Below are 46,807 nucleotides of genomic sequence, written 5' to 3' on the forward strand. Positions count from 1 at the left end.
ACATAGGCCTGCACCACCGCAATCAGCAGTTCCAGTGCGGTGAGCGCGACATTGACGGTCAGCGGCACCAGCCCGAACACATAGGGCAGCGCCTCGAACGAGCCGAGCGCCACGACGAAGCCGCCGAACACCTTCAGCAGGACGTGGCCGGCGGTCATGTTGGCGAAAAGCCGGATGGCCAGCGTGAACGGACGCGACAGGAACGACAGGAACTCGATCACCGCCACCAGCGGCAGCACGAACAGCGGCGTACCCTCGGGCAGGAACAGCGTGAAGAAATGCAGGCCATGCTTGGCAAAGCCGACGATCAGCACCAGCGCGAAGACGATGATCGCCAGCCCGAAGGTGACGGCGATATGGCTGGTCGGCGTGAAGCTGTGGACGAACGGCACCAGGCCGAGCAAATTGCAGGACAGCACGAACACGAACAGCGCAAAGATCAGCGGCGCATACTTCAGGCCCTCGCGGCCGACATTCTCGCGCAACATGTCTCGGATAAAGTCATAAAGATATTCGACCGCCGCCTGGGCCCGGCCGGGGATCAGCTGCGGCTTCGCCGTGCCGATGAACAGGAAGGCCGAGATCGCCAGCAGCGAGATCAGCATCCACAGCGCCGAATTGTTGAACGACAGATCCTGGCCCGCAACAAGGATTTCCGGACCGATCCGCTCGATCTCGAACTGCTGCATGGGATTGGCCATGTTACTCCTCGTCCTCCTGCGACTGCTTGCGCAGGACGCTTCGCAGCCCCGTGGCGAACCCCAGCAGCAGCATCACGATCAGTCCCCAGGGGCCGGACCCGAACTGGCGGTCGATAAACCAGCCGATGAAACCACCGGCGAGCATCGCCCCGACAAATTCCGTCGCCACCGACCATCCCGCGCTTTCGGCACGTTTCGATCCGTCACGACGCCCGCGTTCAGCCGCTCTCGCTGCCGCAATACGCCTTGAAAGCGCATCATCTGGCTTGCTGTCATCGGCCAAGCGGGGGAACCCCTGTCAGACACTCTCGGATACCGCGCCGCCGGAACACCACCGACACTGCATCAACGCCGTCGGGTTCCTGCAAGGCAGGCCCTTCCGGCTATCGGCGCGCGTCTATCCGCCGCCTTGATGCGTGTCAACCTTGCAGCGTGCAACGCAACATGGCGCGCGGTCTCCCGCGCGCCATGCTGATGTGTGAAAAGCGAGGTGGATGCGCCTCAGTTGCGCCGGTCACGCCCGCCGCGCTGGCCGCCATCCGGACGACCGCCGCGCTGGCCCTGCCAGCCCGACTGGGGACGCTGGGACTGGGGACGCTGAAAATCAGGACGCTGGGCCTGGCGCTCGACCCGGCGCTCCTGGCGCTGGACCTGGTTCTGTTGGCGCACCACACGCTGCTGCTGGCGGATGACCTGACCCTGCTGGCGGACCACCCGCTGCTGCTGGCGGACCTGGCCCGGCGGCAGCCCCTGGCGGGCGATCGAACCGCCGATGGCGCGGCCGACAATCGGCGGCCGCTGGACGATCCGCGGCTGCCAGTAGCCACGCTGGCGCTGGTTCCAGGCGCTGCGGTTGCCGCGGCGATCATAGACATAAGCACCGCTGCCGGGATAATAGTAATTATCATACCAACCAAAGCCCGATCCCGAATAACCAACCGGGACATTACGCCATCCATAAGGGTCGCCCCAGTATTGATCGTAACCGGCATAGCCGCGATCATAACCGGGTGCGCGACCATAAGCATATTGATCAGCACAGGCGCCAAGGCCCATTGAAGCAATCACCAAGGCACCCACTGCAAGTATTTTCTTGTTGAACATGGCAATCTCCGTTCTTGTTACAGAGATTCGCATTAATCGATTGAACAGGGTGTGAACCCCTTCGCAGTAATTCAGGCGACGGCCAGCAATCGTTCGGCGGCCTGCAGGTCGACGCTGACCAGCTGCGAGACGCCCGGCTCGCCCATCGTCACGCCGTAAAGCCGGTGCATCCGGCTCATCGACACCGCATTATGGGTGACGATCAGAAAGCGCGTCGCCGTTGCCGCTGCCATCCGGTCGAGCAGGTCGCAGAATCGCTCGACATTGGCGTCGTCGAGCGGCGCGTCGACCTCGTCGAGCACGCAGATCGGCGACGGATTGGCGAGGAACAGCGCGAAGATCAGCGCCGTGGCGGTCAGCGCCTGCTCGCCGCCGGACAATAGCGTCAAAGACTGCAGCTTCTTGCCGGGCGGTTGGGCCATGATTTCCAGCCCCGCCTCGAGCGGATCCTCAGCGTCGATCAACGCCAGCCGCGCCTCGCCGCCGCCGAAAAGATCGGTGAACAAGGTCTGGAAATGGCCGTTGACCGCCTCGAATGCGGCCGCCAGCCGGGCCCGGCCCTCGCGGTTGAGGCTGCCGATCGAGCCGCGCAGCCGGGCGATGGCGGTTTCCAGCTCGGCCTTCTCGCTGACAACGGTCTCGGCCTGGACGGTCAGTTCCTGCAGCTCGATGTCGGCGCGCAGGTTGACCGGTCCCAGCCGCTCGCGCTCGGCCAGCAGCGCCTCGTGGCTTTCGGCCAGCGCCGGCACGTCAGCGGCCGCCACGCTGTCCGGCGCAAAGCCGAACCGGCCGGGCAGCATCGGCGGCGAGCAGCCGAAGCGCTCGCCGCAGCCGCGCTCGACTTCGGCCTGCGCCGCCGCCTGGTGCTCGGCTTCGGCGCGGGTGGTGGCGCGGCGTTCGCGGGCTTCGGCCACCGCCGCATCGGCGGCGCGCGCTGCTGCCGCCAGCCGCGCGGCTTCGGCATCGGCGGCGGCCAGGGCATCGGCAGCGGCGGTGCGTACCGTCTCAAGGTCCGACACCCGGCTGGCGAGGCCGGCAATTTCGGTGACGATCGCTGCGCCGCGCGCCGCCAATGCCGTGCGTTCGGCCTCGACGGCGCCGCGCCGTGCCGCCAGCTCCTCAGCCTGGCCGCTGCTCGCCGCCAGCCGGGCCAGCCAGCGCTGGCGTTCCTGGCCGATTGCCGCCAGCCGCGTGCTCGCCGCCTCGCTGTCCCGCTGGCGCGCCGCTGAGGTAGCCTGGGCATCGGCGGCGGCGGTGCGCGCCGCCGTTGCTGCCGCGCGCGCCCGCGCGAGCAATTCGGAGAGATCGGCCAGCGCCGCCTCGCCGGGCAGCGCCGCCTCGGCCTCGGCGACCTCGGCGGAGAGACGTTCTCGCTCGGCCGCCAGCCGCTCGGCGGCGGTGCCGAGGCTCGCCGCCTCGCCGGCCAGCCGGGCCGCTGCCTGTTCGGCCGCTGCCAGCCGGGCACGGGCATCGGCCAGCGCCCGCGCCACCTGCTCCCGACCGGCGCGGGCCGCGCGCTCGGCAGCCTGGGCCTTGCCGGCGGCTTCGACCGCGCCGGCCAGCGCCGCACTTGCCTCGTTGAGCGTCGCCTCGGCCCGGGCGGCTTCAGCAGCGACTTCGCCGGCACGGCGCCGGGCGCGCAACCGTGCCGCCGCGGCCTCGGCGCGGCCGCCGGCCTCGCGGTAGCCATCCCACCGCCAAAGCCGGCCTTCGAGGCTGACTAGTCGCTGGCCGGGCGCGAGATGCACGGCCAGCGCCTCGCCATCGGCCGCCGCAACGACACCGATCTGCACCAGCCGGCGCGCCAGTTCGGCAGGGGCGCGGACATGGGCGGCCAAGGGCGCGGCACCCTCGGGCAGCGCCGGGTCCCCTGCCCCCGCTGACCCCGCCCAGCGCCGGGGGGCGTTGCTCGCCGCCGGCCCGGCTTCGAGCTCGTCGCCAAGGGCGGCGGCCAATGCTTGTTCATAGCCGGCGTCGGTCTCGATCATCTCGGCGATGCGCGGACCCTTGGCCTGGTCGGCCGCCAGCCGCCGGCCCAGCGCCTCGGCCTCTGCCTTGAGCCCGGCCAGCGTCGCCCGCGCTGCCGCCTGCGCCGCCGATGCCTGTTCGCGCGCCGCATCGGCCTCCGGGCGCGCCGCCTCGGCCTCGGCCAGCGCCGTTTCGGCCTCGGCCAGCCCGGCCTGCGTCGCTGTCACCGCTTCGGCCAGCGCCGCCGTTTCCGGCGGCACTGCCAGCCGGGTGCGGCGGGCTTCCAGATCGCGCTGCTCGGCCTCCAGCCGCGCCAGCCGCGCCGCTGCCGCGCGTGCCGCTTCGGCACGCGACCGCGCCTCGGCGGCGGCGGCGGCATGGGCATCGAGCGCGGCGGCCAAGGCAGCCTCGGCGATTGCGGCTTCCGCTGAAGCTTCGGCCGCCGCCTGCTTGAGTGCCGGCAGCGCCGCCTCGGCCGCCGCGCGGGCGGCGGTGAGCGCGTCGGCCTCCTGCACCAGCCGCGCCTCGGCGGCGGCGGCATCTTCGGCCAGACCCGCCTCGCGCGCGGCATCGCGGGCGATGGTGGCGAGCTGGCCGGCCAGCGCCTGGTCGCGGGTCCGCGCCGACGCCGCCTCGGCATCGAGCAGGGCGCGTGCCTGCCGCACCGCCTGCACCGCCGCTGCCGCCTCGGCCTCGGCCTGGCGCAGCGCCGGCAGCGCGGCGGTGGCGTCAGCGGCGTCGGCGGCCAGCGCGGCGGCGGCACGGGTGCGCTCGTCGGCGACCGCCTCGGCCGTCTTCACCGCCGCCTGCGCCGCCTGCGCCGCCTCGCGCGCCGCCAGCCATCGCGCCCAGGTCAGTGCCGCCTCGCCGGCCTTGATCTGGTCGGACAGCGCCCGGTAGCGCTCGGCGACGCGGGCCTGCCGCTTCAGCCCGCCGATCTGGCTCTCCAGCCCCTTCACCACGTCATCGAGCCGGGAGAGATTGGCCTCGGCGGCGCGCAGCCGGATTTCGGCCTCGCGGCGGCGGACATGCAGCCCGGCGATGCCGGCGGCTTCCTCCAGCAGCGCCCGGCGCTCGGCCGGCTTGGCGGCGATGATGCTGCTGATCCGGCCCTGGCCGACGATCGCTGGCGAATGGGCGCCGGTGGCACTGTCGGCGAACAGCAGCCGCACATCCTGGGCCCGGCTGTCCCGCCCGTTGATCCGATAGTCGGAGCCGGCGCCGCGCTCGATCCGGCGCGATACCTCGATCTCCTCGCCCGCAGCACCCGCCAGCCCCAGCGTAACCTGGGCGAAGCTGCGCGGCGGCCGCTGGCCGGTGCCGGCGAAGATCACATCGTCCATGCCGCCCGAGCGCATCGACTTGGGGCTGCCCTCCCCCATCACCCAGCGCAGGGCCTCGAGCAGGTTGGACTTGCCGCAGCCATTGGGGCCGACGACGCCGGTCAGCCCGGGTTCGATCCGCAGTTCAGCCGGCTCGACAAAGGATTTGAACCCCGCCAGTCTGAGCCGCCTGAACTCCAATGTGCCCTGCCCCCCCGGGTCTTGCGCCGGCGCTAGTTCAGCGCCGCCTGAAGCTTGGGCTCCAGCGTCTTCCAGTCATAGGTGTCGGCCTGGGTCTTGCCGTTGATGATGAAGCCCGGCGTGCCGGTCAGCTTGTACGTTTCGGTGGCCTGGGTGCGCATGTCGGCCAGCGTCTTCAGCGCCGCCTGATCGGACAGGCAGGCATCGAAGCGCGCCTTGGGGATGCCGCGCGTCCGCACATAGGCATCGAGCTTGCCGGCCTGGGCCAGGCCGATGATCTGCTGGTCCTGCGGCAGTGCCTGGAGCTTTTTCTGCTCCTCGGGGGAGAGCTTGGTGAACGGCTCGACCCAGCTCGCCTGGTCAGTGAAGAAGGAATTGAGCAGGCCGAAGAACGGCCCGGCCCCCTGGCAGCGGGCGAGCAGCGAGGCGGCATAGTCCGGGCCGTTGAGCACGAAGTTGCGGAATTCATAGCTGACATCGCCCGAAGCGACATATTTGCTCTTGATCGTGGCGCTCGCCGCCTCGTGGAAGTCCTTGCAGTGCGGGCAGGTCAGCGACGCGAACTCGACGAGCTTTACCCGGGCATTGGGATTGCCCATGCGGATGCCGCCCTCGGGTGTCATCGAAACGACCTCGGTCCAGGGCTTGCTGGCCGGCTTGCCGGCGGGCTTGGCACCGGGGCTCGCCGACTTGGCCGCCGCCGGCGTCACCGCCGCCGCATCGTCGTTCGCCGCCGCATCGCAGCCGGCGGCCAGCGACGCCACACCCGCCACCAGCATCAGCCGCCCGAAACTGTTCCCGAAAACGCGCATCATGACCTCGTCATTTCACCGGCACCGCGCCGGACACAGTATCAGGCATACGGCATAGGAGGGCGCTCGAACAAGAGCGCCATCACCTGACGATCGGCAGCCCGCGCGTCGTCGCCAGCGCCTGCGCCAGCGATTCGAGGCTGGCGCGCAGATCGGGGTCGGCGATGTCGCGCAGCGTCGAGCGGGTTTCATCGGACAGCACGGCAGTGGCGCCGGGCGCCGGCGGCCGGTCGTGGCCGCGCTCGTCGTCGATATCGGCATGGCGCAGCCGCACCTGCGCCACCGCGCCATGCCCGAGCACGCGGTTGACGCGCTCGATCAGCTGCGGCTCGACATGCTTGAGCATCGGCGCCAGCGCGCCGGTCACCGCCACCTCGAGCGTGCCGCCGGACTTCTCGCCGCGCCGGAAGCGCAGCCCCTCGGGCCGGCTGTGCCGCGCATAAGCGACGCCGACGATCTCCGACCAGCGTTCGACCAGCGCGCCCTGGGCAAAACCGAAGCGCTTGAACGCCATGCCGCCGACCTGCGGCATCACGTCCGCCACCCGCCGCGCCCCCAGCGCGCGGGGGCGCGGGCGCGGCGTGTCGGTTTTGTCCCCTGTCATCGAGTCTCTGGCCATCGCCGGCATCATGCCATAGCGATCGGCCGATGCCCATGCTCACCGACGCGCTTCTGGACTGGTATGGCGCCAATGCCCGGCCGCTGGCATGGCGGCGGCTGCCCGGCGCGCCGCTGCCGACCGATCCGGATTGGCCCTATCGGGTCTGGCTCGCCGAGATCATGCTCCAGCAGACGACGACCGAAACGGTCGGTCCCTATTATAAGGCCTTCCTCGCCCGCTGGCCGGGCTTCGCCGCGCTCGCCGCCGCGCCAGACAATGACGTGATGGAGGCCTGGGCGGGGCTCGGCTATTATGCCCGGGCGCGCAACCTGCTCGCCTGCGCCCGCGCCGTCGTCGCCGATCATGACGGCAGGCTGCCGGCGGACGAGGCGGCGCTCCGGCAGCTGCCGGGGATCGGCGCCTATACTGCCGCCGCCGTCGCCGCCTTCGCCCATGGCGCGCGAGCGATCATCATCGACGGCAATGTCGAACGGGTCATCACCCGGCTGGCGGCGATCGACACGCCGCTGCCCGCCGCCCGCCGCGAGATCGCCGCGGTGCTTGAAGAGCTGACCCCGGACGGGCTGGCGGCGGCAGACTTTGCGCAAGCGCTGATGGACCTGGCGCGGCGGATCTGCACGCCGCGGGCGCCGCGCTGCGGCCAGTGCCCGCTCGAAAGCGGCTGCAAAGCGGCCGGAAATCTGCCCGAAACCTACCCCAGAAAGGCCGAAAAGCGCCCCCGGCCGACCCGATCCGGCGCGGTCTGGTGGTTGGAGAGCGGCGGCGAGGTGCTGACCGTCATCCGCCCGCCGCGCGGCCTGCTCGGCGGCATGCGCGGGCTGCCGGACGGCGAGCGGCCGCCGGTGGAGGGCGACTGGCAGCTGCTCGGGCAGATCACCCATGGCTTCACCCATTTTACCCTGGTGCTCGGCGTCCACGCGCTCCGCCTGGCGCAAAAGCCTGATATCGCGGGCGAATGGATCGCGATCCAACAGGCCGATGGCGGCTTCCCGACATTGTTCCAAAAGGCCATAACGCTGGCGCGCGCCCAATTGGCGCCGGAGACTCCATGACCGACATCTTTAACAGCTTCTTCAGGGGCTTCGAACCGCCGGTAACCGGCATCACCGGCTCGCCGCTCGACCGCGCCGACCATCTCCGCCGCGATCCCGAGCAGGTGCAGCAGATGCAGGCCAGCGCCACCGCGCGCTGGCTGGTGCTCGACAGTTTGAAGCCCGTAGTGACGGACGATGACCGGTTGTTCTGGGCAACCGCCGATGACCTGCCCGAGGCGGCGCCGATGGTGTTTCTCGGGCTGGACAGTGACGGCGCGCCGCGCTTTGCCGCCAGTGCCAGCGCGATTCCGCTACTGGCGCGTCACGGCGGGCGGGTGATCGATGCCCGCAGCGCCGCGATGCTGATGCCGCCGGGCCAGGCGGCGATCCTGGCGCAGGCGCGGTCGCTGCTCGACTGGCATGCCCGGCATGGCCATTGCGCGGTCTGCGGCGCGGCGACGGCGCCGACCAAGGCGGGCTATTGCCGCCAGTGCCCGGCCTGCGGCGCCGAGCATTTCCCGCGCACCGATCCGGTGGTGATCATGCTGGCGATCAAGGGCGATCATGCGCTGGTCGGGCGGCAGCCGGGGTTTCCGCCGCGAATGTTCTCGGCGCTGGCCGGGTTCGTGGAACCGGGGGAAAGTCTGGAGGAGGCGGTAGCGCGCGAGATCTTCGAGGAGGCGGGCATCCGCACCGGCCGGGTGCGTTATCTCGCCAGCCAGCCCTGGCCGTTCCCGTCGTCGCTGATGATCGCCTGCCTCGCCGAGGCGCTCGGCCATGAGATTGCGCTCGATACCGAGGAGCTGGAGGAGGCGCGCTGGGTGAGCAAGGACGAGGTGCGTGCGGCGCTGGCCGGCGAGGGCGCCTGGCTGGCGCCGCCGCCGATGGCCATCGCCCATACGCTGCTGGCGAGCTGGGCGAAGGGCTGAGGCTTTATTTGGCGACGAGGCGGGTTGCGTCCTCGGGCGGCATCGGCCGGCCGAACAGATAGCCCTGGATCTGGGTGCAGCCGAGCGCCCGGCAGGTCTCGAACTCGGCGCGGGTTTCGGTGCCTTCGGCGGTGGTGGTCATGTCGAGTGAGGCGGCCAGCCGGACGATCGATTCGATGATGGCGCTGGCCTCCGAGCCGGGGCCGGCGCGCGAGACGAAGCTGCGGTCAATCTTGATGCGGCTGAAGGCGACCTTCTGCAAATAGCCCAGCGCCGAATAGCCGGTGCCGAAATCATCGAGCGCAAAGGCGATGCCCAGCGCGTGCAGCTCGGCGAGCCGCAGGATGGTATCGGGCTTTTCATCAAGGAACAGCCGCTCGGTGATCTCGAGTTCCAGTCGATCGGGCGTCAGCCTGTTGTCGGCGAGCGCCCTGCGGACGACATCGACCAGTTGCGAATCATGGATCTGCGCCGGCGAAAGATTGACCGCGATGGTGATCGCAGTCGGCCAGCGCGCCGCCCAGCGGCACGCCTCGGCGATCACCCAATGGCCGATAGGAACGATATGGCCGGTTTCCTCGGCCACCGGGATGAACTGATCCGGCGCGATCGGACCGAGGGTTGGATGCGTCCAGCGGAGCAGCGCCTCGAAGCCGACGATCCGCTCATCGGCCGCCTGGACGACCGGCTGGAAAGCGAGGCTGAACTCGCCGCGCGCCATGGCCGTGCCCAGCGCGGCCTCGAGACGGGTGCGATGCTCGGCCCGCTCGCGGATCGAGACATCGAACCGCCGCGCCGCGCCGCGGCCGTTCGCCTTGACCTCGTGCAGCGCCAGGTCGGCGCTTTTCAGCAGCCGGTCGGGCGTGGCGCCGTCTTCCGGCCCCAGCGCCCAGCCGACGCTGGCGCCGCAGACAAGCGCCTGCCCTTCCGCCCGGATCGGTGCGGCCAGCGCCGCCACGATGGCCGACGCGAGGGCATTTGCCCGGCGCGGGGTAGTCACCGGGATCAGCACGGCAAATTCGTCGCCGCCGAGACGGGCGATGGTGCCGCCGCCGCCGATGGTTTCCCGGAGCCGGTCGGCGACGTCGCGCAATAGCCCGTCGCCGGCGGCATGGCCCAGGCTGTCGTTGACGAACTTGAACCGATCGAGATCGATCGACAGCACGCCGCACGGGCGCCGGGTGCAGGCGGCGCGGGCCAGCGCCTCTTCCAGGGCCTCGCGAAACAGCGCGCGATTGGCCAGCCCGGTCAGCGGATCAAAACGGGCAAGCTGGGCGATCCGCACCTGGCTGCGCCGCACCTCTGTGACGTCGCGGCCGACGCCGCGAAACCCGGCAAAGCGACCGTCCGGCTCGAAACGCGGGGTGCCGGAAATGGCCCACCAGCGGGTTTCCGCGCCGATATGTGCCGGCACCGTCAGATCGCGAAAAGGCCGGCGGCTGTGGAAGACATTGGCGAGTGCCCGCAGAGCGGCGCGCTCCTCGCTGCTGTCGGCCGGGCCGAGAATGTCCGACAGGCGCTGACCGATGAGCGTGCCATAGGGCTGACCGGCGATCTCGGCGAAGCGCGGCGAGGCGTGCAGCAGCCGACCACAGGCATCGACTTCGATCAGCCAATCCGAGCCATTGGCCTCGAACTCGTCGAGCAGCAGCCGGACAATGGCGTTGCGCTCGATCAGATCATCCTGTGTGCGCAGCCGCGACATCAGGGCGAAGCTCGTCACCATGACGCCCCGGCAGATGACAAAGGCATAGCTGACGATTGCTACCACCACCGGCGGGCTGCCGATCGTCGCCCCCGGCGGCAGCGTGAGCAGCAGTCCACCCGCAATCATCAGGCACAGTCCGATGCCGCAGACCGGCATGATGGCGGTTGCGAAGCCCACGCCGCCCATGGCGGCCAGCGACAGCACCATCAACAGCAACTGATCATCGTCGTTGGCCTGAGGCATCATCACGGCCAACATCACCGCCCAGAGCAGGCCGAAGCAGAGGATCTCGGCATTGATCATCCAGAACTGGCGCCGGCTGACTGGCGCCGGCTCGCGCTGCAACGGAACGCGCCGCCGCCGACGCACCATCCAGACCGCGCCAAGTCCGGCGAGTACCGTGACCCATGTCACGAGGAAATCGGCGCGCGGATGATCGCCGAACAAGGTGACCAGCAGCAGGACGTTGATCAGCAGCAGCCCGATGTTCATCGGGACATAGCGATTGAGCGAGGCGATCTGCGCAGCCCGGACGCGCGAATAGAAATCGAGATCGGCGCCGTCCTGGTCGAAGCCGAGCACCTGCTTCCAGCCCAGTCGCTGACCAGCCGGAATCGGCGGCCGAAACATTGCCGTCATGCGCCACTCCCAACCGCTTTGCGGTATCTCAAGCTCTTAGCGGCCGACGAGCGCCAAATTTAAGCCGAGCCGGCGGCGATCGGCATCGGCGGCCTTGGCTTTGCGGCAAATGTTCTCTAATCGTTCGCCCATGTCTGCGTCCCCCGTCTCTTCCCAGGCCGAGCCGCCATGGCTGGCCGGCCTGAACGCCCCGCAGCGCGAGGCGGTGACATCGCTCGAAGGTCCGGTGCTGATCCTCGCCGGCGCGGGCACTGGCAAGACCCGGGCGCTGACGGCGCGGCTGGCGCAGATCCTGTGGACGCGACGGGCCTGGCCGTCCGAGGTGCTGGCCGTCACCTTCACCAACAAGGCGGCGCGTGAAATGCGGCACCGGATGGGGATATTGCTCGGCGCCGACCATCCGCTTGGCCAGGAGGGACTGCCCTGGCTGGGCACCTTCCATGCGATGGCCGCGCGGATGCTGCGCCGCCACGCCGGTCTGGTCGGGCTGGAGTCGGGGTTCACCATTCTCGATACCGACGACCAGCTGCGGCTGCTGAAGCAGACCATCGCCGAGGCCGGCATCGACGAGAAGCGCTGGCCGGCCAAGCAGCTGGCCCATCTGATCGACCGCTGGAAGAACCGCGGCCAGATACCGGCGGCGGTGCCGCCCGGCGAAAGCCATGCCTATGCCGATGGCAAGGGCGCGGCGCTCTATGCGCGCTATCAGCAGCGGCTGGCGGCGCTCAACGCCGCCGATTTCGGCGATCTGCTGCTGCACATGCTGACCATTTTCGAGCAGCACCCCGATGTGCTGGCTGACTATCAGCGGCGGTTCAAATATATCCTCGTCGACGAGTATCAGGATACCAACATCGCCCAGTATCAATGGCTGAAGGCGCTGGCCGGCACCCGTCACAATATCGCCTGCGTCGGCGACGACGACCAGTCGATCTACAGTTGGCGCGGCGCCGAGGTTGCCAACATCCTGCGCTTCGAAGTGGATTTCCCGGGAGCCCGGATGATCCGGCTCGAGCAGAACTATCGCTCGCAGCCGAATATCCTGTCGGCGGCCAACGGGCTGATCGCCCACAACACCGGCCGTCTCGGCAAGACGCTGCATACCGACCAGAGGCGCGGCGAGCCGGTGCACCTGCTCGGCGTCTGGGACGGGCCGGAGGAGGCGCGGCAGATCGGCGACAAGGTCGAGCAGCTGGCGCGCGACGGATCGAGCCTCAACGACATGGCCATCCTCGTCCGCGCCCAGCACCAGACGCGCGAGTTCGAGGACCGGTTCATCGCCATCGGCATGCCGTACAAGATCATCGGCGGCTTCCGCTTCTACGAGCGCGCCGAAATCCGCGACGCGCTGGCCTATCTTCGGCTCGTCGCCTCGCCGAATGACGGGCTGGCGTTCGAGCGGATCATCAACACGCCGCGGCGCGGGCTCGGCGACAAGGCGATGGCGAGCCTCCACCATCTCGCTCGTCAGATGGACCGGCCGTTGACCGAGGCCGCGGCTGAACTGGTGGAGACCGACGCGCTGACGCCGGCGGCGCGGCGCGGGCTAAAGGGGCTGCTCAAGGATCTGGCGCGCTGGCGCGAGGCGGCGGCCGATACCCCGCACCCCGAGCTGGCGCGGATCGTGCTGGAAGAATCGGGCTATGTGGCGATGCTGCAGGCCGACAAGTCGCCGGATGCGGCCGGCCGGCTCGACAATCTGATCGAGCTGCCGCGCGCCATGGAGGATTATCCGTCACTGGTGGCGTTCCTCGAGCATGTCAGCCTGGTGATGGACAATGACGCGTCGGACGCGACCGAGAAACTGACGATCATGACGCTCCATGCCGCCAAGGGGCTGGAGTTCGACCATGTCTTCCTGCCCGGCTGGGAGGAAGGGCTGTTCCCCAACCAGCGGGCGCTCGACGAGGGCGGCAATGCCGCGCTGGAGGAAGAGCGGCGGCTGGCCTATGTCGGCATCACCCGGGCGCGGCGCACGGCAAGCATCTTCCACGCCGCCAACCGGCGGATCTACGGCCAATGGACGGCGTCGATCCCGTCGCGGTTCATTGACGAACTGCCGGAGGCGCATGTCGAGACGCGCTCCACCCTGTCCGGCGGGGCGAGCCTGTGGCGCGCGGCGCTGGGCGCGCATGATCCGTTTGCCGATGTGCTGGGGGCGGCACGCGATGCCGGCCGCGACAAGGGACGCGGGCCGGGCTGGGGCCGTGCCGTCCGCTCGACGGCGACGAGTCCGGCGCGCGGGCGGGGACCGATGCTGGAGGCGCGCGCCGTGGTGGTGCCTCAGATTGCGGCAGGCGCGCGCGTGCGGCACGCGAAGTTCGGGGACGGCACGGTGATTTCGGCCGAGGAGGCCAAGCTGGAGATCAGTTTCGACAGCGGCGAGACCCGGCGGGTGATGGCCAGCTTTGTCGAGGTGATTGACGATCAGGTCGTCGAATAGGGCCGGCTGATCGCGCCGAACAGTGGCAGGGTGATCGACGGCGCGACATACATCAGCCCCGGCAATACCAGCATCGCCGCTTCCATTGGTGGCAGGCCCCAGACCCGGTGGGCGAACAGGTACATGCCAGCGAGCAGGAAGAAGTTGACGCGGACGACGAGGCTGAAGGCCAGCACACCGGCCGCCCATTCCCAGCCCAGTACATGGTCAAGACCCAGCCATGCCAGGCCCATCATCACCATTGCAGCAGCGGCGAAAATCGCGCCCATGATATAGCCGAGGACTTCGCGGGCAGCCGCCATGATACGCTCCGTAAACCCTAACGGAGTCTTACCTCCGATAGCCACTAAAATCAATCATTCGTTCATAAAGCTTAACCATTCTGGCGCCGTTAATCGTCCATTTCAACATCGGTTGTGGGCGTCGCGAACTCGGCTTAAGGCAGGCGCGTGTTGACCATCCCGGCGCCGCTGCGCATCCCCGATTACCGCGCCTTCTGGGTCGCGCGCGTGTTCGCCACCATGGCTGGCATGATGATGGTGATCGTCATTGGCTGGCAGGTCTATGACATCGCCCGCGATACGATGCCGCCGCGCGAGGCCGCGTTCCTGCTCGGCATGATCGGGCTGGTGCAGTTTCTGCCGCTTCTCGTGCTCAGCCTGTTCATTGGCGTCATTGCCGACCGACTGGACCGGCGACACATGGCGCGCTTCGCCGTCGGGCTCGAGCTCGGCTGCGCTGCTGTGCTGGCCGGACTGGCGGCCTTTGATGCGATCACCCTGCCGGCGCTGTTCATCGTTGCCGGGTTGCTCGGCGTCGGCCGGGCCATTGCCGGGCCGGCGCTGGCGGCGCTGGCGCCCAACCTTGTGCCGCGCGACCTGCTGCCTTCGGCAATCGCGCTCAATTCGATCGCCTGGCAGGTCGGCGCCGTCGCCGGGCCGCCGCTCGGCGCCTATCTCTATGCGGTCAGCGACGAGACTTCCTATGGCGTCGCGGCGGCGATGTTCGGGCTGGCGCTGGTGGCATTGATGGCGATCGGCCCGGTGCCGCGGCCGGCACCGTCGACGCTGTCCCCTTGGCGCAGCATGGTCGAGGGGCTCGGCTATATGCGTCGCAACCAGATGGTGCTCGGGGCGATCACGCTCGATCTGTTCGCCGTGCTGCTCGGCGGCGCCACGGCGATGCTGCCGGTTTATGCGCGCGACATCCTGTTCGTCGGCGTCGAGGGGCTGGGGCCGCTGCGCGCCGCGCCGGCGGCGGGGGCGGCAGTGACGGCGCTGTTGCTGGCGATCCGGCCGTTGCGACGCAATGTCGGGCCGATCATGTTCGCCGGCGTCGCGGTTTTCGCGGTGGCCACCATCGTCTTCGGCTATAGCCGGTCGATGCCCTTGTCGCTGGCCTCGTTGGCGGTGCTGGGCGCGGCGGACATGCTGTCGGTCTATGTCCGCTCGTCGCTGATCCAGCTGCACACGCCCGATGACATGCGCGGGCGGGTATCATCCGTAGCAGGGCTGTTCATTTCGGCGACCAACGAGCTTGGCGAATTCAAGAGCGGGGTGACGGCCGCCTGGTTCGGCCCCGTTGAATCGGTGGTGATCGGCGGCATCGGCGCGCTGTTCGTCACCGGCATCTGGGCCTGGCGCTTTCCGGTGCTCCGCCGTGCCGATCGCTTCGATGCCCCTGACAGGCCGGAATAAGCACGATATAGTCTACCGATTCAGGAGGAAATGCCATGAAAGCCGACACCATCCTCGCCACCATCGGTAACACGCCGCACATCCGCATGGGCAAGCTGTTTCCCGATGCCGAAGTGTGGATCAAGTCCGAGCGCAGTAATCCTGGCGGTTCGATCAAAGACCGGATCGCGCTGGCAATGGTCGAGGCGGCCGAAGCTTCAGGCGCCTTGAAGCCGGGTGGCATCATCGTCGAGCCGACGTCGGGCAACACCGGAATCGGGCTGGCGATGGTAGCGGCGGTGAAGGGCTACAGGCTGATTCTGGTGATGCCCGAGTCGATGTCGATCGAGCGGCGGCGGCTGATGCTGGCTTATGGCGCCTCCTTCGCCCTGACCCCGCGCGAGAAGGGCATGAAGGGCGCCATCGAGCATGCCAGCGAGATCGTCGCGGCGACGCCGGGTGCCTGGATGGCCCAGCAGTTCGAGAACCCGGCCAATGTCGATGTCCATGTCCGCACCACGGCGCAGGAGATACTCGCCGACTTCGCCGAGACGCCGATCGACGCGCTGGTTACCGGGGTCGGCACCGGCGGCCATATCACCGGCGTCGCCGAGGTGCTGAAAGCGGCCTGGCCCGAGCTGAAGGTATTTGCCGTGGAGCCAAGCGCTTCACCGGTGATCTCCGGCGGCCAGCCGGCCCCGCATCCGATCCAGGGCATCGGTGCCGGCTTCATCCCCCGCAACCTTCACACCCAATTACTCGACGGCGCTATCACCGTGGAGGCCGCCGACGCCAAGGCGATGGCGCTGCGCGCCGCCGCCGAAGAGGGCATGCTGGTCGGCATTTCGTCCGGCGCCACGCTGGCCGCCATTGCTCAGAAGCTGCCCGAGCTGCCGGCCGGCAGCCGCGTGCTGGGCTTCAACTATGATACCGGCGAGCGCTACCTGTCGGTGCCGGATTTCCTGCCGACCGAGTGAGCCGGCACCAGCTCGACGACGACGATCTCGGGCGGCACGCCGATACGGATCGGCAGTACCGACGTGCCCAGCCCCGAGGAGACCAACAGCCAGCGGCCATTGATGCGGAACAGGCCGCGCCGATGGGCATCGTGAAACTCATTGACGGGCTTGCCGCCGATCAGCGGTAGCATCACTTGGCCGCCATGGCTGTGGCCGGCAAAATGCAGCTGTGTGGGCCCTCGGACAAGCTGGAAGGTTTCCGGCTCATGGCTCATTGAAATGATCGGCTTGCCGGGCGGCACGGCTTCGATCGCATGAATCAGTCCGTTGATCGGCGGCGGCAGGTGGGCGGCTGAATCAGCCCCCGCGATGACAAGCGGCCCGACATCGAGCCAGCTGCCGACCAGCAGCGGGATGCCAGCACGGGCGAAGACGCGCGGTGACCATAATTCATTGTCGTGATTGCCCATCACCGCCACGACCGCCAGCCGGGGCTTCAGCGCCGCCAGCGGCTCGATCGCCGTTTCAAAGGCCATGTGCGGCTTGTCCAGCAGCTTGCCACCCATCATGTCGCCGGTGATCAACACCAGGTCGGGAGACTGGACGTTGACCATATCGACGATCCGGCTGATCCGGCGCGGCGGCATGTCCTGCCAGCTGGCATGGATGTCGGTCAGGTGGACGACGCGGACCGGCTCCTGCAGCCCGGCAATCGGCACCCGGTAGCGGACGATGACCGGATCGACGACCGCGCCGGCCATCGCAAACAGCATGAATGCGACGGCGAGCGCCGCCAGCCGCCACAACATCGTCGATCCTTCAGGCTGCCTGCTTCAATTCGGCCTGGCCATAGAAGGTTTCGTGACGCTCCGCCATGTCGCGCAGCAGCTGCGGCGGGGTGAAGCGGTCTCCATGCGTGTCGGCCAGCCGGTCGAGAATGGCGACGACATTGGCGATGCCGACCGTATCCATATGGCTGAACGGCCCGCCGCTGTGCGGGATGAACCCCCAGCCGAAGATGGCGCCGAGATCACCATCCTGCGGTGTCTCCACCACGCCCTCGGCGAAGCAGCGCGCCGCCTCCACCAGCTGGCGATAGACGAGCCGCTCCTCGACCTCCTCGGCCAGCGGCTGATCCTCGGCAAGCTGGCCGGCGACGGTCGCTACCAGCTCGGGCCAGAGCTGCTTCTTGCCGCCATCGTCCGGATAGACATAGAAGCCCTTGCCGTTCTTGCGACCGTGGCGGCCAAGCTCGTTCATCTTCTCGATGACGGCGTCGGCCGGGCTGGCGACATAGGCGTCGCCGAGATCGGCCTTGGTCTGCTTGCCGACCTTTAGCGAGAGGTCGAGGCCGACCTCGTCAGTGACCGCCAGCGGGCCGACCGGCATCCCCATCTGCTTGCCGACATTTTCGATCAGCGCCGGGTTGGTACCCTCGGCGAGCAGGGTCAGCCCCTCCGAGACATAGGTGCCGAAACAGCGCGAAGTGTAGAAACCGCGGCTGTCATTGACGACGATCGGCGTCTTGCGGATGGCGGCGACGAAATCCAGCGCCTTGGCGATGGCTTCCGGCCCGGTCTGCTTGCCGACGATGATCTCCACCAGCGGCATCTTCTCGACCGGCGAGAAGAAATGGATCCCGATGAAGTTCGCCGGCTTCGACCAGGCCTCGGCGAGTCCGGTGATCGGCAGCGTCGAGGTGTTCGAGCCGAAGACGGTGTCGGCGCCGACGACGGCCTCGACCTTCCGGGTCACCTCGGCCTTGATCTCGCGGCTCTCGAACACCGCCTCGATGATCAGGTCGCAGCCCTTGAGATCCTCATAGGCGGTAGTGGCATGGATCAGGCCGAGGATCGCCTCCGCCTTGTCGGCATCGGTGCGTCGCTTGGCGAGCCGGTCGGCGGTATATTGCTTGCCCTTGTCGGCCGCCTCCTGCGTCGTGTCGAGCAGCACCACCTCGATTCCGGCCTGCGCCGCGACCATGGCGATGCCCGACCCCATCAGCCCGGCGCCGAGCATGCCGATCTTCTTCGGCAGCATCTTGGCGACGCCGTGCGGCCGCCGCGCACCCTTCTCGGCCGCCTGCTTGGAGACGAACAAGGTGCGGATCATGTTGCCAGCCTGCGGGTCGGCGATGACCTTGGTGAAATATTTGCTCTCGATCCGGAGCGCCGTGTCCATCGGCAGCTGCGCGCCTTCATAGACGGCCGACAGGATCGCCCGGGGGCCGTTGAGATTATTCTGGGTGGCCTTGGTGGTCATCGCCGTGCCGGCAATGAAGGTCTGCACGAAGCCGGGATTGAACTGGCCGACGCCGCCGGGGAATTTGAACCCCTTCTGGTCCCAGGGCTGGATGCCGCCCTTGGGATTGGCCAACACCCAGGCCCGTGCCGTCTCCACCACATCGTCGAGCGGCGCCAGCGCCTGCATCACGCCGAGGCCGACCGCCTCCTGCGGGCTCATCGTCTTGCCCTGCAGCAGGTACATCAGCGCCGGCTGCACGCCCATCAGCCGCGGCAGCCGCTGGGTGCCGCCGGCCCCCGGGAACAGCCCGACCAGCACTTCCGGCAGCCCCAGCTTGATCTTCGGGTCATCGGCGACGACGCGGTGATGACAGGCGAGAACGAACTCGAGCCCGCCGCCCAGCGCCAGGCCGTTGACGGCCGCCGCCACCGGCTTGCCGCAGGTCTCCATCGCCCGCAGCAGGCTGTTCAGCGACCAGACGCTGTCGAACAGCCGGGCCATCCGCGAACGGCCATCGTCCTCGCCGGCCTCGAACAGCTTGCCGATGCCCTTCAGGTCGGCGCCCGCCATGAAGCCGGATTTCTTGCCGCTGGTCAGCACGGCGCCCTTGATCGCCTCGTCGGTCTCGAGCTGCTCGACTGCAGCCGCCAGCTGCTGCGTCAGCTCGGGGGTGATGACGTTCATCGACTGGCCAGGGACGTCGATGGTCATGATCAGGATGCCGTCGGCATCAATCTGTGTGTGAAGTGCGGTGTCGCTCATCTGATGTTCCTTCGTCTGGTCGCGGTCAGATGCGCTCGATAACGGTGGCGGTGCCCATGCCGGCGCCGATGCACAGCGTGACAAGCGCCGTGCCCTTGCCGCTGCGCTCCAGCTCGTCGAGCACGGTGCCGAGGATCATCGCCCCGGTGGCGCCAAGCGGATGGCCCATGGCGATCGAGCCGCCGTTGACGTTGATCTTGTCGTGATCGATGTTCAGCGCCTGCATGTAGCGCAGCACGACGCTGGCAAAGGCCTCGTTCAGCTCGAACAGGTCGATGTCGTCGGTGGTCATGCCCAGCCGCTTCAGCAGCTTCTCGGTGACCGGCGTCGGCCCGGTCAGCATGATCGTCGGCTCCGAGCCGATCGAGGCCATGCCGAGGATGCGGGCGCGCGGCTTCATCCCGTATTTCTCGCCGATTTCGCGGTTGCCGAGCAGCACGCCGGCGGCGCCGTCAACGATCCCGCTCGAATTACCGCCGGTATGGACATGGTTGATCTTCTCGACCTCGGGATAGCGCAGCAGCGCCACCGCATCGAAGCCCGGCATGTCCTCGCCGATGCCCGTGAAGGCCGGGTTGAGGCTGCCGAGCGACTGCATGTCGGTCGAGGGGCGCATGTGCTCGTCACGGTCCAGCACCACCTCGCCAATGACATCGCGCACCGGCACGATCGAGCGGGCAAACCGCCCTTCCGCCCATGACCGGGCGGCGCGCTTCTGGCTCTCGACCGCATAGGCGTCGACATCGTTGCGGCTGAAGCCATATTTGGTGGCGATCAGGTCGGCGCCGATGCCCTGGGGCGCGAAATAGCTGTGGAAGGCCACCGCCGGGTCCATCGCCCAGGCGCCGCCGTCCGCGCCCATCGGCACGCGCGACATCGATTCGACGCCGCCGCCGATGGCGAAGCAGGCCTCGCCGGTGATCACCTTGGCGGCGGCCATGTTCACCGCTTCCAGCCCGGAGGCGCAGAAGCGGTTGACCTGCACGCCCGCCGTGGTCTCGGCATAATTGGCGTTGATCGCGGCAACGCGCGGGATCACCGCGCCCTGCTCGCCGACCGGCGACACGCAGCCGAAGATGACATCGTCGACATCGGCGGTATCGATGCCGTTGCGGTCCCGGATCGCCTCGAGCACCTGGGTGCTGAGCTGGATCGGCGTGATCTCGTGCAGCTTGCCGTCCTTGCGGCCTTTGCCGCGCGGCGTGCGGACGGCATCATAGATGAGGGCTTCGGCCATGGTGTCTCTCCCGGGACTGTCGTTATCGTTCAGAAGGCGTCGGCCGGCATGGCCATCATCGTGGCGCTGCCGGCTTCGAGTTTTTTGCGCAGCGCCGTGGTGTCGGGCAGGTAGCGTTCGGCATAGTAGCGCGCGGTGATCAGCTTCGTCTCATAAAATGCGGCATCATCGGCACCGGCGGCCAGCGCCTCGACACTGGCGCGCGCCATCACCAGCCACATATGGCCGAGCGCGGTGATGCCCATCAGATGCATATAGGCGGTGCTCGCCGCACCGGCATTGTCCGGGTTGGACAGGCCGTTCTGCATCAGCCACATCGTCGCCGCCTGGACATCGCCAAGCGCCCGCGTCAGGCCGGCCTTCAGCGTGTCGAGCTGCGGGTCGGTGGTGCCGTCCAGCGCCTCCTGGATCAGCGCCAGCCAGGCCCGAAGCCCGCGGCCGCCGTTCAGCGCCAGCTTGCGGCCGACCAGATCGAGCGCCTGAATGCCGTTGGTGCCCTCGTAAATCTGGGCGATGCGGGCGTCGCGGACGAACTGCTCCATGCCCCATTCGCGGATATAGCCATGGCCGCCGAAGACCTGTTGGCTGGTGGTGGCGATGTCATAGCCCTTGTCGGTCAGATAGCCCTTGATCACCGGTGTCAGCAGGCCGATCAGATCATCGGCCAGTTCGCGCGCCTCGGGCGTCGCCGCCTTGCGCGACAGGTCGACCTGCAACGCGCCCCAGAGGATCAGCGCCCGGGCGCCCTCGTTGAAAGCGCGACCGTCCATCAGCATCCGCCGCACATCGGGATGAACGATGATCGGGTCGGCCTTGTCGTCCGGCGACTTGGCGCCGGTCAGCGACCGGCCCTGGCGGCGATCCCGCGCATAGGCGACGGCATTCTGATAGGCTACCTCGCCCTGCGACAACCCCTGGACGCCGACACCGAGCCGGGCGGCGTTCATCATGATGAACATCGCCCGCAGGCCCTTCATCTCCTCGCCGATCATGTAGCCGGTGGCGCCGTCATAGTTCATCACGCAGGTCGAATTGGCGTGGATGCCCATCTTGTGTTCGATCGACCCGCAGCTGACGCCGTTGCGGGCACCGAGGCTGCCATCATCGTTGACGAGGAACTTGGGCACGATGAACAGGCTGATGCCCTTCACCGTGTCGGGGGCGCCCTCGGTCTTGGCCAGCACCAGATGGACGATGTTCTCGGCCAGGTCATGCTCCCCGGCGGAGATGAAGATCTTGGTGCCGGTGATGGCATAGCTGCCGTCCTCGTTGCGGACGGCGCGGGTGCGGATCAACCCGAGGTCGGTGCCGCAATGCGGCTCGGTGAGGTTCATGGTGCCGGTCCAGCGGCCCTGTACCATCGGCGGCAGCCATCGGGCCTGCTGCTCGGCGCTGCCGACCGCGGCGATCGCCGACTGGGCACCCTCGGACAGGCCGGGGTACATGGCGAACGCCATGTTGGCGCTCGACAGATATTCCTGCACGGCGGTGCCGACGACATAGGGCAGCCCCTGCCCGCCCCATTCCGGCTCGGCCATCAGCGTGCCCCAGCCGCCCTCGACGAACTGGTCATAGGCGGCCTTGAAGCCAGCCGGTGTGGACACCGAGCCATCGTCGTGGCGGGTGCAGCCCTCGATGTCCCCGGGCAGGTTGAGCGGGGCCAGCACCTCCTCGCAGAATTTGCCGCCGGCCTCGAGGATGGCGGCCACCATGTCCGGCGTCGCCTCGGCGAAGCCCGGCAGATTGGCGTATTTGTCGAGGCCGACGACGGCCTGCAGCACGAACTGGCTGTCCTTCACGGGGGCATGGTACAGCGGCATGATCTTTACTCCTGCGCAGCAGCGGGGGCGAGCTGGCTCTCGACGATCGCACAAAAGCTTTGCAGTTCCTCGATCGTCGCATCGATATCGGCGCGCTGGGCCAGCAGCGCGTCGATCCGCGCCCGGCATTTGTCGAGCGTCACCTCGCGCTGGCGGGTGCGGCCATCGTCGAGATCGTAGAGATCGATCATCTCGCGAATCTCGGCGAGGCTGAAGCCGACATTCTTGCCGCGCAGGATCCATGCCAGCCGGGTGCGGTCGCGGCGGCTGTAGATGCGGCTCTGGCCGTTGCGCTCGGGGGTCAGCAGGCCTTCATCTTCATAAAGACGAAGCGCGCGAGGGGTGACGTTGAATTGCTGGGACAGCTCGGAGATGGTGAACCGTTCGGCACCAACGTCGATATCCGGGGTTAGAACCAGTGTCATACCTTCAAGCTAGTTTCCGTTTACGTTAACGTCAAGTATCAGCCCGCCCTCCTCGACCCGCCGATAGAAGCAGCTGCGCTGGCCGGTGTGGCAGGCCGGGCCGGCCGGCTCGACCTTCAGCCACAGCGCATCCTGGTCACAGTCGATCCGCATTTCGATCACGCGCTGGATGTGGCCGGAGGTGGCGCCCTTGTGCCACAGTTCGGAGCGGGACCGGCTCCAATAGTGCGCCTCGCCGGTGGCGAGCGTGGCGGCCAGCGCATCGGCGTTCATGTGCGCCACCATCAGCAACTCGCCGCTGGTCGCATTGGTGGCGATCGCGGTGATCAGGCCATTGGCGTCCCAGCGGGGATCGAGACGGGTGCCGGTTTCACGCGGGTGGGACATATGACATTTCCGTGGCGGTTAAGGGGGCGACAATCGCCGAAGCAATCCCTATATGCCGGCTCAGCGCGGCGCTGGCGAGGCACCATGAATCCTGAAAATTCCATGATCATCACCAACCCCTGGGATGCCCAGTGGGGTGACGACGACCATCTCCACGAGGAATGCGGGGTTTTCGGCGTCTGGGGCGCCGATGGCGCCGCGGCCGTCACCGCACTCGGACTGCACGCCCTCCAGCATCGCGGCCAGGAGGCCGCGGGCATCACCACTTTCGACGGCAAGGACTTCCACACCCACCGGGCCATGGGCCATGTCGCCGGCAACTTCGATTCGGACGAGGTGATTCGCAAGCTCAAAGGCGATGTCGCCATCGGCCACAACCGCTATTCCACGACCGGCGAGACCGCCGTCCGCAACGTCCAGCCGCTCTATGCCGATCTCGCCACCGGCGGCTTTGCCGTCGCCCATAACGGCAATATTTCCAACGCGATGACGCTGAAGCGCGAGCTCGTCCGGCGTGGCGCCATCTTCCAGTCAACCTCCGACACCGAGGTCATCATCCACCTCGTTGCCACCTCCGCCTACCGCACGCTGCTCGACCGGTTCATCGATGCGCTGAAGCGGGTGGAAGGCGCCTATTCGCTGATCTGCCTGACGTCCGAGGGCATGCTCGTCTGCCGCGACCCGCTCGGCATCCGCCCGCTGGTGCTCGGCCGGCTCGGGGACAGCTATATCCTCGCCTCCGAGACCGTAGCGCTCGATGTTGTCGGCGCCACCTTCCTGCGCGCTGTCGAGCCCGGCGAGCTGATCATCCTGTCGCCCAAGGGCCTGCGCTCGCTGCGGCCGTTTGCCGACATGCGGCCGCGCCCCTGCGTCTTCGAGCAGGTCTATTTCTCCCGCCCCGATTCGATGGTCGACGGATTGAGTGTCTATCAGGTGCGCAAGGCCATCGGCGCCGAGCTGGCGCGTGAAAGCCCGGTTGAGGCCGACATGGTGGTGCCGGTGCCGGATTCGGGCACGCCGGCGGCCATCGGCTATGCCCAGGCCTCGGGCCTGCCGTTCGAGCTCGGCATCATCCGCTCGCACTATGTCGGCCGCACCTTCATCCAGCCCGGCGACCAGATCCGCAACCTCGGCGTCAAGCTCAAGCACAATGCCAACCGGGCGATGATCAAGGGCAAGCGGATCGTGCTGATCGACGATTCGATCGTTCGCGGCACCACCTCGGTCAAGATCGTCCAGATGCTGCGCGAGGCCGGCGCCGAGGAGGTGCACATGCGCATCGCCAGCCCGCCGACCGCCCACAGCTGCTATTACGGCGTCGACACGCCCGAGCGTTCGAAGCTGCTGGCCGCCCAGATGAGCGTCGACCGGATGCGCGAATATATCCAGGTCGACAGCCTGGCCTTTCTGTCCATCGACGGTCTCTACCGCGCCGTCGGCGAACCGAGCCGCGACAACAACGCCCCGCAATATTGCGACGCCTGCTTCACCGGCGACTATCCCACCCGCCTTACCGACCAGGAAGATAATGACGTGCCCGACCAGCTCAGCCTGCTTGCCGAACGCGTGATCTGATGACCGATACGCTATCCGCCAAGCCGCTTGCCCTTGTTACTGGTGCCAGCCGCGGTATCGGCGCCGCCACTGCCGTGGCGCTCGCCGCCGCCGGCCATCACGTCATCATCACCGGCCGCAAGGACAAGGATCTCGAGGTCACCGACGACGCCATTTCGGCCGCCGGCGGCACCGCCACCATCGCGCCGTTCGACCTGACCGACAGCGAGGCGATCGACCGTCTGGCCAGCGCGCTGGCCAATCGCTGGGGCCGGCTCGACGTGCTGGTCCTCAACGCCGCCCAGCTCGGCACGCTGGCGCCGCTGCCGCATATCGAGCCCAAGGAATGGGACCGGGTGATCGCCACCAACCTGACCGCCAACTGGCGGCTGCTGCGCGCCCTCGATCCGCTGCTGCGCCAGGCCGGTGCCGCTCGGGTCATCGCCCTCACCTCTTCGGTCGGCAGCACGCCGCGCGCCTATTGGGGCGCCTATGCCGCCAGCAAGGCGGCGCTGGAGAACCTCGTCGCCACCTATGGCCTCGAAGTCGGCGGCATTAGTGCTGTCCGCACCCATGTCATCAATCCCGGCGCTACCCGCACCGCGATGCGCGCCCGCGCCTATCCGGGCGAGGACCCGACCACCGTCCAGCCGCCCGAGGACGTGGCGGCGATGGTGCTGGCAGCCGTGAACGCCTGATACGAGAAGGGCCGGCGGTTTCCCGCCGGCCCTTCATTGTCGGATGACGCCGATCAGTTGGCCTGTTCGTCGCCCACCGGGGTGCTGCCCATGGCACCCGGGGTCACGCCGCTGTTGCTTGCGGCCTCTCCAGCGCGTTTCCTGGCCTTTTTGTCGGCCTTCTTCTCGGTGCGGCTGTCCGCGCGATCAGCCGCGGTCTCGGTGTCCGCGCTGCGGGCGCCCTGATTGGTCGGATTCGGCGTCCCCGTGCCGGGTTGCCCAACACTGGACTGCTGGGCCAGGACTGGGGCTGCGAAAAGCGCCGCAACAGCGGCAACGGTCATCATACGCATGGCAACACTCCTCAATATGCTGGCAGCATGTGCATGCTGCGAACCGGCTTTGCGTCCGGCCTTGACCGCATGTTAGGGCGCGTTGTCGCCTCTGCCTGAACCTCGACTAAATGCCGGGATGGACCGTGCCATCGGCCGGACGGGATGCCCCGCCGGCCATCCGCCGCTGCCAACGCATCATCCCGCCGACCAGACCGAATCCGGCAATCAGCATCGCCCAGCTTGCCGGCTCGGGGACCGACGCCAGCGCCGCCGGATAGCCATAGCCGCCTTCCGGCAGCGCTTGCAGCGCCCCACTCAGGCTGGTCAGCGAGCCGCCGTCAGACACCGAAACGCCGGTCACCTTTGCGGTGCTGAAGAAGTCGACCGTGCCTTCGTCATACAGGTCATAGGCATGGAGCGAGGACAGCAAAGTGAACGACGAGCCTGCCGCCAACGTGAACGACACCGTCAGGTCGGTGCCCGGATAGTCGCCGGTAATACAGCTGTTGAACAGGCTCGGGCACAGCCGGTCGACATCGAGGACGGCGTGATTGGTGCGGAGGTTGTTGCGCGTCGTCAGTGCGTTCGGCGGCAGGTTGGCGTAAGTCCGGAACACCCCGGTGACGCCGTTGGTCGTCGTCTGCGAGCCGGTCGGCGTGTAGATCGTCGAGATCTCGTTGACCCCCTGGCGAACATCGACGGTGTAGGTGTCGGTCGCCTCGTCGTAGATAACCCGCGAGCCGCCGGCACCGGGTACACCGGCGTTGTTCTGGTAGCGGTAATAGCCCTGATAATAGGCTGGCTGGAAGGCGTTGAAGAGATTGACCTGGTCCGGCGTCGTCTTGCGCATCCACAATTCGGAATAGAGGTCACCATTGGCCGTTGGCTGCACGAAGGGATTGGTGCCGCTGTAGGTCTGGGGCTGGCCGCCCAGCGCCCAGCCGTCGCCCCGCAGCGCATAGACGCTGAAATTCGCTCTCGCCGTGGCATTTGGCCCTTCAAATGCATCGAAAACATTGATGTTGCCGTCTATCGCGAAGGTGAAACTGACCGTGACATTGCTTCCCGGCGTACCGGCCACGGTGAACGTATCGACCCAATTCGAGGTCGCATATTGCCGGTTCGTCGCGGTGCCGCTCGAATAGATCTTGTTGACCCCAAAATCGGTATAGGCCCGGCTGTCCGCCCCACCGAAACTCGTTGAAACCAGCTGCCCCGCCACGGCGCTGGACAGCGATTCTCTTGGTTCCACACCGGGACCGGTCTGGCGCGACTCGACGGCGCTCAATATCTGCTGAGCCTCTGCCGCTGAACCTAGAGTCAATCCGACAGCAACAATCAGCCACGCGCGCAGCGCGCGATTATGTGAACGCAGCATTCTGTAAGCCCCCAGCAACACTGCCGAACCCGTCCAGCAGCCATGCTATACTACTGAATAACGACTGATATCGGAGTCAACTGAAATTTAATATTAATGTCAGCGCTCTGCTTCGTCCTCCGTGTGCATCCACAGCGTGTGGCTATCGATCCGCAGCCGGATGATCGCGGCGAGCGCCGCCGTCCGCGCCTTGACCTCGTCCAGCGCAGCATCGCGCGCCAGCCGCTCGGCAACAAGCCGGTCGGCGAGGTCGATGCCGCCGAGCGCATGGCCTTTCCGCTGCCGCGCCGCCGCCGCTGCCGAGGCGTCTGCCGCCACCGCCGCCTGCTCCCACGCCTGAAGATAGCCAAGCGCCAGCGCGGCATCCTCGGCGGCCACCGCATCGACGACGATCCGCGTCGCCGCCAGCTCGGAGAGTGCCGAACTCGCCATCGCCGCCGCCTGGTCGGCCGCCGCCGCCCGCGCCCGCCCGCCAAGCGGCATCGACAATATCAGCCCGACCCCGCGCTCATTGCCGCCCTGCTCCGAAAACGCCCGCACGCCGATGCTCGGATCGGCGATCCGGTCCCGCGCCGCCCGCGCCTTCAAGGCATCCGCATGCACCACATCGGCCGCGGAGGCGCCGATCTCATGGCTGCGCTCGACGATCAGCGCCTTGAGCCGGGCGATGCCATCGGGCGGGATCGACGGCACCGGCAACGGCGGCGGCGAGGCCGGCAGCGGCAGGGTCGGGAAGGTCGCCGCCAGCGACGCCCGCGCCGCCCGTGCTCTCGCCGCCGCCCCAGTGGCGACCGCGCGGACGGCCGCTTCGGCCGCCAGCGCCTGGTCCAGCTCGAGCGCGCTGGCGTCACGCAGTTCCAGCCGCCGCCGCGTCGCGGTCACCGCGCTGCCGAGGATGGCGGCGGCCTCGTCCAGCGTCCGCGCCTCGGCGGCGGCGCCGGTCCAGGCCCACCATTGGTCGGCGAGCAGCAGCGCTGTCTGGTGACGGACGTCGTCGGCGCGGTTGTCGGCCGCCGACACCGCCGCCTCACCGGCCCGCCGGTCGAGCGTGCCCTTGCCCGCCAGGCGGATGGGCCGGGTGAACTGCAGGTCATATTCGGAGACCACGCCGACGCCGCGCACGTCACGCCGTTGCAGCACTCCCTGCGCGGTGATCTCCTGCGAGCCGACCGCCAACCCGCGCGCCGAGGCCCGCGCTGCCGCGATCCGCGCCCGCGCCGCGACCACGCGCGGATGGCTGTCCAGCGCCTCGGCCACCGCCGGCTCCGGTGGCATCCCGGGCTCGGCCCGCACCGGCGCCGCCGCCAGCAGCAGCAGGACAATCAGCCGCCTCATGCCGACTTCCCTTCGCCGAAGCGCGCATAGAGCAACGGCAGCAGCACCAATGTCAGCAGCGTCGCGCTGACCAGCCCGCCGATGACGACGATGGCCAGCGGCTTCTGGATCTCGGACCCCGGCCCGGTGGCGAACAGCAGCGGCACCAGCCCGAAGGCAGCGATGCTGGCGGTCATCAGCACCGGCCGCAGCCGCCGCCGCGCGCCGAGGTCGACCGCTTGCGCCAGCCCCAGGCCGGTGGCGCGCAGCTGGCGGATGTAACTGACCATCACCAGCCCATTGAGCACCGCGATGCCGAGCAGCGCGATGAACCCGACCGACGCCGGCACCGACAGATATTCGCCGCTCGCCCACAGCGCAAGAATGCCGCCGACCAGCGCAAACGGGATCATCAGCAGGATCAGTATGGCCGGCCGTAGTGCCCGAAAGGTCAGCACCAGCAGTGCCAGGATCAGCCCCAGCGCCACCGGCAGCACCACCGACAGGCGCTCGGCGGCGCGCTGCTGGTTCTCGAACTGCCCGCCCCAGACGATCCGGTAGCCGGCCGGGAGCGGCACCTCGGCGGCGATCCGCGCCTGCGCCTCGCCGACATAGCCAACGATATCGCGGCCCGAGACGAACGCCTGCACCAGTGCGAAGCGCGAGCCATTCTCATGCTCGAGCTTCACCGGCCCGGCCACCCGCGCCACCTCGGCGACGTCGCCGGCCCGCACCAGCTGACCGCCGGCGCCGACCAGCGGCGTGTCGGCCAGCGCGCCGGCGCCGTCTGCGGACGCACTGCCGCCCGAATTGATCATCACCGGCACCCGCCGCAGCCCCAGGGTGACGCTGCCGGCCGGCAGGCCCTCGAGCTGGGCGCGCAGCGTGTCCTGCACGCCGGTCACGGTCACCCCGGCGCGGCCCGCCGCCTCGCGGTCGATCGTCAGCTGCAAATAATCGACCGTATCGTCGGCGACGGTGATTACCTCGGTAGCCCCCGGCGTCGCCCGCAGCCGCGCCGCCACCTCGGACGCCAGCCGCGACAGCTCGGCAAGATCGGGACCGAAGATCTTCACGGCGAGGTCGCCGCGCGCGCCGGTCAGCATCTCGGAAACGCGCATCTCGATCGGCTGGGTGAAACTCGGTTCGATGCCAGGGTGGCGGGAGAGCGCCAGCCGCAGCTTCTCGGTCAGCGCCGCCTTGTCGGCGACCTGCCACTGGTCACGCGGCTTCAGCGTCAGGAACATATCGGTCTCATTGAGACTCATCGGATCGAGCCCCAGCTCGTCGGTGCCGAGCCGCGCGATCGCGCCGGTCACCTCGGGCACCGCGGCCAGCACGGTCTTCTGCACGGCGAGGTCGCCGTCGATGCTGTGGTCGAGCCCGACCGAAGCGTGCTTGGCGAGCTGCACCAGCACCGTGCCCTCATCGAGCGTCGGCAGGAAGATCTTGCCGACGCTCGTATAGGCAAAGCCGGCGACGACCAGCGCCGCCAGCGCGATGCCGACGACCACCCCCTGCCGGTTCCGCGCCGCCTTCAGCACCCGCGCATAACCGGGGTTGAGCCGCTGCATCAGCCACGGCTCGTGATGCGCGCCGCCCTTCAACATCACCTCGGCCAGCATCGGCACCAGCGTCAGCGCCAGCAGCAGCGAGCCGGCCAGCGCAAGCACGATGGTCACGGCCACCGGCGCGAACAGCTTGCCTTCCAGACCCTGCAGCGCCAGCAGCGGCAGGAACACGAGGATGATGATCAAGATGCCGGAGGCCACCGGCTGGATGACCTCGCCGGTGGCGCCCGCCACCCGCTCGCGCCGCGACGCCCCGTCGGTGGCCGACAGCCGCTCGACGATATTCTCCACCACCACCACGGCGCCGTCGACGAGCAGGCCGATGGCGATCGCTAGACCGCCCAGGCTCATCAAATTGGCGCTCAGCCCGAAGCCGCGCATCAGGATGAAGGTGATCAACGCCGCCATCGGCAGCGCCGCCGTCACCACCAGCGCCGCGCGCCAGTCGCCGAGGAACAGCAGCAGCAGGATGACGACGAGCACCGCCGCCTCGAGCAGCGCCTTTTCTACCGTCCACACCGAATGGTCGATCAGCTCCGAACGGTCGTAGAAGACGCCCATCTTCATCCCCGCCGGCAGTGTCGGCGCCAGCTCGGCGAGCCGCGCCTTGACGCCGGCGACGACTTCCTCGGCATTGCTGCCGCGCAGGCCGATGACCACCGCCTGCACCGTCTCGCCGCGCCCCTGTGCCGTCACCGCGCCGTAGCGGGCGAGGCTGCCGATGCGCAGCGCCGCCACGTCGCGGACACGGACCGGGCCGGTGGCGCCGACGCGGATCACCGTTGCTCCCAGCGCGTCGAGCGTCTGCACGGCGCCGACGGCGCGGACGATCAGCGCCGACTCGCCTGCCGCCGCCCGTCCGGCGCCGTCGTTGCGGTTGCCGGCCTCCAGCGCCGCGCGCAGCGTATCGAGGTCGATTCCGGCCGCGGTCAACGCCGCCATGTCCGGCACCACCTCGAAGGTCTCGACGCGGCCGCCGAGCACATTGACATCGGCAACGCCCGGCACCGTGCGCAGCGCTGGGCGAACGACATAATCGAGCACGCGGCGGCGCTCGGCGAGGCCCTGCGGGCCATCGAGCGTGAACATGAACATGTCGCTCAGCGGCGTCGAGATCGGCGCCAGCCCGCCGGTGACGCCCTCGGGCAGCTCGCCGACCACGGCGGCGAAGCGCTCGGCCACCTGCGCCCGTGCCCAGTAGATGTCGGCATTGTCGGAAAAGCTGATGGTGATGTCGGCGATGGCGTATTTGGCCACCGACCGCATCACCTGCTGGTCAGGCATGCCCAGCATCTGCTGCTCGATCGGCGTGATGACCCGCGCCTCAACCTCCTCGGGCGTCATCCCCGGCGCCTTGAGGATCAGCTTGACCTGGGTTGGCGCGATCTCCGGAAAGGCATCGATCGGCAGCGTCGCGAACGACCAGCCACCGGCAATCACCACAAGCAGCGCCAGCGCCGCCGTGATCCAGCGTCGCGCCAGCGCCGTATCGACCAGCCGCTGCAGCATCAGCGGTCGGCCGTCGCGCGAAGCTCGGGCAGGTTGCTCGTCGCCACCCGCTCGCCGGGCTTGAGGCCCGAGACGATCACCGCCGCCTCCCCGGCCCCCACCGCCCTCTCAACCGTTCGCGCGCTAAATCCCCTGGCCGTCTTCACGAACACCAGGTCGACGCCGTCGGCCTGTACCAGCGCATCGGTCGGCACGGTCACCGCGCCTTCAGGCGCCGCCGCCAGCAGCGACACCGGCAGCAGCCGGCCGCCGATCAAGGCACCCCCGTCCTCCAGCCGCGCCCGCGCCGCAAAGGCCCGCGTCGCCGGATCGATCGCCCCGGCGACTGTTTCCAGCCGGCCACGACGACCGTCGCGGGTCATCACCGCCATGCCCGGCTTCACCGCGCCGGCCAGCCGCTCGGGCAGCTGCAGCGCCAGCCAGCGGCTGCCATCGGCCTCGATGACGAACGGTGCCGTCATTCCATCGACCGGCGCCCCGGCTTCGATCGACATGCTCGCCACGCGGCCGGCGATCGGCGCCACCAGTCGCACCGTGCCATCCTTGTCCGCCCCGGCACGGGACAACAATCGCCGTGCCTCGCGGGCGTCGATGCCCGCCTCGGCATCGGCCGCCACGGCGCTGTCGGCGCGCGCGCCGGCGACCACGCCTTCACGTGCCAGCGTCGCCATCCGCGCCGCCTCGGCGCCGGTCATCTGCTGCCGCGCCTCGGCCCGGGCCAAGTCGCCGGCCAGCACCAGCGCGTCGCGGCTGACCATGGTCGCCAGAAGCTGCCCGCGCCGCACCGCCTGGCCGGGTTGAACCGCAACGCTCTGCACCATCCCGGCAAAGGGCGCGGCCACGGCGACGCGCGATCCCGGCGGCTGCACGACCGTCGCCGGCAATTCGGCCACCACCACCTCGGCCGCCGCCTGCGCCACGGCCGTCTTCGGCGCCACCACCGGCAGCACCGGCGCGGGCGGCGGCGGGTCCTCGCCGCATCCGACCAGGATAGCAGCCATCAGCAAGGGCGGGACGAGGCGTTTCATCCCCTGTTCATCGCAACCAGAGCTTGCACCAACCTGTCAATCTGTCAGCTTGCGGCAAGATTGCCGCGCTAGACCGGGCGGCCATGGAGCCCCCGATGCGCCTCTTGCTGGTCGAAGACGATGGCGACCTCGCCGCCAGGCTGTCACGACGCCTGACCACCGCCGGGTTCGCCGTCGACATCGCCGCAGACGGCGCCACGGCGCTTGCCTGGCCCGATCTCGCCAGCCATGCGGCGATCATCCTCGATCTCGGCCTGCCCGGCATCGACGGCATGGCCGTGCTGCGGCGATGGCGCAGCGCCGGGCTGCGCACGCCGGTCATCATCCTCACCGCGCGCGGCAGCTGGCAGGAGAAGGTCGAGGGGCTGAATGCCGGCGCCGATGATTTTGTCGTCAAGCCCGTCCATTCCGAGGAGCTGATCGCCCGCATCCACGCCCAGGTCCGCCGCGTGCAGGACCAGGGCGCTCCGGCGCTGGTGGTCGGCGACCTTGTCCTCGATCCGGTGGCCCGCACCGCCAGCCGGGCCGGCGCAGCGCTCGACCTGTCGCGCCAGGAGTTCCGGCTGCTGGAGACGTTCATGCGCCGTCCCGGCAGCATCCTGTCGCAGGCGGACCTTCTCGAGCGGCTCTATCCGCTGGCGGCGGAGCGGGACTGGAACGCGCTGGAGGTCCAGGTCAGCCGGCTGCGCCGCAAGCTCGGCGGCCCGGCGATCACCACCGTGCGCGGCCTCGGCTATCGGCTCGACCGATGAACGACAGGCCATGACAACGCTCGGCCTGCGCGCCCGCTTCAGCCTCGCCATGCTGGCCTGGGTGACGCTGGGCCTGCTCGCCGTCGGCCTGTCGGCGAGCGCGCTGTTCCGCAGCCATGTCGAACAGGTTTTCCACGCCGAGCTGGAGGAGCATCTGGTCGAGCTGATCGGACTGACCGAGATCGATGCCGGCGGCCGGCCCCGGCTGGCCCGGCCGGTCTCCGACCCGCGCTTCGGCGCCCGCGGCTCCGGCTATTACTGGCAGATCAGCCATGATGACGGCCTTCTGCTGCGCTCGCCGTCGCTCGGCACAGCCAGCCTCGATGACCGGCTGGCGCACAGCGAGGGCATCACCCATATCCGCGCGCCCGGCCCCGCCGGCCCGGCGATGGTCTATGGCATGACCCGCCGCAGCACCGGCGGCGAGACGCTGCACTTCCTCGTTGCTACCGATACCCGGCACCTCGAGGGGCTGGTGGCCGATTTCCGCCGGGACCTGCTGGTCTGGCTCGCCGCGCTGGCTGCCGCGCTCATTCTTGGCGCGGCGCTGGCGCTACAACTCGCCACAAGGCCGCTTGACCGGCTCGGCGCCGCCGTTGCCGCCGTGCGCGCCGGCAACGCGCGGCGGATGGGCAAACCCTGGCCCAGCGAGATCGCCCCGCTGGCCGCCGACCTCGACAGGCTGCTGGACAGCCGCGAGGCGATGGTTGCCGCAGCACGGATCGAATCGGGCAATCTCGCCCATGGCCTGCGGACCTCGCTGGCCGTCCTCACCGACGAGGCCGAGACGCTCGCAGACCAGCCGGCCGGCGCCACCTTGCTTGCCGAATGCCGCCGCATCGCCCGCCAGCTCGACTGGCACCTCGCCCGTGCCCGCGCCGCCGCCGGCCAGGGTCCCGTCCGCAATAGCAGCCTGCCCGCCGCCCTCGCGCCGCTGCTCAGCGCCATGACCCGGCTGCACCAGGGCCGCGATATCCGCTTCACCGCCAACGGCCCGGAAGCCAGCCTCGCCATCGACCCCGAGGCCTTCGCCGAAATCCTCTCCAACCTGCTCGACAATGCCGGCAAATGGGCCAGCGCGGAGGTGGACATCGACTGGCAGACGAGCGCCGGCCGGGTGACGCTGCAGGTCACCGACGATGGCCCGGGCATTCAGGAGGGGGCGCTGGAACGGCTGTTCGTCCCCGGCGTGCGGCTGGACGAACAGGTACCCGGCCACGGCCTCGGGCTCGCCATCGCCCGCGATCTCGCCGAGGCCGCGCATGGCACGCTGGTGCTGGCCCCGCGCGCCGATGGCCGCAGCGGCACCACCGCCATGCTCACATTGCACGCGGGCGCGAATTCCTAAGCGCGGGCGCGGCGGGCCTTGTCGAGCTTCTTCAGCAGCATGTCGCGCTTCAGCTTGCTCAGATGATCGATGAACAGCACGCCGTTCAGATGGTCCATCTCGTGCTGGAGGCAGGTGGCCAGCAGCCCGTCCATCTCCTCCTCGTGCACGGCGCCCGTCTCGTCCTGCCAGCGGGCGCGGATTCGCGCCGGCCGGTCGACATCGCCGAACAGCTCGGGCACTGACAGGCAGCCCTCGCTGTACACCGACATCTCCTCCGATTCCCACAGGATCTCCGGGTTGATGAACACCCGCGGCTCGTTGCGGCGGACCAGCTCGGGCTCGTCGCCGCCCTCGGTCGCTTCCGGTGCCTCCGGCTGCGGATCGACCGGCGGTTGCAGGTCCATCACCAGCAGCCGCTCGGCGACGCCGACCTGGATCGCCGCCAGCCCGATGCCGGGCGCGTCATACATGGTCTCGAACATGTCGGCGATCAGCGCGCGATGCGCGTCGGTCACCTCCCCGATAGGCTTGCTGATCGTGCGCAGCACCGGGTCCGGGGCTTCGAAAATGGGAAGAATGGCCATGGCTGTCAGCTAGGGAGCCATACGGGCATCGTCAAGCTGCCGCCGCCTAGGCCACCGGTCGCCGCGCCCGCAGCGCCAGCGTCAGCGTGCCCTCGTCCATATAATCGAGTTCGCCGCCCACCGGCAGCCCATGCGCCAGCTGGGTGATCGCCACGCCGCTGCCGGCCAGCCGGTCGGCCAGATAATGCATCGTCGTCTGCCCCTCCAGCGTCGCGTTCATCGCCAGCACCACCTCGCAAACCTCGGACCCGCTGATCCGCGCCACCAGCGCCTCGATCGCCAGGTCCTCTGGCCGCACCCCCTCCAGCGCCGAGAGCCGCCCGCCCAGCACATGAAACCGCCCGGCAAACAGCCGCTTGCCGTCGAGCGCCCAGAGATCGGGCACATCCTCGACGACGCACAACAGCGTGGGATCGCGCTTCGGGTCGGTGCAGATGCTGCACGGGTCCCGCGTCTCGATATTGCCGCACACCGAGCAGGTGACCAGCGACCGCGCCACTGCCTCCAGCGCCGCTTGCAGCGGCGCCAGCGCCGTCTCGCGCCGCTTGAGCAAATGCAGCACGGCGCGGCGGGCCGAACGCGGGCCGAGACCCGGCAGCCGGGCGAGCGCCTGGGTCAACGCATCGATCTCGGGGGAGGCCATGGCACAGACATGCCATCCGGCTTTCGCAACCGCAACACTTCCCGCGACGGACCCCATGCGCTAGAGACCCCGGCAAACGAGAGAAGGAACCAGACATGACCGCCGTCGGCAATGACAGCCTCAACACCCGTCGCAGCCTCGATGTGGAAGGCACCGCCTATCATTATTACAGCCTGCCGGCGGCGGCCGAGGCGTTGGGCGATGTCGGTCGCCTGCCCTATTCGATGAAGGTGCTGTTCGAGAATCTGTTGCGCTTCGAAGACGGCGGCAGCGTCAAGATCGACGATCTGAAGGCGATGATCGCCTGGGGTGAGACCCGCCGCTCCAATCACGAGATCAACTATCGCCCGGCCCGCGTGCTGATGCAGGACTTCACCGGCGTCCCCTGCGTCGTCGATCTCGCCGCCATGCGCGATGCGATGACCATGCTCGGCGGCGATCCGCAGAAGATCAACCCGCAGGTTCCTGTCGACCTCGTCATCGATCATAGCGTCATGGTCGACGAATTCGGCAATGCCAGCGCCTATGAAGACAATATGGACCTCGAATACGCGCGCAACATCGAGCGTTACGAGTTCCTGCGCTGGGGCTCGTCGGCGCTGAAGGGCTTCCGCGTCGTCCCGCCGGGCACCGGCATCTGCCACCAGGTCAATCTCGAATATCTGGCCAAGGCGGTCTGGAGCTCCGAGGATGTCTCGGGCCACACCGTCGCCTATCCCGATACTGTCGTCGGCACCGACAGCCACACCACGATGATCAACGGCCTCGGCGTGCTCGGCTGGGGCGTCGGCGGCATCGAGGCGGAAGCCGCGATGCTCGGCCAGCCGGTGTCGATGCTGATCCCCGAGGTCGTCGGCTTCAAGCTCTCCGGCACGCTGGCCGAGGGCATCACCGCCACCGATCTCGTGCTGACGGTCACCCAGCAGCTGCGCGCCCACGGCGTCGTCGGCCGCTTCGTCGAATTCTTCGGCCCCGGCCTCGATGCGCTGACGCTCGCCGACCGCGCCACCATCGCCAACATGGCCCCGGAATATGGCGCCACCTGCGGCTTCTTCCCGATCGACACCAAGACCATCGACTATATGCGCCTTACCGGCCGCGATGCGCACACGCTGGCGCTGGTCGAAGCCTATTGCCGCGCCCAGGGCCTGTGGCGCGATGCGACCACCGCCGATCCGGTGTTCACCGATGTGCTCAGCCTCGATCTCTCCACCGTCCAGCCTAGCCTCGCCGGCCCGCGCCGCCCGCAGGACAAGGTGCTGCTCGGTGACGCCAACACCGCCTTCGAATCCGAGCTGCAGGGCGGCTACAAGCAGGCCGAGCGGATGGACATCCGCGTCCCCGTCGACGGCGCCAACCATGGCCTCGGGCATGGCGACGTCGTCATCGCCGCCATCACCAGCTGCACCAACACCTCGAACCCCAATGTTCTCGTCGCCGCCGGCCTCGTCGCCCGCAAGGCCCGCGCCAAGGGCCTCAAGACCCAGCCCTGGGTGAAGACCAGCCTCGCGCCGGGCTCCAAGGTCGTCACCGATTATTTCGCCAAGTCCGGCCTGCAGGAGGACCTGGACGCGCTCGGCTTTAACCTCGTCGGCTATGGCTGCACCACCTGCATCGGCAACTCCGGCCCGCTGCCCGAGCCGATCAGCGAAGCGATCCACGCTCATGATCTCGTCGCCACCAGCGTGCTGTCGGGCAATCGCAACTTCGAGGGCCGGGTCTCGCCGGATGTTCGCGCCAACTATCTCGCCTCCCCGCCGCTGGTCGTCGCCTATGCGCTGGCCGGTACCATGCGCAGGAACCTCACCACCGATCCGATCGGTGAAGGCTCGGACGGCCAACCGGTCTATCTGAAGGACATCTGGCCTACCAATGAGGAAGTCTCGGCGATGGTCCTCTCCTCGGTGACACCGGAGATGTTCGAGGCGCGTTACGCCAATGTCTTCGCCGGCGATGCCCGCTGGCAGGCGATCAAGGTCGAAGGCGGCGCGACGTACAAGTGGAACGCCGCCAGCACCTATGTCCAGAACCCGCCCTATTTCGAGGGCATGACCATGACCCCCAAGCCCGTCGCCGACGTGCACCGCGCCCGGGCGCTGGCCAAATTCTCGGATTCGATCACCACCGACCACATCTCGCCCGCCGGCTCTATCAAGGAAGTCTCGCCCGCCGGTGCCTATCTCTCGGAACGCCAGGTCGCCCGTGCCGAGTTCAACTCCTATGGCGCGCGCCGCGGCAACCATGAAGTGATGATGCGCGGCACCTTCGCCAACATCCGTATCCGCAACGAAATGGTCCCCGGCGTGGAAGGCGGCATCACCCGCCACGTACCCTCGGGCGCCGAGCTGCCGATCTATGATGCTGCCATGCGCTATAAGGACGAAGGCACGCCGCTGATCGTCCTCGCCGGCAAGGAATATGGCACCGGCTCGTCGCGCGACTGGGCGGCCAAGGGCACCATGCTGCTCGGCGTCCGCGCCGTCATCGCCGAAAGCTTCGAGCGCATCCACCGCTCGAACCTGATCGGCATGGGCGTGCTGGCGCTGGAGTTTGCCGAGGGCACCTCGCGCACCACCATCGGCCTGACCGGCGAGGAACTCTTCGACATCGAAGGCCTCGACACGCTCAAGCCGCGCCAGACGCTGATGGTTCATTTCACCCGCCCGGATGGCAGCACCGGCACCTTCGCCACGCTGGCCCGCATCGATACCGAGCAGGAGCTCGAATATTTCTATGCCGGCGGCATCCTGCCCTATGTGCTGCGCAACCTGGCGACTGCGTAACCAACGAACCTCCGGCCCTCCCGGAAGGGAGCGCCGGAGGCTTAGGCCCGCTCGAGCAGCGAGCCGCGCACCGGTCCCCAGTCGACCATCGCCCAACCGCGCGCCTGGGCCTCTGCCCGTAGCGCCGGCGAGGCATTGGCCGCCACCGCCTGCCCGCCGCTCGCCGCCGCAAGTTCGAGCAGCGGCAGGTCGGAGACATGGTCCGACCAGGCGCTGACCGTCGCCGCTTCCAGCCCGGCGGTCAGCAGCCACGCCTGCACCGCCGCCCGCTTGGCCTCGCCATAGCAATTGGCGCTGGCCAATTGGGGCAGCAGATGGTCGTCCGCCCAGTTGAACCGTGTCGCGATGACATGGTCCACGCCCAGCGCCGCGCCGATCGCCTCGGCATAATAGGCGTTCGAAGCGGTGGCGATCACCAGCCGCGCGCCCCCGGCACGCGCTTCGGCCAGTGCCGCGCCCGCACCGTCGAACAGTTCGTGCGCCACCACCTGCGCCGCATAGCGTGCCGCCGCCGCCCGCACCTGCGCGCCGGGCACCCGCCGGCCCATCGCCAGCCGCTGCGCCGCCGCCTTCAGCTCGCCGCGCCCCAGCCGCCCGGCACGATAGGCCAGCGCCGGCCCGGCCAGCAGCGGCAGCAGCGCCGCGCGCCACGGCGCCTCGTGACGCAGCCAAAATGCCAGCCAGCCGACCCAGGTGCCGCGCCGCGTCAACGTCCGGTCCATGTCGAAGATCGCTACCTTGTCGATCATGGCCTGCGACGTTTTCCCATCCTCACAACAGTCTCGAAAATACCGATATGCGCTGCATGAGCATCGCCGTCCCCTTTGTCGATACCAGTCGTCATCACCGCCCCGCCGACATGCGGGACCGGGTGGCCCGCGCCATCACGCTGGCCCTGCGCTTCATTGCCGACCGCTTCTTCTCGAATCGCTACGGCCACCGCGCCATCGTGCTGGAGACGGTCGCCGCCGTACCCGGCATGGTCGGCGCCACCATGACCCATCTGCGTTCGCTGCGCCGGATGGAGGACGACAAGGGCTGGATCCGCACGCTGATGGAGGAGGCCGAGAACGAGCGCATGCACCTGATGACCTTCATCGAGGTCGCCCAGCCCTCGGGTTTCGAGCGCTTCCTGGTCATGGCCGTGCAATGGCTTTTCTATGTCGGCTTCTTCGGCCTCTACGTCGTCAGCCCATCCACCGCGCATCGCCTCGTCGGCTATTTTGAGGAGGAGGCGGTGGTCAGCTACAGCCAGTATCTGGCCGAAATCGACGCCGGCCGTGTCGAGAATGTCCCCGCACCGCTGATCGCTCGCCGCTACTGGCAGCTGGCGGACGATGCCACCCTGCGCGATGTCGTCCTGGTGGTCCGCGCCGACGAGGCCCATCACCGCGACGTCAATCATGATTTCGCCAGCACGCTGGCCGGCCTGCCGACCAGCCCGGAGAAGATCGCCCCCTATCCGGCCAAGCTGTCGGTGGATCGGCTTGCCGCCTGACGCATACCCCCCTGCACAGGCGGCTTGCGCCCGGCGGGTAAATCCCCCACTCATCGCCGATGGTCTCTCTCGGCTTCGACCCGCCAGCGCTTGAGGGCGACGCGCGCACCCTGGCCTTCCGCGGCCGCCTGACTATCGCCCATGTCCAGTCGATCGCCGAACCGCTGGCCGAACTCCCGCCTGGCGGCAGCACGCTGGCCATCGATCTCACCGCCGTCGAACGCATCGACACCGCGGGCGCGCTGCTCGTCCACCAGCTGATGGCGCGCTGGCAGGCCGCCGGCGTCGATGTCTCGCTAGTCACCGAAGGCCCTGACGCACCCCGGCTGATCGCCGAGGTCGCCAAGCATGACGACGCCCGGCCGGTGCCGCCCGAACCACAAAACAAGATGGTCCAGCGCCTCGAACGGATCGGCCGCGCCACCGTCGACGGGCTGGCCGGCGTCGTCGGCTTCCTCGCCTTCATCGGCCAGACGCTGGTTGTCCTCGGCAAGACCCTCGTCGGCCGGCGGAAACTGCGCTGGAACGCCTTCATCCACCAGTGCGAGGCGATCGGCGTCAATGCGCTCGGCATCATCGCGCTGCTGCTGTTCCTCGTCGGCGTCGTCGTCGCCCAGCAGGGCGCCACCCAGCTCCGCCAGTTCGGCGCCGACATCTTCGTCGTCAACCTCATCGGCCGCGCCACCATGCGCGAGCTCGGCATATTGCTCACCGCGATCATGGTCGCCGGCCGCTCGGCCTCGGCCTTCGCCGCCCAGATCGGCTCGATGAAGCTCAACCAGGAGGTCGATGCGCTGGAGACCATCGGCCTGTCGCCGATCGAGGTGCTGGTCATCCCGCGTGTGCTGGCGATGGCGCTGATGACGCTGGTCCTCGGCTTTTTCGGATCGGTCTGTGCCATTGTCGGCGGCGGCGTCTATGTCTGGCTGGCGCTCGACATGCCGCCGGTCACCTATATCGGCCGGCTGCAGGAAGTGGTGCTGATGTCCGATTTCGTCATCGGGCTGATCAAGGCGCCGGTCTTCGGCCTCGTGATCGCGCTGCAGGGCTGCTACCAGGGCATGCAGGTGCGCGGCAACGCCGAGGATGTCGGCGCCCGCACCACCCGCGCCGTCGTCGAATCGATTTTCATGGTCATCGTCCTCGATGCCTTTTTCGCCGTCTTTTTCTCGGCACTGGGCTATAACTGACCGATGCAGACGCCGCCGGACCTTTCACCAATCCTGCCCGACGATGCCGATGTCGCCATCCGCGTACGCGGCCTCATAACCGGCTTCGATGATGTCATTGTTCATGACCAGCTCGATCTCGATGTCCGCCGCGGCGAGATTCTCGGCGTCGTCGGTGGCTCCGGCACCGGCAAGTCGGTGCTGATGCGCACGATTATCGGCCTGCAACAGCGCCGCGCCGGCACCATCGAGGTGTTTGGCGACGATCCCGAGACGCTCGACCGCCAAGACGACCGCAAGCTCCGCCGCCGCTGGGGCGTGCTGTTCCAGGACGGCGCGCTGTTCTCGTCGCTCACCGTCGCCGAGAACATCCAGGTGCCGATGCGCGAATTCCTTCAACTGCCCCAATCGCTGATGGACGAGTTTGCCGCGCTCAAGATCGGCATGGTCGGCCTACCCCCCAGCGCAGGCGCCAAATTCCCCTCCGAGCTATCCGGCGGCATGAAGAAGCGCGCCGGACTCGCCCGCGCGCTGTCGCTCGATCCGCTGCTGCTGTTCCTCGACGAGCCGACCGCCGGCCTCGATCCGATCGCCGCCGCCGCCTTCGACGATCTCGTTCGCGTGCTGCGCGACACGCTGGACCTCAGCGTGTTCCTGATCACCCATGATCTCGATACGCTCCACGCCACCTGCGACCGGGTCGCCGTGCTGGCGGAGAAAAAGGTGATCGCCTGCGGCACGATACCGGCGCTGCGCGCCTTCGATCACCCCTGGGTGCAGGAGTATTTTTCCGGCCCACGTGGACGCGCGGCAATTAAGCCGGCAGAGATAGCGGCCTGATGGAAACCAAAAGCAACTATGCAATCGTCGGCGCCGTGGTGCTGGCCATTCTCGTGGCGCTGTTCGCCACCATATTGTGGCTGTCGAACTACAGCGGCCGCGACGAGAAGCAGTTCGACATCCTGTTCGACCAGGCGATCACCGGCCTCTCGGCCGGCTCGCCGGTCGCGTACAACGGCGTGCCCGTCGGCTCGATTCAGGAGATCAAGCTTGTGCCGGCGTCACCCGGGCTGGTTCGCGTTCGCATCGCCGTCGACCGCTCAGTGCCGATCCGCCAGGGCACCGCCGCCACCATCGAGGGCGTCGGCTTCACCGGCGTCAGCCAGATCCAGCTGACCGGCGGCGCCCCCGGAGCCGGCGAGATCACCCGCCCCGGCCCCTATGGCGCGCCGCTGATACCGCCCAGGCCCGGCGCGCTCGGCCAGCTGCTGGCCAGTGCGCCTGAGCTGCTGAAGAATGTCTCCCTGGTCGCCAGCCGCCTCGCCGAGCTTCTCGACACGGAAAACCGTGACAGCATCGGCCATATCCTGAACAATCTCGACCGGCTGACCGACGCCCTGGCCGACCGCGGCCCGGAAATCGCCGCCACGCTGACCGAGGCCCGCGCCACCCTTGCCGCCGCCACCGGCGCCATGAAAAAGGTCGACAGCCTCGCCGGCAGCGCCGACACCTTCCTGCGCGAAGACGCCAAGCCGATGGCCACCAACCTCGCCGCCACCCTCAAGTCCGCCGAACGAACGATGAAGCGGATCGATGAATTGACCGAGAAGATGACACCCGCCGTCGACGAGCTGTCGGCCGAGACCATCCCCGAGGCCAGCCAGCTGATCCGTGAACTGCGCGCCCTCACTGCCGAACTCAACGTGTTGGCAACGCGGCTCGAGGAAGACCCCGCCGGCGCCATCTCGGGCGGCCGCCAGCTGCCCAACTATGCCCCGCCGGGCGACGGCAAGAAATAAGGCAGAGCCATGCGCATCACCCACCCCACACCCGCCCTGCTGGCTCTGCTGCTTCTCGCCGGCTGCGGTCCGTTGGTCCAGATCGGCGCCGGCGGTGCGCCGCCCGAATCGCTCCTCGTCGTCGAATCCTCGTCCCGCCCCACCGCCACCCCCAATGCGCTCGGCATGACCCTCGCCGTCGAGCTGCCGCAACTCACATCGGTGCTGCAGACGCTGCGCCTGCCGGTCCGCACCACCGACAGCGAAATCCGCTACCTGACCGGCGCCAGCTGGGCCGAAACCCCCAGCCGCCAGTTCCAGCGGCTGATCTCTGACACGCTGGCCTCGCGCGGCATGGCGATCCTCGATCGCAGCCAGGCCAGCACCCGTCCTGTCGCCAGCCTGTCCGGCACGCTGCGGGACTTCACCCTCGATGTCCGCAACCCCGCCCAGGCCATCGTCATCGTCCGCTACGATGCCCAGCTCGCCAAGCCCGGTAACCCCAAGCCGATCGCGCTCCGCCGCTTCGAGATGACCGAGCCCGTCGCCAGCCAGAGCCCGCCCGAGGTCGCCGCCGCCCTCGGCCGCGCCGCCAATCGCCTCGCCGCCGAGCTCGCCGACTGGACCAGCGCCAACCTCGGCGCCTGAGAACTTTATGAAGACCACCCAGCCCCGCCAACACCACACTGGCCTGCCCTATCGGCCCGGCGTCGGCGTGCTGCTGATCAACCCGGCCTCGCTGATCTTCGTCGGCCAACGCCTCGATGCCAAGCTGGAGGCCTGGCAGATGCCCCAGGGCGGCATCGATCCCGGCGAAGACCCCGCCACCGCCGCGCTGCGCGAGCTGGAGGAGGAGACCGGCGTCCCGCCCCACCTCGTCACCATCCGCGCCGAAACCCCCGAATGGCACCATTACGACCTGCCCGACGAGATGCTCGGCACCGTCTGGAAAGGCCGCTACTGCGGCCAGCGCCAGAAATGGTTCACCCTCGATTTCCTCGGCCAGGACAGCGATATCAACATCGCCACCGCCCACCCCGAGTTCAAGACCTGGCGCTGGGCCGCCGCCGAGGAGCTGGTAGATCTCGCGGTGCCGTTCAAGCGGGACCTCTATGCCGATATTTTGAAAATCTTGTTGTAAAGGGGCCTCCGGCGGGGGGGCTTGCCCCCGGACCCCATGAACAAGCCTGTTCGCAGCGACGACCGTCATCGCGGCGGGGCTAACCCCTTAATGGGGTCTGGGGGCCGAACCCCCAGCCGCCGGAGGCCCTAGATCAACCCCGCCAACGGGCTCGACGGGTCGGCATAGCGCCGCCGCCCCATCCGCCCCGCCCTATAGGCCAGCCGCCCCGATTCGATCGCCAGCCGCATCGCCCGGGCCATCAGCACCGGGTCCTTGGCCTCGGCAATGGCGGTGTTCATCAGCACCCCGGCGCAGCCGAGTTCCATCGCCACGGCGGCATCGGACGCGGTGCCGACGCCGGCATCGACCAGCACCGGCACGCCGGCATTCTCGATGATCATCCGGATGGTGACCGGGTTCTGGATGCCGAGCCCTGAGCCAATCAGCGAGCCCAGCGGCATGATGGCGCAGGCGCCGAGGTCCTCGAGCTTTTTCGCGGCGATAGGGTCGTCGGCGCAATAGACCATCACGTCGAACCCGTCCTTGACCAGGATCTCGGTGGCACGGAGCGTCTCGGCCATGTCCGGGTAGAGGGTGCGGCTTTCACCGAGCACCTCGAGCTTGACCAGGTTCCAGCCGCCAGCCTCGCGCGCCAGACGCAGCGTCCGCACCGCCTCGTCGCCGGTGAAGCAGCCGGCGGTGTTGGGCAGATAGGTATATGTCTTCGGGTCGATGAAGTCTGTCAGCATCGGCGCCTTGCGGTCGGTGACATTGACCCGGCGCACGGCGACGGTGACGATCTCGGCGCCCGAGGCTTCGAGCGCGGCGGCATTCTGGGCGAAGTCCTTATACTTGCCGGTGCCGACGATCAGCCGCGAGCGGAAATGCCGCCCGGCCACCGACCAGCCATCATCATCGTCATGGTCACCGCCGCCGACGAAATGCACGATCTCCAGCCGGTCCCCGTCCTCGATCGTCACATCGCTGAAGGTCGAGCGCGGCACGATCTCCAGGTTGCGCTCCACCGCGACATGCTCGGCCGGCAAATCGAGCTCGGCGAGCAGGGCGGCAATGCTGAGGCCGGGCGCCAGCGGCCGGGGTTCGCCGTTGAGCTGGATGGCGATACGCGTGGTCAACTTGTCCATGCCCCTCCCTTTGCCCGGCCCCGTTGCGCGCGGCAAGCGCGACCTGTATCGCAGGATACATGAGCGCCTCCCTCGTCATGGTCCTGAACGGCCCCAATTTGAACCTGCTCGGCAGCCGCGAGCCGGAGATTTACGGCCATGACACGCTGGACACCATCGCCGAGGCGCTGGAAGCGCAGGCCGAAACCCTCGGGCTGGAGATCGACCTCCGCCAGTCGAACCACGAGGGCCATCTCGTCGACTGGCTGCAGGAAGCCGGATCGCGCGGCTGCCTCGCCGTCATCCTCAATGCCGGCGCGCTGACCCACACATCGATCGCCATCCATGATGCCATCAAGGCCATCAATGTGCCGGTGATCGAGGTGCATCTGTCCAATCCGCAGGCGCGCGAGCGCTTCCGCCACAAGAGCTGGATTGCGCCGGTGGCGCGCGGCAGCATCTGCGGCTTCGGCGCGCGCGGCTATGCGCTGGCGCTGGACGCCGCCGCCGGCATGCGGCAATAGCCAGTTTCGTCGGCAGCGATGCCGGTTCAAGAAGGGGTTGATGATGCCGCAAGGCGAAGAGTCGGAAAATCGGATGCAGGTCGACACGAAGCTGGTGCGTGAACTCGCCGAGCTGCTCGATACCAGCCACCTGACCGAGATCGAGGTCAAGGACGGCGAACGCTCAATCCGCGTCGCCCGCACCGTCACCGCCGCCCCGGTGAATTATACCGCGCCCGCACCGACGGCCGGCCCGTCCACCGCCGCCCCCGCCTCGGCCGCCGCTGCCGCCCCCTCAGGCGACATCGACTGGAAGTCGCACCCCGGCCTGGTCAAATGCCCGCTGGTCGGCACCGCCTATCTGACCCCCGAGCCGGGCGCCGCGCCGTTCATCACCGAGGGTGCCGACGTCAAGGCCGGCCAGACGCTGATCATCGTCGAGGCGATGAAGGTCATGAACCCGATCACCGCCCCAAGAGCTGGCAAGGTCGTCAAGATCCTGATCCGCTCGGAACAGCCGGTCGAATATGACGAGCCGCTCGTGGTGATCGAGTAATCCGGCCCGTGTTCAACAAGGTCCTCATCGCCAATCGCGGCGAAATCGCGCTTCGCGTCCATCGCGCCTGCCGGGAGATGGGCATCCGCACCGTTGCCGTGCACAGCACTGCCGATGCCGACGCCATGCATGTGCGGCTGGCCGACGAGGCGATCTGCATCGGCCCGCCCTCGGCGACAGACAGCTATCTGAACATCCCCGCCATCATCTCGGCCGCCGAGATCGCCCAGGCCGATGCCATCCATCCCGGCTATGGCTTCCTGTCGGAGAACGCTCGCTTCGCCGAGATCGTCGAGCAGCACAACATCGTCTGGATCGGCCCGGACCCCGAGCATATCCGCAAGATGGGAGACAAGGTCGAGGCCAAGCGCACCGCCGCCGCGCTCGGCCTGCCTTTGGTCCCGGGCTCGGACGGCCCGCTGACCAGCATCGAGGAGGCGCTGAAGGTCGCCGACCAGATCGGCTATCCGGTGCTGGTCAAGGCGGCGTCCGGCGGCGGCGGGCGCGGGATGAAGGTCATACCCGATGCGGCTTCGCTGGCCGGCCTCGTGGCGCAGGCCAAGCAGGAGGCCAAGGCTGCCTTTGGCGACGACACCGTCTATCTC

Annotated in this window: 41 protein-coding genes and 1 pseudogene; 19 read left to right on the forward strand and 23 right to left on the reverse strand. The window is 68.4% G+C overall.

The annotated features are described in order from the left end of the window. From ACTIFJ_RS02970 to ACTIFJ_RS02995, 6 genes are all read right to left on the reverse strand, one after another. A partial coding sequence (locus tag ACTIFJ_RS02970; RefSeq protein WP_439532597.1) for a F0F1 ATP synthase subunit A occupies positions 1 to 701 on the reverse strand: 701 nt, incomplete at its 3' end. A gap of 1 nt (position 702) precedes the next feature. Then, positions 703 to 870, reverse strand: coding sequence for an AtpZ/AtpI family protein (locus tag ACTIFJ_RS02975; protein ID WP_439532598.1), 168 nt, complete (start codon positions 868 to 870; stop codon positions 703 to 705). Positions 871 to 1,202: 332 nt separating this feature from the next. After that, entirely contained in the window at positions 1,203 to 1,805 is a 603-nt protein-coding gene (locus ACTIFJ_RS02980) for a hypothetical protein (protein ID WP_439532599.1), read from the reverse strand. A 71-nt stretch (positions 1,806 to 1,876) separates the two neighbouring features. After that, entirely contained in the window at positions 1,877 to 5,296 is a 3,420-nt protein-coding gene (locus tag ACTIFJ_RS02985) for a chromosome segregation SMC family protein (RefSeq protein ID WP_439532600.1), read from the reverse strand. Positions 5,297 to 5,328: 32 nt separating this feature from the next. Further along, the gene (locus tag ACTIFJ_RS02990) at positions 5,329 to 6,111 is read right to left on the reverse strand and encodes a thioredoxin domain-containing protein (protein WP_439532601.1); all 783 of its coding nucleotides are present in this window, start codon (positions 6,109 to 6,111) and stop codon (positions 5,329 to 5,331) included. Between the two features lie 79 nt (positions 6,112 to 6,190). Further along, a complete protein-coding gene (locus ACTIFJ_RS02995; RefSeq protein ID WP_439532602.1) occupies positions 6,191 to 6,712 on the reverse strand; it encodes a DUF721 domain-containing protein in 522 nt (173 codons plus the stop codon). Between the two features lie 44 nt (positions 6,713 to 6,756). Here ACTIFJ_RS02995 and ACTIFJ_RS03000 point away from each other — a divergent pair, with 44 nt between their 5' ends. Both ACTIFJ_RS03000 and nudC read left to right on the forward strand, forming a co-directional pair. Continuing rightward, positions 6,757 to 7,782: an A/G-specific adenine glycosylase gene (locus ACTIFJ_RS03000; RefSeq protein WP_439532603.1), complete on the forward strand. Its 1,026-nt coding sequence runs from the start codon at positions 6,757 to 6,759 to the stop codon at positions 7,780 to 7,782. Then, positions 7,779 to 8,693, forward strand: a complete 915-nt coding sequence (gene nudC / locus ACTIFJ_RS03005) for an NAD(+) diphosphatase (protein ID WP_439532604.1) — start codon at positions 7,779 to 7,781, stop codon at positions 8,691 to 8,693. Before ACTIFJ_RS03000 ends, nudC begins: the two co-directional genes overlap by 4 nt. 4 nt (positions 8,694 to 8,697) lie before the next feature. On the opposite strand, the gene ACTIFJ_RS03010 is transcribed toward nudC, so the two are convergent. Continuing rightward, positions 8,698 to 11,040 carry a putative bifunctional diguanylate cyclase/phosphodiesterase gene (locus tag ACTIFJ_RS03010; protein ID WP_439532605.1) on the reverse strand — a complete coding sequence of 781 codons (2,343 nt, stop codon included), beginning with the start codon at positions 11,038 to 11,040 and terminating at the stop codon, positions 8,698 to 8,700. Between the two features lie 130 nt (positions 11,041 to 11,170). On the opposite strand from ACTIFJ_RS03010, the gene ACTIFJ_RS03015 reads away from it, so the two are divergent. Beyond that, positions 11,171 to 13,483 (forward strand): ATP-dependent helicase, encoded by a 2,313-nt coding sequence (locus ACTIFJ_RS03015; protein ID WP_439532606.1) that lies wholly within the window; start codon positions 11,171 to 11,173, stop codon positions 13,481 to 13,483. Here ACTIFJ_RS03015 and ACTIFJ_RS03020 read toward each other — a convergent pair. Further along, entirely contained in the window at positions 13,468 to 13,785 is a 318-nt protein-coding gene (locus ACTIFJ_RS03020) for a hypothetical protein (protein WP_439532607.1), read from the reverse strand. The genes ACTIFJ_RS03015 and ACTIFJ_RS03020 overlap by 16 nt on opposite strands. A gap of 147 nt (positions 13,786 to 13,932) precedes the next feature. On the opposite strand from ACTIFJ_RS03020, the gene ACTIFJ_RS03025 reads away from it, so the two are divergent. Together ACTIFJ_RS03025 and cysK are read left to right on the forward strand one after the other, a co-directional pair. Then, complete coding sequence (locus tag ACTIFJ_RS03025; RefSeq protein WP_439532608.1) at positions 13,933 to 15,180, forward strand: MFS transporter; 1,248 nt, start codon at positions 13,933 to 13,935, stop codon at positions 15,178 to 15,180. A 35-nt stretch (positions 15,181 to 15,215) separates the two neighbouring features. Next, positions 15,216 to 16,136, forward strand: coding sequence for a cysteine synthase A (cysK, locus tag ACTIFJ_RS03030; RefSeq protein ID WP_439532609.1), 921 nt, complete (start codon positions 15,216 to 15,218; stop codon positions 16,134 to 16,136). Here the strand turns inward: cysK and ACTIFJ_RS03035 are convergent. From ACTIFJ_RS03035 to hisI, 6 genes are read right to left on the reverse strand one after another with little or no spacing between them, the layout of a single operon-like run. Continuing rightward, entirely contained in the window at positions 16,100 to 16,927 is an 828-nt protein-coding gene (locus tag ACTIFJ_RS03035; RefSeq protein WP_439532610.1) for a metallophosphoesterase, read from the reverse strand. The genes cysK and ACTIFJ_RS03035 overlap by 37 nt on opposite strands. Positions 16,928 to 16,937: 10 nt before the next feature. After that, positions 16,938 to 19,124, reverse strand: coding sequence for a 3-hydroxyacyl-CoA dehydrogenase NAD-binding domain-containing protein (locus ACTIFJ_RS03040; protein WP_439532611.1), 2,187 nt, complete (start codon positions 19,122 to 19,124; stop codon positions 16,938 to 16,940). Positions 19,125 to 19,149: 25 nt separating this feature from the next. Then, entirely contained in the window at positions 19,150 to 20,361 is a 1,212-nt protein-coding gene (locus tag ACTIFJ_RS03045) for an acetyl-CoA C-acetyltransferase (RefSeq protein ID WP_439532612.1), read from the reverse strand. Between the two features lie 29 nt (positions 20,362 to 20,390). Then, positions 20,391 to 22,181, reverse strand: coding sequence for an acyl-CoA dehydrogenase C-terminal domain-containing protein (locus ACTIFJ_RS03050; RefSeq protein WP_439532613.1), 1,791 nt, complete (start codon positions 22,179 to 22,181; stop codon positions 20,391 to 20,393). Positions 22,182 to 22,186: 5 nt separating this feature from the next. After that, entirely contained in the window at positions 22,187 to 22,606 is a 420-nt protein-coding gene (locus ACTIFJ_RS03055; protein WP_439532614.1) for a MerR family transcriptional regulator, read from the reverse strand. A gap of 9 nt (positions 22,607 to 22,615) precedes the next feature. Beyond that, positions 22,616 to 22,993 carry a phosphoribosyl-AMP cyclohydrolase gene (gene hisI / locus ACTIFJ_RS03060; RefSeq protein WP_439532615.1) on the reverse strand — a complete coding sequence of 126 codons (378 nt, stop codon included), beginning with the start codon at positions 22,991 to 22,993 and terminating at the stop codon, positions 22,616 to 22,618. Between the two features lie 102 nt (positions 22,994 to 23,095). Here hisI and purF point away from each other — a divergent pair, with 102 nt between their 5' ends. Then, positions 23,096 to 24,568, forward strand: coding sequence for an amidophosphoribosyltransferase (gene purF / locus ACTIFJ_RS03065; RefSeq protein ID WP_439532616.1), 1,473 nt, complete (start codon positions 23,096 to 23,098; stop codon positions 24,566 to 24,568). Then, the gene (locus ACTIFJ_RS03070; RefSeq protein WP_439532617.1) at positions 24,568 to 25,245 is read left to right on the forward strand and encodes an SDR family NAD(P)-dependent oxidoreductase; all 678 of its coding nucleotides are present in this window, start codon (positions 24,568 to 24,570) and stop codon (positions 25,243 to 25,245) included. Before purF ends, ACTIFJ_RS03070 begins: the two co-directional genes overlap by 1 nt. Before the next feature lie 53 nt (positions 25,246 to 25,298). Here the strand turns inward: ACTIFJ_RS03070 and ACTIFJ_RS03075 are convergent, their stop codons facing one another. The 5 genes and pseudogenes from ACTIFJ_RS03075 to ACTIFJ_RS03095 all read right to left on the reverse strand — a co-directional run bounded on the left by ACTIFJ_RS03075 (position 25,299) and on the right by ACTIFJ_RS03095 (position 32,359). Further along, positions 25,299 to 25,577, reverse strand: coding sequence for a hypothetical protein (locus ACTIFJ_RS03075; protein ID WP_439532618.1), 279 nt, complete (start codon positions 25,575 to 25,577; stop codon positions 25,299 to 25,301). A 106-nt stretch (positions 25,578 to 25,683) separates the two neighbouring features. Further along, a pseudogene (locus tag ACTIFJ_RS03080) lies at positions 25,684 to 25,845 on the reverse strand (PEPxxWA-CTERM sorting domain-containing protein); the annotation flags it as partial. 1,191 nt (positions 25,846 to 27,036) lie between these two features. Next, a complete protein-coding gene (locus tag ACTIFJ_RS03085) occupies positions 27,037 to 28,272 on the reverse strand; it encodes a TolC family protein (RefSeq protein WP_439532619.1) in 1,236 nt (411 codons plus the stop codon). Next, on the reverse strand, positions 28,269 to 31,331 hold the full coding sequence (locus ACTIFJ_RS03090; RefSeq protein ID WP_439532620.1) for an efflux RND transporter permease subunit: 3,063 nt from the start codon (positions 31,329 to 31,331) through the stop codon (positions 28,269 to 28,271). The genes ACTIFJ_RS03085 and ACTIFJ_RS03090 overlap by 4 nt, the downstream gene beginning before the upstream one ends. Further along, a complete protein-coding gene (locus ACTIFJ_RS03095) occupies positions 31,331 to 32,359 on the reverse strand; it encodes an efflux RND transporter periplasmic adaptor subunit (protein ID WP_439532621.1) in 1,029 nt (342 codons plus the stop codon). The genes ACTIFJ_RS03090 and ACTIFJ_RS03095 overlap by 1 nt, the downstream gene beginning before the upstream one ends. Before the next feature lie 95 nt (positions 32,360 to 32,454). On the opposite strand from ACTIFJ_RS03095, the gene ACTIFJ_RS03100 reads away from it, so the two are divergent. After that, on the forward strand, positions 32,455 to 33,111 hold the full coding sequence (locus tag ACTIFJ_RS03100; protein ID WP_439532622.1) for a response regulator transcription factor: 657 nt from the start codon (positions 32,455 to 32,457) through the stop codon (positions 33,109 to 33,111). Positions 33,112 to 33,121: 10 nt separating this feature from the next. Beyond that, a complete protein-coding gene (locus ACTIFJ_RS03105) occupies positions 33,122 to 34,459 on the forward strand; it encodes a sensor histidine kinase (protein ID WP_439532623.1) in 1,338 nt (445 codons plus the stop codon). Here ACTIFJ_RS03105 and def read toward each other — a convergent pair. Both def and recR read right to left on the reverse strand, forming a co-directional pair. Continuing rightward, a complete protein-coding gene (def, locus tag ACTIFJ_RS03110) occupies positions 34,456 to 35,025 on the reverse strand; it encodes a peptide deformylase (protein WP_439532624.1) in 570 nt (189 codons plus the stop codon). The two genes, ACTIFJ_RS03105 and def, sit on opposite strands and share 4 nt — an antisense overlap. A 46-nt stretch (positions 35,026 to 35,071) precedes the next feature. Then, positions 35,072 to 35,668, reverse strand: coding sequence for a recombination mediator RecR (gene recR, locus ACTIFJ_RS03115; RefSeq protein WP_439532625.1), 597 nt, complete (start codon positions 35,666 to 35,668; stop codon positions 35,072 to 35,074). 95 nt (positions 35,669 to 35,763) lie between these two features. Here recR and acnA point away from each other — a divergent pair, with 95 nt between their 5' ends. Further along, positions 35,764 to 38,451, forward strand: coding sequence for an aconitate hydratase AcnA (gene acnA, locus ACTIFJ_RS03120; protein WP_439532626.1), 2,688 nt, complete (start codon positions 35,764 to 35,766; stop codon positions 38,449 to 38,451). 41 nt (positions 38,452 to 38,492) lie between these two features. Here the strand turns inward: acnA and ACTIFJ_RS03125 are convergent, their stop codons facing one another. Continuing rightward, the gene (locus tag ACTIFJ_RS03125; RefSeq protein WP_439532627.1) at positions 38,493 to 39,200 is read right to left on the reverse strand and encodes an HAD family hydrolase; all 708 of its coding nucleotides are present in this window, start codon (positions 39,198 to 39,200) and stop codon (positions 38,493 to 38,495) included. Between the two features lie 56 nt (positions 39,201 to 39,256). Between ACTIFJ_RS03125 and ACTIFJ_RS03130 the strand changes: the two genes are divergently transcribed. The 6 genes from ACTIFJ_RS03130 to ACTIFJ_RS03155 are packed head-to-tail and all read left to right on the forward strand — an operon-like array spanning position 39,257 to position 44,037. Then, the gene (locus tag ACTIFJ_RS03130; RefSeq protein ID WP_439532628.1) at positions 39,257 to 39,949 is read left to right on the forward strand and encodes an alternative oxidase; all 693 of its coding nucleotides are present in this window, start codon (positions 39,257 to 39,259) and stop codon (positions 39,947 to 39,949) included. A 59-nt stretch (positions 39,950 to 40,008) separates the two neighbouring features. Next, entirely contained in the window at positions 40,009 to 41,139 is a 1,131-nt protein-coding gene (locus tag ACTIFJ_RS03135) for an ABC transporter permease (RefSeq protein ID WP_439532629.1), read from the forward strand. A 3-nt stretch (positions 41,140 to 41,142) separates the two neighbouring features. After that, on the forward strand, positions 41,143 to 41,958 hold the full coding sequence (locus ACTIFJ_RS03140) for an ABC transporter ATP-binding protein (protein WP_439532630.1): 816 nt from the start codon (positions 41,143 to 41,145) through the stop codon (positions 41,956 to 41,958). Continuing rightward, on the forward strand, positions 41,958 to 42,917 hold the full coding sequence (locus ACTIFJ_RS03145) for an MlaD family protein (RefSeq protein ID WP_439532631.1): 960 nt from the start codon (positions 41,958 to 41,960) through the stop codon (positions 42,915 to 42,917). The genes ACTIFJ_RS03140 and ACTIFJ_RS03145 overlap by 1 nt, the downstream gene beginning before the upstream one ends. A 9-nt stretch (positions 42,918 to 42,926) precedes the next feature. Further along, positions 42,927 to 43,544: an ABC-type transport auxiliary lipoprotein family protein gene (locus ACTIFJ_RS03150; protein WP_439532632.1), complete on the forward strand. Its 618-nt coding sequence runs from the start codon at positions 42,927 to 42,929 to the stop codon at positions 43,542 to 43,544. A 7-nt stretch (positions 43,545 to 43,551) separates the two neighbouring features. Beyond that, the gene (locus ACTIFJ_RS03155) at positions 43,552 to 44,037 is read left to right on the forward strand and encodes an RNA pyrophosphohydrolase (protein ID WP_439532633.1); all 486 of its coding nucleotides are present in this window, start codon (positions 43,552 to 43,554) and stop codon (positions 44,035 to 44,037) included. Positions 44,038 to 44,165: 128 nt separating this feature from the next. Here the strand turns inward: ACTIFJ_RS03155 and thiS are convergent, their stop codons facing one another. Next, on the reverse strand, positions 44,166 to 45,164 hold the full coding sequence (gene thiS, locus ACTIFJ_RS03160; protein ID WP_439532634.1) for a sulfur carrier protein ThiS: 999 nt from the start codon (positions 45,162 to 45,164) through the stop codon (positions 44,166 to 44,168). Positions 45,165 to 45,223: 59 nt separating this feature from the next. Between thiS and aroQ the strand changes: the two genes are divergently transcribed. From aroQ to ACTIFJ_RS03175, 3 genes are all read left to right on the forward strand, one after another. Further along, positions 45,224 to 45,667 (forward strand): type II 3-dehydroquinate dehydratase, encoded by a 444-nt coding sequence (aroQ, locus tag ACTIFJ_RS03165; protein WP_439532635.1) that lies wholly within the window; start codon positions 45,224 to 45,226, stop codon positions 45,665 to 45,667. 73 nt (positions 45,668 to 45,740) lie between these two features. Then, complete coding sequence (accB, locus tag ACTIFJ_RS03170; RefSeq protein WP_439532636.1) at positions 45,741 to 46,202, forward strand: acetyl-CoA carboxylase biotin carboxyl carrier protein; 462 nt, start codon at positions 45,741 to 45,743, stop codon at positions 46,200 to 46,202. A gap of 8 nt (positions 46,203 to 46,210) precedes the next feature. Beyond that, on the forward strand, positions 46,211 to 46,807 hold a 597-nt coding region (locus tag ACTIFJ_RS03175; protein WP_439532637.1), incomplete at its 3' end, for a biotin carboxylase N-terminal domain-containing protein.

This window comes from Polymorphobacter sp., from assembly GCF_051860865.1.
Classification (GTDB): Bacteria; Pseudomonadota; Alphaproteobacteria; order Sphingomonadales; family Sphingomonadaceae; genus Sandarakinorhabdus.

Excerpts from the sequence above, each read along its gene's own strand:
- ACTIFJ_RS03085 (WP_439532619.1), bottom strand. The coding sequence starts at position 28,272 with ATGAGGCGGCTGATTGTCCTGCTGCTGCTGGCGGCGGCGCCGGTGCGG.
- thiS (WP_439532634.1), bottom strand. The coding sequence starts at position 45,164 with ATGGACAAGTTGACCACGCGTATCGCCATCCAGCTCAACGGCGAACCC.
- acnA (WP_439532626.1), top strand. The coding sequence starts at position 35,764 with ATGACCGCCGTCGGCAATGACAGCCTCAACACCCGTCGCAGCCTCGAT.
- ACTIFJ_RS03135 (WP_439532629.1), top strand. The coding sequence starts at position 40,009 with ATGGTCTCTCTCGGCTTCGACCCGCCAGCGCTTGAGGGCGACGCGCGC.
- purF (WP_439532616.1), top strand. The coding sequence starts at position 23,096 with ATGATCATCACCAACCCCTGGGATGCCCAGTGGGGTGACGACGACCAT.
- ACTIFJ_RS03090 (WP_439532620.1), bottom strand. The coding sequence starts at position 31,331 with ATGCTGCAGCGGCTGGTCGATACGGCGCTGGCGCGACGCTGGATCACG.
- ACTIFJ_RS03075 (WP_439532618.1), bottom strand. The coding sequence starts at position 25,577 with ATGCGTATGATGACCGTTGCCGCTGTTGCGGCGCTTTTCGCAGCCCCA.
- ACTIFJ_RS03045 (WP_439532612.1), bottom strand. The coding sequence starts at position 20,361 with ATGGCCGAAGCCCTCATCTATGATGCCGTCCGCACGCCGCGCGGCAAA.
- ACTIFJ_RS03145 (WP_439532631.1), top strand. The coding sequence starts at position 41,958 with ATGGAAACCAAAAGCAACTATGCAATCGTCGGCGCCGTGGTGCTGGCC.
- ACTIFJ_RS03150 (WP_439532632.1), top strand. The coding sequence starts at position 42,927 with ATGCGCATCACCCACCCCACACCCGCCCTGCTGGCTCTGCTGCTTCTC.
- ACTIFJ_RS03015 (WP_439532606.1), top strand. The coding sequence starts at position 11,171 with ATGTCTGCGTCCCCCGTCTCTTCCCAGGCCGAGCCGCCATGGCTGGCC.
- ACTIFJ_RS02980 (WP_439532599.1), bottom strand. The coding sequence starts at position 1,805 with ATGTTCAACAAGAAAATACTTGCAGTGGGTGCCTTGGTGATTGCTTCA.
- ACTIFJ_RS03105 (WP_439532623.1), top strand. The coding sequence starts at position 33,122 with ATGACAACGCTCGGCCTGCGCGCCCGCTTCAGCCTCGCCATGCTGGCC.
- nudC (WP_439532604.1), top strand. The coding sequence starts at position 7,779 with ATGACCGACATCTTTAACAGCTTCTTCAGGGGCTTCGAACCGCCGGTA.
- ACTIFJ_RS03140 (WP_439532630.1), top strand. The coding sequence starts at position 41,143 with ATGCAGACGCCGCCGGACCTTTCACCAATCCTGCCCGACGATGCCGAT.
- cysK (WP_439532609.1), top strand. The coding sequence starts at position 15,216 with ATGAAAGCCGACACCATCCTCGCCACCATCGGTAACACGCCGCACATC.
- ACTIFJ_RS03020 (WP_439532607.1), bottom strand. The coding sequence starts at position 13,785 with ATGGCGGCTGCCCGCGAAGTCCTCGGCTATATCATGGGCGCGATTTTC.
- ACTIFJ_RS03040 (WP_439532611.1), bottom strand. The coding sequence starts at position 19,124 with ATGAGCGACACCGCACTTCACACACAGATTGATGCCGACGGCATCCTG.
- ACTIFJ_RS02990 (WP_439532601.1), bottom strand. The coding sequence starts at position 6,111 with ATGATGCGCGTTTTCGGGAACAGTTTCGGGCGGCTGATGCTGGTGGCG.
- ACTIFJ_RS03050 (WP_439532613.1), bottom strand. The coding sequence starts at position 22,181 with ATGCCGCTGTACCATGCCCCCGTGAAGGACAGCCAGTTCGTGCTGCAG.
- recR (WP_439532625.1), bottom strand. The coding sequence starts at position 35,668 with ATGGCCTCCCCCGAGATCGATGCGTTGACCCAGGCGCTCGCCCGGCTG.
- ACTIFJ_RS03000 (WP_439532603.1), top strand. The coding sequence starts at position 6,757 with ATGCCCATGCTCACCGACGCGCTTCTGGACTGGTATGGCGCCAATGCC.
- ACTIFJ_RS03125 (WP_439532627.1), bottom strand. The coding sequence starts at position 39,200 with ATGATCGACAAGGTAGCGATCTTCGACATGGACCGGACGTTGACGCGG.
- ACTIFJ_RS02995 (WP_439532602.1), bottom strand. The coding sequence starts at position 6,712 with ATGACAGGGGACAAAACCGACACGCCGCGCCCGCGCCCCCGCGCGCTG.
- ACTIFJ_RS03100 (WP_439532622.1), top strand. The coding sequence starts at position 32,455 with ATGCGCCTCTTGCTGGTCGAAGACGATGGCGACCTCGCCGCCAGGCTG.
- ACTIFJ_RS03095 (WP_439532621.1), bottom strand. The coding sequence starts at position 32,359 with ATGAAACGCCTCGTCCCGCCCTTGCTGATGGCTGCTATCCTGGTCGGA.
- ACTIFJ_RS03155 (WP_439532633.1), top strand. The coding sequence starts at position 43,552 with ATGAAGACCACCCAGCCCCGCCAACACCACACTGGCCTGCCCTATCGG.
- hisI (WP_439532615.1), bottom strand. The coding sequence starts at position 22,993 with ATGTCCCACCCGCGTGAAACCGGCACCCGTCTCGATCCCCGCTGGGAC.
- ACTIFJ_RS03130 (WP_439532628.1), top strand. The coding sequence starts at position 39,257 with ATGAGCATCGCCGTCCCCTTTGTCGATACCAGTCGTCATCACCGCCCC.
- ACTIFJ_RS03035 (WP_439532610.1), bottom strand. The coding sequence starts at position 16,927 with ATGTTGTGGCGGCTGGCGGCGCTCGCCGTCGCATTCATGCTGTTTGCG.
- def (WP_439532624.1), bottom strand. The coding sequence starts at position 35,025 with ATGGCCATTCTTCCCATTTTCGAAGCCCCGGACCCGGTGCTGCGCACG.
- ACTIFJ_RS03070 (WP_439532617.1), top strand. The coding sequence starts at position 24,568 with ATGACCGATACGCTATCCGCCAAGCCGCTTGCCCTTGTTACTGGTGCC.
- ACTIFJ_RS03055 (WP_439532614.1), bottom strand. The coding sequence starts at position 22,606 with ATGACACTGGTTCTAACCCCGGATATCGACGTTGGTGCCGAACGGTTC.
- accB (WP_439532636.1), top strand. The coding sequence starts at position 45,741 with ATGCAGGTCGACACGAAGCTGGTGCGTGAACTCGCCGAGCTGCTCGAT.
- ACTIFJ_RS03010 (WP_439532605.1), bottom strand. The coding sequence starts at position 11,040 with ATGACGGCAATGTTTCGGCCGCCGATTCCGGCTGGTCAGCGACTGGGC.
- aroQ (WP_439532635.1), top strand. The coding sequence starts at position 45,224 with ATGAGCGCCTCCCTCGTCATGGTCCTGAACGGCCCCAATTTGAACCTG.